The sequence below is a fragment of the Acinetobacter entericus genome (genome assembly GCF_026168575.1).
In the GTDB taxonomy this organism is placed as follows: Bacteria; Pseudomonadota; Gammaproteobacteria; order Pseudomonadales; family Moraxellaceae; genus Acinetobacter; species Acinetobacter bouvetii.
Window position 1 is genome coordinate 80,455 of record NZ_JAPEQW010000011.1, and the last position, 49,371, is coordinate 129,825.

General features: G+C 46.1%; 44 protein-coding genes, 5 tRNA genes and 2 pseudogenes. 28 read left to right on the forward strand and 23 right to left on the reverse strand.

Annotation, left to right across the window (positions count from 1 at the left end):
- Window positions 1-2: 2 nt before the first annotated feature.
- Window positions 3-647, forward strand: a complete 645-nt coding sequence (locus OKC24_RS10375) for an MBL fold metallo-hydrolase (protein WP_130143802.1) — start codon at window positions 3-5, stop codon at window positions 645-647.
- A 24-nt stretch (window positions 648-671) separates the two neighbouring features.
- On the opposite strand, the gene OKC24_RS10380 is transcribed toward OKC24_RS10375, so the two are convergent.
- Together OKC24_RS10380 and OKC24_RS10385 are read right to left on the reverse strand one after the other, a co-directional pair.
- Window positions 672-857, reverse strand: coding sequence for a hypothetical protein (locus OKC24_RS10380; protein WP_130143801.1), 186 nt, complete (start codon window positions 855-857; stop codon window positions 672-674).
- Between the two features lie 134 nt (window positions 858-991).
- Window positions 992-1,165 (reverse strand): DNA gyrase inhibitor YacG, encoded by a 174-nt coding sequence (locus OKC24_RS10385; RefSeq protein WP_005007109.1) that lies wholly within the window; start codon window positions 1,163-1,165, stop codon window positions 992-994.
- 84 nt (window positions 1,166-1,249) lie between these two features.
- On the opposite strand from OKC24_RS10385, the gene OKC24_RS10390 reads away from it, so the two are divergent.
- From OKC24_RS10390 to OKC24_RS10400, 3 genes are all read left to right on the forward strand, one after another.
- Complete coding sequence (locus OKC24_RS10390) at window positions 1,250-1,894, forward strand: class I SAM-dependent methyltransferase (protein ID WP_171457684.1); 645 nt, start codon at window positions 1,250-1,252, stop codon at window positions 1,892-1,894.
- A 5-nt stretch (window positions 1,895-1,899) separates the two neighbouring features.
- Window positions 1,900-3,099 carry a TIGR03862 family flavoprotein gene (locus OKC24_RS10395; RefSeq protein ID WP_130143799.1) on the forward strand — a complete coding sequence of 400 codons (1,200 nt, stop codon included), beginning with the start codon at window positions 1,900-1,902 and terminating at the stop codon, window positions 3,097-3,099.
- A 79-nt stretch (window positions 3,100-3,178) separates the two neighbouring features.
- A complete protein-coding gene (locus OKC24_RS10400; RefSeq protein WP_130143798.1) occupies window positions 3,179-3,592 on the forward strand; it encodes a GFA family protein in 414 nt (137 codons plus the stop codon).
- A gap of 55 nt (window positions 3,593-3,647) precedes the next feature.
- On the opposite strand, the gene OKC24_RS10405 is transcribed toward OKC24_RS10400, so the two are convergent.
- Both OKC24_RS10405 and OKC24_RS10410 read right to left on the reverse strand, forming a co-directional pair.
- Window positions 3,648-4,229, reverse strand: coding sequence for a hypothetical protein (locus OKC24_RS10405; protein WP_130143797.1), 582 nt, complete (start codon window positions 4,227-4,229; stop codon window positions 3,648-3,650).
- A gap of 7 nt (window positions 4,230-4,236) precedes the next feature.
- Window positions 4,237-5,019, reverse strand: a pseudogene (locus OKC24_RS10410) (class I SAM-dependent methyltransferase).
- 119 nt (window positions 5,020-5,138) lie between these two features.
- Between OKC24_RS10410 and OKC24_RS10415 the strand changes: the two are divergent.
- From OKC24_RS10415 to OKC24_RS10425, 3 genes are all read left to right on the forward strand, one after another.
- Window positions 5,139-6,410, forward strand: coding sequence for a hypothetical protein (locus OKC24_RS10415; protein WP_265465045.1), 1,272 nt, complete (start codon window positions 5,139-5,141; stop codon window positions 6,408-6,410).
- Window positions 6,411-6,529: 119 nt separating this feature from the next.
- Window positions 6,530-6,721 carry a hypothetical protein gene (locus OKC24_RS10420; protein WP_130143794.1) on the forward strand — a complete coding sequence of 64 codons (192 nt, stop codon included), beginning with the start codon at window positions 6,530-6,532 and terminating at the stop codon, window positions 6,719-6,721.
- A gap of 159 nt (window positions 6,722-6,880) precedes the next feature.
- Window positions 6,881-7,834: a 2-hydroxyacid dehydrogenase gene (locus OKC24_RS10425; RefSeq protein ID WP_265465032.1), complete on the forward strand. Its 954-nt coding sequence runs from the start codon at window positions 6,881-6,883 to the stop codon at window positions 7,832-7,834.
- 246 nt (window positions 7,835-8,080) lie between these two features.
- Here the strand turns inward: OKC24_RS10425 and OKC24_RS10430 are convergent, their stop codons facing one another.
- The 3 genes from OKC24_RS10430 to OKC24_RS10440 all read right to left on the reverse strand — a co-directional run bounded on the left by OKC24_RS10430 (window position 8,081) and on the right by OKC24_RS10440 (window position 10,123).
- Window positions 8,081-8,647 carry a hypothetical protein gene (locus OKC24_RS10430; protein ID WP_265465033.1) on the reverse strand — a complete coding sequence of 189 codons (567 nt, stop codon included), beginning with the start codon at window positions 8,645-8,647 and terminating at the stop codon, window positions 8,081-8,083.
- A gap of 261 nt (window positions 8,648-8,908) precedes the next feature.
- Window positions 8,909-9,442 (reverse strand): hypothetical protein, encoded by a 534-nt coding sequence (locus tag OKC24_RS10435; RefSeq protein WP_265465034.1) that lies wholly within the window; start codon window positions 9,440-9,442, stop codon window positions 8,909-8,911.
- A gap of 291 nt (window positions 9,443-9,733) precedes the next feature.
- The gene (locus OKC24_RS10440; protein ID WP_131276222.1) at window positions 9,734-10,123 is read right to left on the reverse strand and encodes a hypothetical protein; all 390 of its coding nucleotides are present in this window, start codon (window positions 10,121-10,123) and stop codon (window positions 9,734-9,736) included.
- A 184-nt stretch (window positions 10,124-10,307) separates the two neighbouring features.
- Between OKC24_RS10440 and OKC24_RS10445 the strand changes: the two genes are divergently transcribed.
- Window positions 10,308-11,417 (forward strand): GTPase, encoded by a 1,110-nt coding sequence (locus OKC24_RS10445; protein ID WP_265465035.1) that lies wholly within the window; start codon window positions 10,308-10,310, stop codon window positions 11,415-11,417.
- Between the two features lie 50 nt (window positions 11,418-11,467).
- On the opposite strand, the gene glyS is transcribed toward OKC24_RS10445, so the two are convergent.
- From glyS to OKC24_RS10460, 3 genes are all read right to left on the reverse strand, one after another.
- Window positions 11,468-13,537, reverse strand: a complete 2,070-nt coding sequence (glyS, locus tag OKC24_RS10450; RefSeq protein ID WP_265465036.1) for a glycine--tRNA ligase subunit beta — start codon at window positions 13,535-13,537, stop codon at window positions 11,468-11,470.
- Window positions 13,537-14,511 (reverse strand): glycine--tRNA ligase subunit alpha, encoded by a 975-nt coding sequence (gene glyQ, locus OKC24_RS10455; RefSeq protein ID WP_005007135.1) that lies wholly within the window; start codon window positions 14,509-14,511, stop codon window positions 13,537-13,539. The genes glyS and glyQ overlap by 1 nt, the downstream gene beginning before the upstream one ends.
- Window positions 14,512-14,580: 69 nt before the next feature.
- Window positions 14,581-15,936 (reverse strand): SIR2 family protein, encoded by a 1,356-nt coding sequence (locus OKC24_RS10460; protein WP_228257532.1) that lies wholly within the window; start codon window positions 15,934-15,936, stop codon window positions 14,581-14,583.
- Window positions 15,937-16,113: 177 nt separating this feature from the next.
- Here OKC24_RS10460 and OKC24_RS10465 point away from each other — a divergent pair, with 177 nt between their 5' ends.
- Complete coding sequence (locus OKC24_RS10465) at window positions 16,114-17,226, forward strand: HPP family protein (RefSeq protein WP_130143787.1); 1,113 nt, start codon at window positions 16,114-16,116, stop codon at window positions 17,224-17,226.
- Window positions 17,227-17,315: 89 nt separating this feature from the next.
- On the opposite strand, the gene OKC24_RS10470 is transcribed toward OKC24_RS10465, so the two are convergent.
- On the reverse strand, window positions 17,316-17,576 hold the full coding sequence (locus OKC24_RS10470; RefSeq protein WP_130143786.1) for a PspC domain-containing protein: 261 nt from the start codon (window positions 17,574-17,576) through the stop codon (window positions 17,316-17,318).
- A 310-nt stretch (window positions 17,577-17,886) separates the two neighbouring features.
- Between OKC24_RS10470 and OKC24_RS10475 the strand changes: the two genes are divergently transcribed.
- Window positions 17,887-18,561 (forward strand): hypothetical protein, encoded by a 675-nt coding sequence (locus OKC24_RS10475; protein WP_265465039.1) that lies wholly within the window; start codon window positions 17,887-17,889, stop codon window positions 18,559-18,561.
- 51 nt (window positions 18,562-18,612) lie between these two features.
- Here OKC24_RS10475 and OKC24_RS10480 read toward each other — a convergent pair.
- From OKC24_RS10480 to OKC24_RS10510, 7 genes are all read right to left on the reverse strand, one after another.
- Window positions 18,613-18,688, reverse strand: a tRNA-Lys gene (locus tag OKC24_RS10480).
- Between the two features lie 254 nt (window positions 18,689-18,942).
- Window positions 18,943-19,018: transfer RNA gene (locus tag OKC24_RS10485), tRNA-Lys, on the reverse strand.
- A 49-nt stretch (window positions 19,019-19,067) separates the two neighbouring features.
- Window positions 19,068-19,143 (reverse strand) — tRNA-Lys (locus OKC24_RS10490).
- A 49-nt stretch (window positions 19,144-19,192) separates the two neighbouring features.
- Window positions 19,193-19,268: transfer RNA gene (locus OKC24_RS10495), tRNA-Lys, on the reverse strand.
- A gap of 20 nt (window positions 19,269-19,288) precedes the next feature.
- Window positions 19,289-19,364, reverse strand: a tRNA-Lys gene (locus OKC24_RS10500).
- A gap of 303 nt (window positions 19,365-19,667) precedes the next feature.
- Window positions 19,668-21,509: a long-chain-acyl-CoA synthetase gene (locus OKC24_RS10505; protein WP_130143784.1), complete on the reverse strand. Its 1,842-nt coding sequence runs from the start codon at window positions 21,507-21,509 to the stop codon at window positions 19,668-19,670.
- Window positions 21,510-21,698: 189 nt separating this feature from the next.
- The gene (locus OKC24_RS10510) at window positions 21,699-25,001 is read right to left on the reverse strand and encodes an Rne/Rng family ribonuclease (RefSeq protein WP_130143783.1); all 3,303 of its coding nucleotides are present in this window, start codon (window positions 24,999-25,001) and stop codon (window positions 21,699-21,701) included.
- Window positions 25,002-25,760: 759 nt separating this feature from the next.
- On the opposite strand from OKC24_RS10510, the gene OKC24_RS10515 reads away from it, so the two are divergent.
- Together OKC24_RS10515 and OKC24_RS10520 are read left to right on the forward strand one after the other, a co-directional pair.
- Window positions 25,761-26,726, forward strand: coding sequence for an RluA family pseudouridine synthase (locus OKC24_RS10515; RefSeq protein WP_131276216.1), 966 nt, complete (start codon window positions 25,761-25,763; stop codon window positions 26,724-26,726).
- 426 nt (window positions 26,727-27,152) lie between these two features.
- Window positions 27,153-27,821 (forward strand): HAD-IA family hydrolase, encoded by a 669-nt coding sequence (locus OKC24_RS10520; protein ID WP_130143781.1) that lies wholly within the window; start codon window positions 27,153-27,155, stop codon window positions 27,819-27,821.
- A 49-nt stretch (window positions 27,822-27,870) separates the two neighbouring features.
- Here OKC24_RS10520 and OKC24_RS10525 read toward each other — a convergent pair whose 3' ends face one another.
- Window positions 27,871-28,266, reverse strand: a complete 396-nt coding sequence (locus OKC24_RS10525) for a hypothetical protein (protein WP_130143780.1) — start codon at window positions 28,264-28,266, stop codon at window positions 27,871-27,873.
- 430 nt (window positions 28,267-28,696) lie between these two features.
- Between OKC24_RS10525 and mhpD the strand changes: the two genes are divergently transcribed.
- The 5 genes from mhpD (at window position 28,697) to OKC24_RS10550 (ending at window position 34,370) form a co-directional block, all read left to right on the forward strand.
- Window positions 28,697-29,494: a 2-keto-4-pentenoate hydratase gene (mhpD, locus tag OKC24_RS10530; RefSeq protein WP_130143779.1), complete on the forward strand. Its 798-nt coding sequence runs from the start codon at window positions 28,697-28,699 to the stop codon at window positions 29,492-29,494.
- A 37-nt stretch (window positions 29,495-29,531) separates the two neighbouring features.
- A complete protein-coding gene (locus OKC24_RS10535; RefSeq protein WP_130143778.1) occupies window positions 29,532-30,434 on the forward strand; it encodes an acetaldehyde dehydrogenase (acetylating) in 903 nt (300 codons plus the stop codon).
- 11 nt (window positions 30,435-30,445) lie between these two features.
- Complete coding sequence (dmpG, locus tag OKC24_RS10540; RefSeq protein WP_130143777.1) at window positions 30,446-31,465, forward strand: 4-hydroxy-2-oxovalerate aldolase; 1,020 nt, start codon at window positions 30,446-30,448, stop codon at window positions 31,463-31,465.
- A 515-nt stretch (window positions 31,466-31,980) separates the two neighbouring features.
- The gene (locus tag OKC24_RS10545; protein WP_130143776.1) at window positions 31,981-33,222 is read left to right on the forward strand and encodes an OprD family outer membrane porin; all 1,242 of its coding nucleotides are present in this window, start codon (window positions 31,981-31,983) and stop codon (window positions 33,220-33,222) included.
- A 290-nt stretch (window positions 33,223-33,512) separates the two neighbouring features.
- Entirely contained in the window at window positions 33,513-34,370 is an 858-nt protein-coding gene (locus OKC24_RS10550) for an alpha/beta fold hydrolase (RefSeq protein ID WP_005007156.1), read from the forward strand.
- A 73-nt stretch (window positions 34,371-34,443) separates the two neighbouring features.
- Here the strand turns inward: OKC24_RS10550 and OKC24_RS10555 are convergent, their stop codons facing one another.
- A complete protein-coding gene (locus OKC24_RS10555) occupies window positions 34,444-35,121 on the reverse strand; it encodes a DUF1345 domain-containing protein (RefSeq protein WP_131276215.1) in 678 nt (225 codons plus the stop codon).
- A 304-nt stretch (window positions 35,122-35,425) separates the two neighbouring features.
- Window positions 35,426-36,331 (reverse strand): DNA-binding transcriptional regulator HcaR, encoded by a 906-nt coding sequence (hcaR, locus tag OKC24_RS10560; protein WP_005007160.1) that lies wholly within the window; start codon window positions 36,329-36,331, stop codon window positions 35,426-35,428.
- 280 nt (window positions 36,332-36,611) lie between these two features.
- Between hcaR and hcaE the strand changes: the two genes are divergently transcribed.
- The 9 genes from hcaE to OKC24_RS10605 all read left to right on the forward strand — a co-directional run bounded on the left by hcaE (window position 36,612) and on the right by OKC24_RS10605 (window position 45,719).
- Window positions 36,612-37,979 (forward strand): 3-phenylpropionate/cinnamic acid dioxygenase subunit alpha, encoded by a 1,368-nt coding sequence (hcaE, locus tag OKC24_RS10565; RefSeq protein ID WP_130143774.1) that lies wholly within the window; start codon window positions 36,612-36,614, stop codon window positions 37,977-37,979.
- Complete coding sequence (gene hcaF, locus OKC24_RS10570) at window positions 37,976-38,494, forward strand: 3-phenylpropionate/cinnamic acid dioxygenase subunit beta (RefSeq protein ID WP_131276214.1); 519 nt, start codon at window positions 37,976-37,978, stop codon at window positions 38,492-38,494. The genes hcaE and hcaF overlap by 4 nt, the downstream gene beginning before the upstream one ends.
- Entirely contained in the window at window positions 38,494-38,820 is a 327-nt protein-coding gene (gene hcaC, locus OKC24_RS10575) for a 3-phenylpropionate/cinnamic acid dioxygenase ferredoxin subunit (protein ID WP_130143772.1), read from the forward strand. The genes hcaF and hcaC overlap by 1 nt, the downstream gene beginning before the upstream one ends.
- A 2-nt stretch (window positions 38,821-38,822) precedes the next feature.
- A complete protein-coding gene (gene hcaB / locus OKC24_RS10580) occupies window positions 38,823-39,638 on the forward strand; it encodes a 3-phenylpropionate-dihydrodiol/cinnamic acid-dihydrodiol dehydrogenase (RefSeq protein WP_130143771.1) in 816 nt (271 codons plus the stop codon).
- Window positions 39,639-39,840: 202 nt separating this feature from the next.
- Complete coding sequence (locus OKC24_RS10585) at window positions 39,841-40,803, forward strand: 3-carboxyethylcatechol 2,3-dioxygenase (protein WP_130143770.1); 963 nt, start codon at window positions 39,841-39,843, stop codon at window positions 40,801-40,803.
- Window positions 40,804-40,821: 18 nt separating this feature from the next.
- The gene (gene hcaD, locus OKC24_RS10590) at window positions 40,822-42,051 is read left to right on the forward strand and encodes a 3-phenylpropionate/cinnamic acid dioxygenase ferredoxin--NAD(+) reductase subunit (RefSeq protein ID WP_130143769.1); all 1,230 of its coding nucleotides are present in this window, start codon (window positions 40,822-40,824) and stop codon (window positions 42,049-42,051) included.
- A gap of 372 nt (window positions 42,052-42,423) precedes the next feature.
- Entirely contained in the window at window positions 42,424-43,338 is a 915-nt protein-coding gene (locus OKC24_RS10595; RefSeq protein ID WP_131276213.1) for a DMT family transporter, read from the forward strand.
- A 325-nt stretch (window positions 43,339-43,663) separates the two neighbouring features.
- Window positions 43,664-44,602, forward strand: a complete 939-nt coding sequence (locus OKC24_RS10600) for a cation diffusion facilitator family transporter (RefSeq protein WP_130143862.1) — start codon at window positions 43,664-43,666, stop codon at window positions 44,600-44,602.
- Between the two features lie 61 nt (window positions 44,603-44,663).
- Entirely contained in the window at window positions 44,664-45,719 is a 1,056-nt protein-coding gene (locus tag OKC24_RS10605) for an MBL fold metallo-hydrolase (protein WP_265465046.1), read from the forward strand.
- Window positions 45,720-45,880: 161 nt separating this feature from the next.
- On the opposite strand, the gene OKC24_RS10610 is transcribed toward OKC24_RS10605, so the two are convergent.
- Window positions 45,881-46,051 (reverse strand): DoxX-like family protein, encoded by a 171-nt coding sequence (locus OKC24_RS10610; protein WP_286364036.1) that lies wholly within the window; start codon window positions 46,049-46,051, stop codon window positions 45,881-45,883.
- 3 nt (window positions 46,052-46,054) lie between these two features.
- A pseudogene (locus OKC24_RS10615) lies at window positions 46,055-46,263 on the reverse strand (DCC1-like thiol-disulfide oxidoreductase family protein); the annotation flags it as partial.
- A gap of 357 nt (window positions 46,264-46,620) precedes the next feature.
- Here OKC24_RS10615 and katG point away from each other — a divergent pair.
- Window positions 46,621-48,810, forward strand: coding sequence for a catalase/peroxidase HPI (gene katG, locus OKC24_RS10620; RefSeq protein WP_265465043.1), 2,190 nt, complete (start codon window positions 46,621-46,623; stop codon window positions 48,808-48,810).
- Window positions 48,811-48,952: 142 nt separating this feature from the next.
- Window positions 48,953-49,291, forward strand: a complete 339-nt coding sequence (locus tag OKC24_RS10625; RefSeq protein WP_130143766.1) for a CdiI-like immunity protein — start codon at window positions 48,953-48,955, stop codon at window positions 49,289-49,291.
- Window positions 49,292-49,371 lie beyond the last annotated feature (80 nt).

A 49,371-nucleotide genomic window follows, 5' to 3' on the forward strand; every position in this document is an offset into this window, starting at 1 on the left:
AAATGCTGCAAGTCAAAATTGTGCCGGTCACGGCATTCCAGCAAAATTGTTCCATTGTCTGGGATTCTGAAAGCAAAGAAGCGGTTTTGATTGATGCTGGCGGTGAGCCTGAAAAGCTGCTGGCGGAAGTGGAAGCGCTAGGCTTAAAGGTGAAGGCGATGTGGCTGACCCATGGTCATTTGGATCATGCAGGTGCCGTAGGCGCCTTGAAAAAAGTCTGGAATGTGCCAGTACTCGGCCCGCATAAAGACGATGCTTTTTGGCTGGATATGATTCAGGAGGTCTCTGCGCGCTACGGTTTTCCGATTCCCGAAAAAGTCGAGGTGACGACGTGGCTGGAGGGCGGTGAAGTGCTCAAGCTGGGGGAGGAAGAGTTTGAGGTGCGTTTTGCACCGGGCCATACGCCAGGCCATGTGATGTTCTATAACCCAAATTATGGCCTGCTTTGGACAGGAGATGTGCTGTTCAAAGGTTCAATTGGCCGTACCGATTTCCCGCGCGGCAATCATCAGCAGCTGCTGGACTCGATTCAGCGTGAATGCTTTAGCCTGCCGGATGAAACGCAGTTTATTTCAGGCCATGGCCCCATCAGCACCATTGGGTTTGAAAAACAGCATAATCCTTTTGTTGCAGGTAAAGCGGGTTAAAAGACAAAGGCTGGAGCAGATGCTTCAGCCTTTTTCAAATGGGTTGGATAATATCTTTTTCATTTCCAAAAAAAGTAAGCCTGAAGCAGAGCTTAAGAGCACGCCGGCAGCAATAAAAATAAGATCAGCCTTGTAAAACCCCAATAACAAACAGCCGATACTGAATAAAGTGAATATGCCTAATATGGCGTAAAGCAGTTTTATTTTCATGCTTGAGACTCCCCTAAAGCACTTTTGTGGTCAATTTTTATTATTTATCTCTACAGCGTAGCTTTTATATGCTGTAGAGATGACATTATTCTTAATTTTTTTAAAAACAAGCCCTAAAGCGGCCTAAAATTTAATTATTCTTCTGAGCCTTCCGCTTGAGGGGCATCTTGTGTTGGCAATTTATAGTCTTCATTGGCCCATGCGCCTAAATCAATCATTTTGCAGCGTTCCGAACAAAAAGGGCGGTATTCGTTGTCTTCCCAAGTGGTCAGCTCAGCGCATCGCGGGCAGTTTAGAAGGGTCGGCATGGCAAGACTCCAGCAAAAATAGAGGATTCGATTAGGCAAATACAGTCACAATTGTTAGACTTATGCCGTTTTCATTAGTTTGATCTGATTATGCCGATTCGTCAATTTCAAGCGCAGCGCATGCATGCTCCCCGTGATTTTCAAGCGATTGCCAATCAGCCGGTTTGTGTCGAAATCGGCGCAGGCAAAGGCAAGCACGCTTTGCTGTTCAGCGGCCAAAATCCAGAAAAACAGCTGATCGCGGTGGAACGCACCCGCGAAAAATTTCTATCGATGCAAAAACAGCATGGCTTAGAAGGTCAAAAGAATTTACAGCCAATCCATGCCGATGCTTTGCCATGGGTCGTGCATGCTTTATTTCCAGCACAAGTGGAACAGTTTTTTATTCTGTACCCGAATCCGGAACCGCATAACCCTGCGCAGCGCTGGCTGAATATGCCGTTTTTTGAATTTTTACTGTCGCGTTTAAAAACGGGTGGTCAGATCACGCTTGCCAGCAATATTCCGGATTATATTGAAGAAGCGCAGCAGCAGCTGATTGAGGTCTGGAAATTGCCTTTTGTTAAAGAAGTCATTCCCGCAGATTCAGCGCGAACGCATTTTGAAATTAAGTATTTAGAGCGCGGTGAATTGTGCCAGCAGCTGATCATTACCAAGCCGGAAGGCTGTACAACACGTTTTGATGATTTTCAGCCTTTGCAGGGGCAAACTGCAGCGGCGGCGGAATAAGCAGCATGAGCAAACGCATCGCGATTATTGGCGCAGGGCCGGCAGGGCTGATGGCGGCTGAGGTGCTGAGCCAGTATGACTATGATGTGCATGTCTATGAGCAAAAGCCGACCGCTGCCCGCAAATTTTTAATGGCGGGCAAAACTGGGCTGAATATTTCGCATGCAGAACCGGCAGCGCAGTTTATTCAGCGTTACGATCAGGCGGATTGGCTGGCGCCGTGGGTTAAACAGTGGGATGCAGGCTGGATTCAAAACTGGATGAAGGGTCTAGGCATTGACTCCTATATTGGTTCATCCGGCCGTATTTTTCCCATTGAAATGAAAGCCGCGCCGCTTTTGCGCGCTTGGCTGAAACGCTTGGTGGAAGAGGGCGTAAAATTTCATTACCGCCATCAAGTTTTGCATGTACAGCCGCAGGCCGTGCAGTTTAAAGATTTGTTGCAGGAGGCAGTGCGTACCGAAGCATTTGACGCTGTCGTCTTGGCCTGCGGCGCAGTGTCTTGGCCTCAGCTGGGCAGTGACGGCGCATGGCAGGCATGGCTGAAGGCCGAAGACATTGAACCCTTTCAAGCCAGCAATGCCGGTGTAGAAGTGCCTTGGTCAGCATTTATGCAGCCCGTATTCGGTCAGCCTTTAAAGCGCGTAGAAGCGTGGGCGGGGGAGAGTGCGAAATCAACAGGCGATATTGTCATTTCACATTATGGCTTAGAAAGCGGACTGATTTATAAACAAGGGCGTGAGCTGCGCAATTTAGCCAAACAGCAGAAACCGATGGTTTTGCAGCTGGATTTGCTGCCTGATCAAAGTGCTGAACAGCTGGCAGCGAAACTGCAGCCCAGCAAAAAACAGTCATTGAGCAATGTCTGGCGCAAAGCTGGCTTAGACAGCGCTAAAGCCAATTTGGTGCGTGAACTGGTGGATAAGGCATTATGGACACAGCCCGAGGCCTTAGCTGGGCAGATTAAATCTTTAAAGATTGCCCTGAGCGGTTTCCGCCCAATTCAAGAAGCCATCAGCTGCGCCGGCGGCATTAAACGCGAAATGCTGTCCGAACAGCTGCAGCTGAAATCTAATCCCGCGGTATTTTGCGCAGGTGAAATGCTGGATTGGGATGCGCCGACCGGCGGCTATTTGCTGACTGCATGCTTTGCGACTGGGCGGGCCGCCGGTGAAGGCGTGCATCAATTTTTGAGTGCGCAGTAAAGCAGCATGTTCAGCAGTATGGAAACTTGCAGGACTGTGTTAATTTGTTCAGCAAAGATCTGACGGGAAGCAGTGAGTGATGCAAGAGAACTTCTATACAGGCAGCTGCTTATGCGGCGGCATTCAATATGAAATTCACGGTGAAATTGGCGAAATTGTGCAGTGCCACTGTCAGCGCTGCCGCAAAGCCAATGGCGCCGCTTATGCCGTGAATGCGCCAATCCGCAAAGCCGATTTCAAGCTTGTTCAAGGCGAACACCTGTTCAAAAAATTTCAGTCGACTGAAACCACGCAGCGCTGCTTTTGCAGCGCCTGCGGTTCGCCGATCATCAGCATTAAAGCGGAGACTCCGGATTTCTACCGCTTGCGCATTGGCACTTTAGATACGCCCTTGGCGCAGAAGCCTGCCATGCACATTTTTGCAGCGTCCAAAGCGGAATGGGATGATATCTGCGATCATTTGCCGCAGTATGCAGAACGGCCTTCAGCTTAAAAAAGCGGCTGCTGTTAAAAAGGGTTCCTATGAACCCTTTTTTATTTTGAGGGGCTTACTGCTTTTCTGCCGGTGATGGAATGGCAGGGTATTGCTGCTGCCAATGTTCCAGCTGTTCCTGCGCATGGATAAACTGGCCTAAGCCCTTCACATTTTCACTGGGCTGCTTATTGCCGGCGGCCTTGCCGCTTTGATCCGCAGGCGGCTGCCGCAGCAGTTTGCCCTGATTGTCCCAGTACTGATACATCAGGCCCTGAATATAGCGGCCTTGCTCCGTTTTTAAATCCAAGGCTCTGAGCATGGTCAGCGCAGAGTTGATATTGTCCTGCTTGCGGCTTAAGGCGAATTCTGGCGTTAGAGAACCGTCTTCCTTCATGCGCATCAGCTCATCTTCCATTTCATCGCTGACTGCGGTAAAGCGCGCATCAAAATCAGTCAGGGCCTGAATGTCATGCACATCATTGACGGTCTTGGCAAAAGGCTTAACCGGTTCTGAAGCCAGTTCACGCATAATCTGATCATCTTGTGACAGATCTGCGGACGGCTTTTCCGCCTCTTTGCTGCGGTCACAGCCTGCGGCCAGCAGCGCGGCGCTGATCAGCAGCGGCACGCCTAAAACTTTAAATGCATGTGGCATAAGGCACCTATTTTCCTGCAGTTTTTTTAAAGACATAGACATGGGTGGTATAGGGAAACTCAATTTCATCTTGCGCCTGTTTGCCGGTCAATTCAAATACAGTTTGTTCAAATTGCAGTTTCAGCGCCTGCTGCTGCGCTTCAGGCATGGCCGCGATAAAACTGGTGGACAAGAGGCGTTTAGAAACGACCTGTTCAACCGTGCCGCGGTGCAGCTGGCGGAAGGCGGTTTCTTGATCCAGCTTAAACCATGGCTGCTGTTCAAAGGCTTTTTGCCACAGGCCGCTGTGGTAGCGCGGCGTGCCGCCTTCCAGCGGCAGTAGAATCTCAGCTAAGGCTTTTACCCAATCCGTGTTAATATCGCGCTGATTCCAAATCAGCACCAGAGCGCCGTCCGGCTGTAAAATGCGCTCAATTTCAGCCAGCGTGGCTTGGTTGGCAAACCAATGAAAGGATTGCGCGCAAAAGACCGCGCGGATGGACTGATCCGGCACTGGAATTTCACTGCTGAAAGCCTGTACAGTATTGATATCAGGATGCGCTTGGCGCAGCTGCAGCAGCATGGCGGCAACTGGGTCGACCGCAGTAATCCTTGAGCTGATGGATTTTTAATAAGGCAAGAACTTGCCGGTGCCCGATCCCAGATCCAATAATGCATCTTGGCCGCTGAGCTTGAGATGCGATTTCAGCCAAGAGCTGATTTCGGCCGGATAACCGGGGCGCACTTGCTGATACAGCGCCGCAGCTGCGCCAAAGCCTTTTTCTGCGGCAGGATGTAGTGATTGTGTCATATTCTGCAATTTTTAATCCCTGACTCCATTATAAAATAGCATATTCCTATGAACTGCAAATTTGACTGTGTGTTGAATATTCGATGAATGAAGCAAAAGGACTTGATAACGGTGTGATGATGGATAAACAGATTATTTTTGAAGATGAACAGATCCGGGTCATTTTCCTCAAAGGTTCATCGGCAGAATTGATTTTTTCCTTTGGCGATTTAATTACGCGGGCCAAAGGTCTGAGCGTGAATGCTGAAAAATCACTGCACAAATTCGATTTTAATGTGATCGGCATTATGCCGAAGCAAAAATCATGGTTTCCCGAAAGCTCTATTTTAGCCATGATGGACAGCATTCAGCCGGTGATTGCGCCGTTTAAAGCCCGGATTGCCTATGGCGGCTCGATGGGCGGCTATGCCGCCATTAAGTATTCCAATCTGCTGGATGTGCAGCGTGTCGTCGCGATGGTGCCGCAATATTCGATTAACCCCGAAGATGTGGAAGATACGCGCTACAACATGTTTTATCAGCCCGAACTGAATGGGCGCATGTTTGTGCGGGCGGAGGATGTTTCGCCAGCGCGTGAATATATCGTGATTTTTGACCCGTATTATGCCGCTGACCGCGTGCATATCGAGCATTTGAAGCCGCTGATTCCGCATGCGCATTATCTGCATTTGCCCTATACCGATCATGACGCGATTGCTGTTTTGGCCAGCTCCGCGCTGGTGCATGACTTTTTGCGCCACCCTTTTGACGCCAGCTATTTCTACAAAAAGATGCGCGAGGTCAAAAAGAACAGCAAATTCTATTACCGTAAGGTGATTGAAAATCTGCTGCCGCGCCATCGCGCGGCGCTGGGGCATATTTTAAAGAGCAATGCGCTGGCGCTGGATGATCAGTTTTTTGATGCCAAACAGAAACAGGCCTTGCTGCGTGAACTGTTCAGCAACAAGCAGGTGGATCAGCAGGATTTGGCCAAACTTGGCATACAGGTCAGCATGCCGCAGGAAAAACGCAGCCTGCTGCAGGATGCCTATGGGCATGGCTTGGTATTTAATGTCATCAGCCAAAAAATAGAAAGCTATGCCGCGGGCGCGATTGCACTGAATCATAAATTCCTGATTCCGATTTATGCCAAAGGCAATGCCTTGGTGCAGATCAGCTGGAATGATCAGCCTTATATGATTGTCATGAATGACCGCCAAATGATGAAGCTGGTGCTGCTGCGGGATGAGCTGTCCTTAGGCATGCATCCGCTGATGATGAAGAAGTATGCCGGTTACTATGTGCTGAGCTACAAAAATCTGAATTTAAGCACTGATGAGCTGGGTGCGGCGCACTTTGCTGACGTATTGGATGATTCCGGTAAATTTGTGCCGCAGCTGGAAAAATCTTAGTTTAAAAAACAGCCCGTTGCTTTATTCCGCATTCAAGTTAAGATCTGAAGTGAGCACGGCTTCATTGCGTGCATTCAATGGATTTTAAACTTGAAGATCAGTAGAGCGGGGTCGTCAGTATGCAATCTCATCAGATGCGGGCTGTAGGGTATTTGATCTTGACCGTCATGTTTCCGGGCAGCGCTTTTGCGCAGGGTTTCAGCGCCCATACCGCCGTTTTCGGTCTTGGCTTGATGGTGGTGGGCGCATTGGCTGTATATGTGGTGATTCAAATCCGCAATTCATTGCGCAGCGATTTAGACAAGCGCTGAACATCATTTTCTGGATGGATCCGCCAGCATGGCAAACCCGCAGCATTGCGGGTTTTTCGTTTTCATGTGCTGCAGAATGGGCTTGAAATGCCTGCTGGACTTAGCTTTAATGCCTTAAACACATGCAATCTGCATGCATAATGACTGAAGGACATACAGATGAAAGCCGTATATTTAGATTTTGAATCATTGGATAAAAACGATTTGGATTTCAGCGGCTTGCATGCAGTATTTGATGAGCTGGTGTTGTATCCCGGCACGCTGCCTGAACAAGTGCTGGAGCGCGTACAGCAGGCCGAAGCTGTTATCAGCAATAAGGTGGTACTGAACGCAGAAACCCTGCAGCAGTGCCCGCAGCTGAAACTGATTTTAATTTCCGCTACCGGCACCAACAATGTGGATTTACAGCAAGCCAAACAGCAGGGGATAACTGTCTGCAATTGCCAAGGCTATGGCACATCCGCCGTTGCGCAGCACACGTTGATGCTGATGCTGAACTTAGCCACATCGTTCCGCCAGTATGACCGCGCAGTGCAACAAGGCGAATGGAATAAAGCCAGCCAGTTCTGCCTGCTGGACTTTCCCATTATTGAACTTTCAGGCAAAACTCTGGGGCTGGTGGGCTATGGGGAACTGGGCAAGGAAGTTGCGAAGCTGGCGCATGCTTTCGGCATGAAAATCATGATTGCATCTTTGCCGAAACGCCCATCCGCTGCAGAGCGGGTGCCTCTTGCAGAACTGCTGCCGCAAGTGGACTTTTTAAGCCTGCACTGCCCTTTAACGGAAGATACCCGTGATTTGCTGGATAGCGCTGCCTTTGCGCAAATGAAGCCAAGCGCATTTGTAATCAACTGCGCGCGCGGCGGTGTGGTGAATGAGCAGGCGCTGGCGGATGCGCTGCGTGCAGGCCAGATTGCGGGGGCCGCTACAGATGTGCTGACGGCTGAACCGCCAAAAGACGGCAATGTGCTGCTGGACAGCAGCATTCCAAACTTAATTGTAACGCCGCACAGCGCATGGGGCAGTGTTGATGCGCGTCAGCGCATTGTGCAGCAGCTGATTGAAAATACCGAAGCGTTTAAAGCGGGTTTGGTGATTCGTAAAGTGAATTAAGCATCGCAAGCAGACTGCACTGAAAAGGCCTTGATACAGCTGAAATTTCACCTGCTGTGGATAATTTATTTATTTGTGTGGAAAACTAAACGCTGAATAAAACAGCACGATTCAGTTTTCTGTATCGGGTTTTATAGCAATCCTCTGCATCCGTTTTCTGCAGAGGATTGCGATTTCAAACAAAAGCCCATTAGAGGGTGGGCTTTCAATGCTCAATTAGTTTGCATCTTTCATTTTATAAACGTCTTATAAATCCGTCACAGGATAAGTAGCAGTGCCCGAACTGCCCGGTACTGTATTCGATGTAGCTTGATTGACGCTAGGTGCTGCAGGAGCGGTATGGTAGCTGCTTGGCGATGTAGACGGCTCGCTTAATGAACGCCGTTCGATCGGTGCTGATTGGCTCGGCTTACCGCCCAGCGCTGCTTTGGTTTCCTGAATTTTAGTATTTACGCCTTGAGTCGCTTTCTGTGCGCCTTCATCGACTTTTTGCACGGTATTGCCAGCAATGTCTTTGGTATTGTCCCACGCCTGATCGACTGACGGCTTAATTTTACCGATGCCGCGTTCAGCCGCATTGCCCACTTTAGCCGCGGTATTCAATACGCCTTCCTGCGTTTTATAGGCCCAGACATGGAAAATATTCGGATTATCGCCATAAGGCTTCACCGGTTTTTCTGCCGGCTGCTGTGTTTGCGCGGCCACTGGTGCGGGTTCTTGCGCCCACAGTGAAGAAGCTGTCGCTAAAGCCAAGCCCGTGCAGAACACAGTTTTTATGGCATTTTTGATGAAAGCGGTTTGAATATATTGCATGGTGCAGGCACCTCTATTGATTGGCTGAGCTTAGAGGCTGTAAAGCCCATTTCTGTTGCTCATTATAAGCAAGCGGGCTGAGCTTGCATGCATAGGTTGCGAAATTCATACAGCTTTTAAAATGAGGGTATCGGATGAGCTGTACTGTCCTGTCAAGCATCCAGAATTGATCTGTCCGGCATAAAAAAGACCCACCAAAATGGGCCTTCTTTTAGATATCTCTGGAGGAGAATACCGTTTTTAACGCTGAATCATGCAGCGCTATTTAATGCCAATCTCGGCATCTGTTTCTGAAGAAATATGCGCTTTGCCGGCTGGCGTATTAAGCTCTGCCTGCACATTGCCGTTCAAGCCCGTATTATGCGCTTGGTCTGGATTGTTTTTCTTCGATAAGAATTTTTTGGTTTTTTCAGACTTTTCATGCAGAGGCTGTTTTGCCTTCGCGCTAGTTTCAGCACTGGACTGCTTGATTTCAGCTGTTTTTTCTCTGGAGGCCTGCGCTTTATCAGCAGCAGCGGCTTTAGTGCCCTGCCATTGATCTTGTGTAAATGCTTGGGTTTTTGCAGCGCCGTGTTTGACGCCTTGCTCCGTTTTAGAGGCAGCTTCTTGAACGGCATCGCCGGTTTTATTCACAGCGCTTTTAACGTTTTGACCTAAGCTGCTCAGCACGCTTGTATCTGCATTTGCTTGTAGATTGACTTGGGCATTTGCATCAGCCTGTGCGGTATTTGCGAGAACGAGAGGCGAGGCTGCACATAGCGCTGCAGTCATCACTGTTGTTTTAAAAAGATTCATTCTGAATTTATACCTCGTTTGGTGAAAAAAATTCACCTTGCGGATGGGATCGGAAATCATCTTAGAGATATTTTTTTGAAAAAAACGGATTTTTGATTAAAGCTGCACAAGGGCTTACACGGAAAATACGTTGAGCTGTTTTAGGTAGGAAACAGGTAAGAAAATGTGATGAAAGTTAAGTCTGTGAAAATAATTTTATTCTTTGTAACTTCAGTTTTGTATTTTATAGATTGCTGGCTTTAACGCATCATCTGTTAAAAATGCATTTAACAGATGATGAAAAGCGCTGGATTAGTCACATTGCGCTAAAGCGTCTTTATGGAAATTGTGACGCAGGGCAAGGAAGTTTTTCTGTACGTCTGGCGCGTACAGATCAAAAGTGTTGGCTGTGCTGGTGCCGTCTTTGGCAAAAGTTGCGGAACCGCCGCTGATGAGTGTAAAGCCCCTGAATGACCACTGTTCAATGACTTTGCCGGCTTCCAGATTGCCAGTAAATTCAATCACGCATTTGTCGTCAAATTTGGTGAGTTTGGCTTTGTTATTGGTTGTATTTGGATAGACATCTAAATTGCTGACTTCTTGCAGGACCCCTAAGTCCAGCGTTGGAATTTTTGGCGCTGTTGCACATGCTGTAAGTGCGATACCCGCAAGACCTGTCAAAATGAGCGTTTTCAGTTTCATATGGTTCTTTCTTGTTGAGTGTTGTTGGTTTGAGTATAGGGATTTGGTGAAATATTGGCTAGGGATAATATTTAATTGATTAAACATTACAAAGGTATAATTTTTAATATTTTGATAAATAATAGTTATTTTTCAAAGAGTATAATATGCTTAATCTTCAATTTAGAAATATTTAGAGGGGATTATGACAAAAAACGAACAAGACTTTCAAAAAAATTTAGACGACTTTTTAAATAGTGAGTTTCCAGATTTTACAAAAAAAGTTTGTATGGCCGTTGTTGGTAAAGTTAGTGCCGGCAAAAGCTCTTTGATTAATGCTTTATTACAAAGAGATCGATCTGATCAGGTATGTGCAGTTGGAGCTGTATCTGGTGTAACAACAAACGTCAAATATATACCCTTTGATGATGATGTATTTATAGTTGATTGTCCGGGATTAGATGATGTAAAAAAAGAAAATAGTGATGTAACACAAGAATTCCTAAATAATATAGATATAGGTATTTTTGTTGTGACAGGATCTGCTGATGAATCACAGAAAGAGAATTTTGATTTATTAAAACAGCACACGAAGCATACTTTAGTGGTATTAAATAAGTTTGATGAGTTTGAAAAATTAAGTAAAGTTGGACAGGAGAAAGTTATAGATCAATGGAAGCAGGTCTTAGGTGTCAAGGAAATATTTCCTACGGTAACTGAAGGCTATGATCCTGATTATAATGAAGAGTTACCTTTAAATCTTAAAGGTATTGATGATGTTCGAGATAAAGTTATTGAATGTTTAAAAGAGAATAAAAAAGATATCCTTTTTATTAAGACTCTAAAAGATAAACGTAAATATGTTGCAGGGATTGCCGTTACTGCTGTTTTAAGTGCAGTTGCTGCCGCGCAATTACCGGCCGGAGGAGCAATAATAACAGGTATTCAGGCAGTAGCTATTGCATCTTTAGCATATATTTATACTGGTGAGATTTTATCTAAAAAATCGGCTTTAGCATTGTTGCCTACGTTTGCAGCAGAGTCTTTAGGCTCAACATTATATGTTTGGGCTGCTTCATTAATTCCAACAGGTATTATCAATGCAACTGCTGGAGTTGTAGCAGGAGGGATTACATTGGCTATGCTAGGGGCTGTAATAGCTGTTTTTGAAGCGGGTGGAAATTTAGATGATAAATCAATGCTCTCAAAAATCTTTAAAGAGATTAGAAAAACTGAAATTTCTATAAGTGATTTAAAAAGTTTTCCAGCTTTATCACAATTATTGTTTAAAATTTTATTTAAGTCACAAATGTAAACATGAATAAAAAAACCCGCTCTGAAGCGGGTTTTTTAATAAATCAGAGCTTAGTGTTGAAGCACTGAAATATCAGCCACTTTCGTGAACAAGTCACGAAGCTGCGCAAGCATACGTAAACGGTTCGCTTTCAGGTCAGCATCTTCAGCCATCACCATAACGCCTTCAAAGAATGCATCTACTGGTGCGCGAAGTGCAGCTAAGGCTGAAAGGGCAGCCGTATAGTCTTTTGCAGCAAATAACGGCTCAACCACAGGAGTCACTTTTGCAAGTTCAGCGAACAATGCTTTTTCAGCATCTTCAACTAAGTCAGCTTCAACCACTTGACCTTCAGGCGCAGCTTCTTTAGCAAGAATGTTGGCAACACGTTTATTGGCGGCAGCCAGCGCAGCAGCTTCAGGCAAGTCACGGAAGTGATTTACTGCATTTACACGCTTATCAAAATCAAGCGGTGATTTTGGAGAAAGCGCTTGAACCGCTTGAATCACGTCAACCGCAACGCCTTGGTCTTCGTATTTCGCACGGTAACGGCCTTCAAGGAATGCAACAGCATCCGCCAAAGTCTTCTCGTGGTCTTTCAATACATCGCCATATGCAGCCAAAGCCAATTTGATGAGTTCTTCAATCGAAACATCAAGATTGTTTTCAGTCACTAAACGCAAAATACCAATCGCAGAACGGCGCAGTGCAAACGGATCTTTCGAACCTGTAGGCGCTTGACCGATACCGAAAATACCCGTCAAGGTATCTAAACGGTCGGCAAGGGCAATGGTTGTACCTGTTTTAGTTTGAGGTAAAACGTCGCCAGCGAATTTAGGAAGATATTGCTCGCCTAAAGCTTCTGCAACTTCATCATTTTCGCCTTCAATGCGTGCATAGTAAGTACCAGCAATACCTTGAAGTTCTGGGAATTCACCGACAAGTTCAGAGGTTAAATCGCATTTTGCAAGTAGGGCAGCTTTTTCAGCATCAGCTGGGTTTGCGCCAGTAATCGGCGCAAGCGCTGCAGCCAATTTTGCAATACGTTCAGACTTGTTCCAAAGCGTACCCAATTCTGCTTGGAACACCATGTTCGCCAATTTCTCTTTACGAGACGCAAGCGGCTGCTTTTGGTCTTGCAAGAAGAAGAATTCAGCATCCGACAAACGTGGACGGACAACTTTCTCATTACCTTCAATAATTTGAGCTGGATCTTTCGACTCAATATTTGAAACGGTAATGAAGTAAGGCTGCAATTTATTGTCGCTATTCACTAAGCAGAAATACTTTTGGTTGTCCTGCATGGTGGTAATTAACGCTTCTTGCGGCACAGCAAGGAAACGCTCTTCAAAGCTTGCACGAAGCGCAACTGGCCATTCAACCAATGCAGTCACTTCATCACGTAAATCAGCAGGAACGATGGCAATTGCATTCACTTCATCAGCAAGCGCTTTCACTTGCTGGTCGATGATTGCTTGACGCTCTTCAAAATTCGCGACAACTTTCGCAGCACGAAGTGCATCTAAATATGCATCTGCGTTGGCTAAAGCAATCGCTTCAGGCGCATGGAAACGGTGACCATAGGTCACATTGCCTGCTTGATGATCCTGAATGCTTGCATCAACAACTTCATTATCTTTAAGCAACACCACCCATTTCACAGGACGCACGAATTCAGTACGGCTTGCCGCAGAACGCATGCGTTTTGCAATTGGGAGATTATCCAAAGCCGTTTGTAAAATTTGCGGCAATAAAACGTCAAGGCTTTGACCTTTGACATCTTTTAAATAGCAGACTTTTTCAACTTTGCCGGCTTGGAAGGTTGATACTTGATCAACCGTAATGCCTTGACCGCGCATAAAGCCTTCAAGCGCTTTAGTCGGGTTGCCTTCTGCATCAAAAGCGGCTTGTTTGGCAGGGCCGTCAAAACGTTTTTGCGTGTCTGCTTGCGCGCCATCAACATTGACAATTTTGAGTGCCAAACGGCGCGGCGCTGCATAGGCTTCAATAGCATCAAATGCTAAGCCAGCATCTTTTAAGCCTTTTACTGTTTCTGCTTCCAGCGCATCACGTAATTTTTTCAAGCTTTTTGGCGGTAATTCTTCACAGCCGAGTTCGAATAAAACGGTATGTTTAGACATTATTTATTCTCCTCTTTTGCTGCTTCTTCAACTTGTGCCTTTAACTGAGCCAATACTTCATCACGCAAATGCGGTTCTGCCATTGGGAAGCCCAGCTTGGCACGTGCAGCCACATAGCTTTGCGCAATAGAGCGCGCCAAAGTACGCACACGTAAAATGTAGCGCTGACGTTCAGTCACAGAGATTGCGCCGCGCGCGTCTAACAAGTTAAAGCTGTGAGAAGCCTTAATTACTTGCTCATAAGCAGGAAGCGGCAATTCTGCTTCCATCAGGCGGGTTGCTTCAGCTTCATAGAAATCGAACAGCTCAAACATTTTTTCAACGTTGGCATATTCAAAGTTGTAAGTAGATTGCTCAACTTCGTTTTGATGGAATACATCGCCGTAAGTTACTGTACCAAACTGACCTTTAGTCCAAACCAGATCGTAAACTGAGTCTACACCTTGCAGGTACATGGCCAAACGTTCTAAACCATAGGTGATTTCGCCTGTCACTGGGTAGCACTCAACACCGCCGACTTGCTGGAAGTAAGTGAACTGAGTCACTTCCATACCGTTGAGCCAAACTTCCCAGCCTAAGCCCCAAGCGCCAAGTGTTGGAGATTCCCAGTTGTCTTCGACAAAGCGAATATCGTGAGTGAGGGTGTCAATACCAATGGCTTTTAAAGAGTCTAGGTATAACTGCTGGATGTTGTCTGGGTTTGGTTTAAGCACCACTTGGAATTGGTAGTAGTGCTGTAAACGGTTTGGGTTTTCGCCATAACGGCCGTCTTTCGGGCGGCGTGAAGGCTGCACGTAAGCGGCGTTCCAAGTTTCAGGGCCTAAAGCGCGCAGGAATGTTGCAGTGTGGAATGTACCAGCGCCCATTTCCATGTCGTAAGGCTGCAGAATCACACAGCCTTGCTCAGCCCAATAGTTTTGTAAGGCAAGAATTAAGCCTTGGAAGGTATCAATATGCGATATGGCGCGACTCATGGTCATCCACTTAAAATTAGAGAAAAATTGTGCTCAATTATAAGGGCTTTGGGTGTGTGTGGCAAAGGTTTAAATATTGATGCATTTTTTTAAATCGTTGATGCGGTTTCTAATTTCCATGGCGCAATTTGGTTGTATATTGTCTGCCACTTCGCAAAACATCCATGCAAATTCTAATAAACTAATATCGGTTAATGGTTTTGGATCAATAGAAATATTTTTTTCATATGCGAGAATGAACATGTTTGCAAAAAGCATAGGGATTTTTTGAAAGTGTTGAAATTGAATATCATCTAACTTTATTTGTTTTTTTAAAGTATCACCAATTTTTACAAGTTCAAGCATTTGTTCTTCATCAGAAGATTGACAAAGATGAATTATTTTTTGTGTTATTCCTTGTAAAATTAAAGAAGTATTGAAATCTTCGACTTCATCGAGAAGATTAATGAGCTCTGGCTGTGATAGCAGTTCCTTATAAAGCTTAATTTTCTTAGTAAAGTAATTTTGTTTACTTCCAGCTGTTTGGAAATTAATTTCTCGTTCGTATAGGGCTAATTCAACATTCGGACTTTCTATAAAGTCTAGATTACATTTGAGTGAATCAGCAATTTGCATAAAGATGTTGTCTGCATCTGCTCGATAAATGACTTTGCACTCTTCATCATTTTCTAGAAAATGGTGGCTTTCTTTTTGTAAAACTTGCTCACTATACTCAAGCCAATACAGCCAATTATTGTAAGGACGCAATTCATTCAATGCATCCATTAATGGGTCGTTTTCGCCGCTGTAGCCAGCAACCACCCAAGTTTTATTACATCCAGTCGATCGTACAATTTGAGAGAGTGTTTCTTTATGCGCTTCAAGTTGATCAGTGGTATTACGTTGAACAAAACCCACATGCTGACCGTTGAGATAAACAATACTCGGGTCATGAAGAAGTTCTGCATTTACTTTACCCATTGCACCTAAGTCATAAATGGCTGGGAAAGGATACATGCCGACCATGAAGCATGCGTGGATGAGTAAAGGGTCAAAGTTAACAGTGAGAATTCGACTGAAATAACCTTGTTTTAAAAGTTCAGCTATCGCGATATGGGCAAAATTGAGTTTGGCTTTCTTAATCCCTTTTTCTTTATTTCCCTCAATAAACCATTTGAAAAGTTCTTTTCGTTTAACATTTGACAGTTTAGTCATAATGTCATTGTATTGAAGTTTGTTTAAGTCGACTTGGGCCAGCTTTTGCTCTTCTTCAGTGAAGTAATTGGGAAAATTTTCAATCGCGATTTTCATCAATTTTTGCGCTGGAGGGATTCCAGCTGAAACGGAAATTCCTGCTCCGACGAGTAAAATTGCTCCTCCATCCTCTTTAGCATCTTTTAAAGAGGCAGCTAAGTGTTTTAAAAGTTCTTCGCGATTTTGGTTCATTATTTTTTATAAAGTCATAAATTTCTTTTTATATTATGGCTAAGTTTATGTTTTTCAAATTTTATTTATTTTTTTTGAAAATATTTGATATCCATTAAACATATAAAATAAATACACCTTATAAAATGCTTCGATCTATAATTGCAGCATCCGTTAAAACAACCAATTAGGCATCCCGTGTTTCACTCCAAAGCAGACTGGCTGAATACGCTAAAACCCAACTTTAAAGTCTTGCCCTTAAAAGACCGCTTGCTGTGCGGGCTGGGCGCACTGATTGGCCTAGCACTGTCATCTTTTATCAGCTGGCTGGCGCTGGGCGACTTAAACGCATGGTATATCGCCCCGATGGGCGCTTCTTCTGTTTTGCTGTTTGCGGTTCCCGCCAGCCCGCTGGCGCAGCCGTGGAATATGGTTGTCGGCAACAGTCTTGCGGCTTTGATTGGCGTAACCTGCGCCATGTTCATTCCAAATTTGACGGAAGCGTTCAGTGTTGCGGTCGCGCTGGCGATCATTTTGATGATGACCACAGACTCATTGCATCCGCCCAGCGGCGCAGTGGCGATTACTGCTGTTTTAGGCGGCGATGCAGTACATCAGCTGGGTTACAGCTTTTTACTTTACCCAGTGCTGCTGAATTCAGTGCTGCTGATGCTGATTGCGATTATGTATAACCGCCTGCTCGGCAAGCAATATCCGCAAAAAGCGCAGCTGAATACGCGAACTGCAGCGCCGACGCCGACGCAAAAAGTGACCATTCAGCCGGCGGATATTCAAAATGCGCTGGAACAGCGCACTGAGCTGCTGGATATCAGCGAATACGATTTACAGAAAATCATTTTAGAAGCGCAGGAACTGGCGAATGCCCGGGCGGTGAATCAATTTACCTGCCAGGATATTATGACCAAACAGGTGATTTCACTGCGTGCCGAAGATGATATTCAGTCTGCGCTGGATAAATTCAAACAGATTAATTTAATGAGCCTGCCGGTGGTGACTGATTTGGACAGGCTGGTGGGAACACTCGCGCTGTATGATGTAGTGGAATGGTTTAAGCGGGCGGCCGATCCTAAGGCGTCTTGGGAAGAGCATGTCTATCAGATTATGAATCCGCAGGTGGTGACGGCACAGCCCCAGCAGCCGATTCAAGATTTGGTGCCTTACTTTGTCGAACGTTCTTTTAACTATATTCCTGTGGTCGAACATCAGCGCTTAGTAGGCATTATCAGCCGCGCCGATATGATTGCAGTCTTAAACCAGCAGCTGAATTATCTTCGCCAGCAGGCTGAGTAGCGGAAGATAGGCAAAAAAAAGCTGCAGCATTTTGGGGAAAAGCTGCAGCGACCAAAAGAGCAGGTCTAAGGGATCAGTGCTTCAGGTTTTTAGCTTAAAGGGTCGTCGTTGACTGTGCGCACAGGGTTTTTATAGCCCTGCGTATTTTTGTATGCAGTACTTTGCTTTGGCATGACCAGCCATAGCACCAGGTACACTAAAATGCCTGGAAATGCTGCACTCATGCAGGAAATGATGACAAAAATAATGCGCAGTAAAGTCACATTCCAACCAAAACGTTCAGCAATACCGCCCATTACTCCCGCAATCATATTTGAGCGGTTCGAACGGTATAAACCAACATTGGCCATTTAAGCCTCCTTAAAAGCGAACAAAATAGGGCAGAGGTAAAATTTACCTCTTGTATAAAGAATGGTGACGCACTGCATGTTTTAAAGGGGGAAATGCCAATAAAAAGTAAAAATATGTAAAGCTGAATGATAAAAACAGGCGGACATTATTAAAATGAGGACCATGGCATGGTGTGAAAATATTTTTATTCATAGAACAATTAGATATATAACATGCTGTTCAAGGGAATATGAGTATTTTTATGATGTGCTGATTATATGCTCAGCACCTCACTCAGCACCTCACTCAGCAGTCAAGCGGTAATGGTAAATGATGGGATATGCAGAAAGAAAGTCTTTATTCGGTTCAATGCGCTGCTTATCGCTGAGCGCAGCCAGCCTGTTTTTAGGCTGTGAGCCGCCGCCAGAGCCGCAGAATCATTCTGCCTCACAGCCTGTCTCTGCAGCAGATGCCAATGAACATATTGCTTTGGAAAAGCAAGCAGAAGCGCAGGGTGGAAAATTGACCGATGTTGCGGGCCAGGCTACGCTGAATGCGGATCAGCCTAAGTTGAAAAATATTATAGTGCCTGAATATGCTAAAGTTTTTATTGGGCGCTTTCATGCCAGTATTCCATGCGATGACGGATTTATTCCCTGCAAACAGGGTACGGCTGAATATATTCTAAATTTATTGCCCGATGGGACAGTACACCGCAGTATTATTCATTATGGCAAAGTTTTTGCTGATAAACCGATGACAGAAGATGGCAATACCACCTACCGAAAAGATATGTGGGCGCTGGATGAAGAGCTGCAGGAAACTATTGTGCACCGCAAAGAAGGGGTGAATTTTTATTACACTATTCAGGACCGCGATCATTTGGTAATGAATGTAGAGAAAATCAGCAGTGACCGTGAAGGGCGGAATCAGGAATTATTTAATAAAGGCTATCCGCAGCCGGCAAAAGCCTATGTGCTGACGCGCGATCAAAACAGCCAATAATTTAAAATAAAGATCCTTTGAACTTTAATTTATGCTGAAGCATGAAAAATCTGGTGGGTTGTGTGGGGTTCGAACCCACGACCAATAGATTAAGAGTCTACTGCTCTGCCAACTGAGCTAACAACCCTGAGAAAATTTTAAAATAACATTTTAAAATTTTTGCAAGATAAGCGAAGCGCGTAGTTTTGAATACTAGGGAATATTTGTCATCTGAAATTTTTCAGGTCAAATACTTAATCTAGCAAGACAAGAATGATACTTCGCAGCATAGCAAAATTTCGAGAATGGCGAATCAAAACCGTTACGGTGATGGTTTGTCTTGGTCGGAACCTGCAGGTTTCATTTCTTTAACTGACGAAAGAAAGAAGCCCTAAGAAAGAATGGTGGGTCGTCCGCGACTCGAACGCGGGACCAATAGATTAAAAGTCTACTGCTCTACCAACTGAGCTAACGACCCATATAGGGGTATTTCTAAATTGTATTCTAAAACTGATGTTTTAGAAAGATGGTGGGTCGTCCGCGACTCGAACGCGGGACCAATAGATTAAAAGTCTACTGCTCTACCAACTGAGCTAACGACCCATATAGGGGTATTTCTAAATTGTATTCTAAAACTGATGTTTTAGAAAGATGGTGGGTCGTCCGCGACTCGAACGCGGGACCAATAGATTAAAAGTCTACTGCTCTACCAACTGAGCTAACGACCCATCAGGGATATCAGAGAAAATGGTGGGTCGTCCGCGACTCGAACGCGGGACCAATAGATTAAAAGTCTACTGCTCTACCAACTGAGCTAACGACCCATCTCTCTTGATGGAGCGTATTGTAGCAAGATCTCATCCAAGCGCAAGTAAAAAAACATAAACTTGCTTTTGTTTGATTATAAAAAAAACAAAATTGCCTGCCTTATTGATAAAACAGGCAATTATCTGTTTTAGAAACGGTATTTATACGCTTGAATATTTTTTAGAATATCTNTCTCTTGATGGAGCGTATTGTAGCAAGATCTCATCCAAGCGCAAGTAAAAAAACATAAACTTGCTTTTGTTTGATTATAAAAAAAACAAAATTGCCTGCCTTATTGATAAAACAGGCAATTATCTGTTTTAGAAACGGTATTTATACGCTTGAATATTTTTTAGAATATCTGCGGTTAAATCACAATACGCCTCACTGTTGGGCAGCAGCACTAAGATGCGCTCATCCGTTTGACTTGGATCATAAGCCTGTTCTTTCAGCTTATTTTTTTGATATTTGAACGTACCCGTGGTTTCAACTTTCTGCTGTACACGCAAAAAGACGGGAACAGCATAAGCGGGCAGATGCTTTTTGAATTCGGCAGCCATGTATTTGCAATCCGCTGCATCCAGCGCGGCTTGATCTGCCAATGTGATGGCTGCCATGCCCGCACGGCCATTGGTATTGGGAATCTCTACACCATAAACCACGGCTTCGGCAATTTTAGCGTATTCGCTGACGATGTTTTCGACTTCAGTGGTCGAGACGTTTTCACCTTTCCAGCGGAAAGTGTCGCCTAAACGGTCGACAAACTGCGCATGGCGGAAACCGATGTCGCGCACCAAGTCGCCCGTATTGAAATATGAGTCGCCATGTTTAAACATATCTTTGATGATGACGGACTTGTTTTTTTCTGCATCGGTATAGCCGTCAAAAGGAGAGCGCCGGGTGATTTTGCCCACCAGCAGGCCGACTTCGCCTTTTTTCACTTTCATGCACCAGCCTTTCTGATCACGGATGGGCTCATTTTTTTCTTTATCAAACTGAATAATGGCATATGGCGTTGGCGAGAAGCCCACGGTATTGTCAAAATTGAAGACATTGCTGAAGCCGACGTTGCCTTCGCTCGATGCATACAGCTCAAGGACTTCATCTACGCCAAAGCGCTCTTTGAATTTATCCCAGATATTGGGGCGCATGCCATTGCCGATCATTTTTTTGACGCGGTGGCCTTTTTCCAGCTCGGAAGGCGGCGCATCCATCAAGTAGCGGCAAAGCTCGCCCACGTAGCCAATCGCGGAGGCATCAAACTTTTTCACATCTTTCCAGAAAGATGACGTAGAGAATTTGCGGCGCAAAGCCAGTGTTGCAGCTCCTGCAATGACGCCGCACCAGCACACGACAGTGCCTGTTGCATGGTACAGCGGCAGCGTCACGTACATGACGTCTTGCTCATTTAAATTCAGCACATGGCCATAAGTGCCGTAGGCCAGCGTCCAGCGGCTGTTGGTGAAAATAACCGCTTTGGGCAAGCCGGTTGTGCCTGATGTGTAAATATAGAACAGCCCATCTTTGCCTTTTACGCTGTGGGTCGTTGCTGGATTGAAGGTTGGAAATTCATCAATAACGCTGGCTAAATTGATGAAGCCTTGCGGTGCGGTTCCGGCGTTTTGGCGTGTTGCTTGGTCTGCAAACCAATGGAAGCGGTCAGCTGCCAAATTTAAATCATTACGGATCTCGTCTACTGCTTCACGACATTCTTCTCCGGCAATCAGCGCAATCGGATTGACCAGGTTAATGCTGTGAACCAGCACTTTGCCTGTTTGCGCTGTATTGACCAGCGCCGCTGTCACGCCGATTTTTGCCAGCGCGATAATAGACGCTACCAATTCAGGGCGGTTTTCCACCATGACGGCAATGACATCGCCCTTTTGCGCGCCGATCGACAGGCAGTAATGCGCAATCTGGTTGGCCCATGCATTGAGCTCATTATATGTATATTTTTGATCTTCAAACAGCAGGGCATTGCCGCTTGGGTTGCGTTTGACAGCCCGTTCAAAAGCAATGCCTAAACCGGCAGGAGTATTGGGTGTGCGTAAATAGGCTTGCTTAAGGCCGCTCAACAAGTTGGGAACTTTGCTGATAAAGCCCGGAATTTTTGCTGCGACATCAGCAATCCCAATTAGATCGTGTTGTGTAGTTTGACTCATAATAATCCTATTTATTTTTCGCCGTCCAATGCGGTTTCTTTCTCTGCAAAAAAACTTTTGCGTTAATTTCACACTTGTCTTTTAATCGTTTCGTTCTAGTGCAATCAACCTAATCTGACAAAAGTAACAAAAAAAATCCAGTCACCGAAATGACTGGATTTTTTTAATCACCTGCAATTGAGCAAATGCTTACTCTGCTGCGGTGTTTGCTTTCTTTGGCGGACGGCCGCGCGGACGGCGTGGACGAACTGGCTTGTCCTTTTCCGCTTTAGCCTCTTCAGCTTCAGAAGTTTCTGTATTTTCAAGATTTTGAGCTTCTGCTTGCACGTGTTCAGTTTCAGCTGATGCTTCAGCTTTCACGTCTACAGCTACAGCCAGTTCGGCTTGAACAGGTTCAGGAGCGGCTTCGGCTTGAACTGCCGGTTTGCTTTCTTGTACAGGCGCTGCTGCTGCTTCTGCAGCAGGCTCAACAGTAGCTTCAGCTTTTACCGGCTCTTCGGCATGCGTTTGTTTTGCCTGTTCCAGCGCTTGCTTGGCCAAACGGCGGCGTTCGCGCGGGTCATTGGCAACCCGGCTTTCAGACGCAGGTTTTGGCGGGATCAAGTCCAGCACAGCAGCAGGTTCAGCTTCAGGCGCGGCTTTTGCAATTGCCACATCACGCGTTACCGGCTTTTTCTCAGCAGGCGCCGCTGCTGGAGCGGTCAGAGTTGCTGCATATTCTTCCGTGAACTTTTGCAGAGCGCGGTTGAATGTTGGAATTAAGCCAAATTGTTCAATCAGCACCGAACAGTCAGCACCATACACATGGCTGATCAGGCTGCCGACAGTGTATTGGCCCAATGTAGGCACTTGTGACGGCGCAATTTTTGGCGCCGCGGCTTGACGGACTTGGCCTTCACGCTGCTGGCGGCGGCGCTGGCGCGGATCATTGCTTGCGCGCTGAACCTGCTCTTGGCGAGGCTTGTGTTCTGCGTGCTTCTCTTGCTGTTTAGCTGGAGCCGCTGCAGCAGGCGCTTTCTCTTTATGAGGCGCAGGCGCTTTAGCTGCTTTTTCAGGTTTAGCGGTTTCAGCTGCAGGCTGCACCTCAGCCGCAAGAGCAATAATCTCACTTTGCGCCTGATCGACATTCACCACCAATGCTGTCGGCATGATGTCCTGACGCGGCGCATCGATGGTTTCAACTTTAGGCTGGCGGGAAGGGGCAGCGTGTTCAACTGCGGCTTCTTGCGGTGCTGCAGCCTGTTCGTTCAATACGCTTTGGTCGCGGTTGCGGTTCGGGCGGTTTGGACGCTGGCTGTTGCGGTCACGGCGCGGTACGCTATTTTGAGGCTGCTGCTCATTGTTTTGAACATCTTGCTGCTGCTCATTGCTGTGCTGGCGGCGAGAATTGCGTTTGTTGTCACGCGCTTCCTGACGCTGCTCTTGGCGAGAGACTTGAACAATTTCCTCGTGCACTTGATGCGCGGTATTTTCTTGAGGCGCTTGTTCGCGAGGCTCTTTGTGCTTGTTGCGCTGCGGCTTTTTATTGCCGTTGTTGTGGCGCGGCGCTTTTTCATCTTTTTCGGCAGGTTTGTCCGCATCACGGCCATCTGCTTTTTGCGCTACAGTCGATGGTGTCAAATAAGCATTGTTCGCAGGAACAATGGCAGCAGGCGCTGGCGCTGCTGAAACTTGACCCATTTGACCGCGGCTTATTGCGCCGCCATTCACCATTTGCTCGATGGCTGCAGCTGCATTGTTGGCAGTGCGTGATTGGTCAATGGTTGCTGCTTGTTTTTGAACAAACAGATTTTCCAGCCAAGCGCATGGGCTGGCAGAGGCTTGTGCAGGCGCAGCTTGTACTGCTTGCTGCTGAGGCGCTGCAGCAGCTGTATACTTATTGTTGTGCTTGCGCTGGCCTTTTTCTTGCTGCTGAGCAGGCGCTTGAGCTGGCTGTTCACCCTCTAAATGCCATTCAGCAGATTCATAGCCCAGTTCTTTTTCGCTAGAACGGGTGGCTTCTGTGCGCTCGTAGCTGGTTGGGGCAAAGCCTTCCGGATTATACGAGATTTCGTAGTGCGGTGTTTCTAAATGCGGGTGCGGCAACACAGTCACACGAACATTTGATGTTTGCTCAAGGTAAACCAAGCTGTGGCGCTTTTCGTTGAGTAAGAAAGCAGCAATTTCAACCGGCACTTCAACCTGAACTTCACCATGACGTTCACGAAGGGCAATCTCTTCCACTTTACGCATAATCGAAAGTGAAAGTGAGCGCAGGTCACGCACCATGCCTGTACCGTGGCAGCGCGGGCATACATAGCCAGTCGCTTCTTCCAGAGAAGGGCGCAGGCGCTGACGGCTCATTTCCATCAAGCCGAAACGGGACAATTGACCGAATTGAATGCGCGCGCGGTCGCTTTGCGTCGCTTCACGCAGTTTTGCTTCGACCATGCGCTGGTTGCGGTCTTTGGTCATATCGATAAAGTCGATCACAACCAAGCCGCCGATGTCGCGTAAACGCAATTGGCGGGCAATTTCTTCTGCGGCTTCTAAGTTGGTGTTGAGCGCTGTTTCTTCAACGTCATGACCGCGGGTAGATTTTGCAGAGTTGATATCGATAGAAACCAAAGCTTCAGTTTGGTCAATCACGATTGAACCGCCAGAAGGAAGTTTCACTTCACGTTCATACGCAGTTTGAATTTGGCTTTCAATACCAAAGTGAGCAAATAAAGGCTCATTTAAAGTATAAGTTTTTAGCTTGTCAATTTGACGCGGCATCACAGCTTTAACAAAGTTATAAGCTTCGTTATAGGCTTGTTCTGAGTCAATTAAGATTTCAGCAACATCGTCACGCAGATAATCGCGGATTGCGCGTGTAACTACGCCAGCTTCCTGATGAACCAGCATTGGAGACGGGCCGGCGCTTGCAGTGCTTTGGATTTGCGCCCAAAGATCCAGCAAATGCTGCAGATCCAGCTGCAGTTCTTCTTGAGAACGGCCAATGCCAGCAGTGCGCACAATCACGCTCATGCCGCGAGGCACGCTTAAAGACGCCAGCATTTCTTTCAATTCGTCACGGACTGAACCAGAAATCTGACGGCTGATGCCGCCGCCTTTCGGGTTATTTGGCATTAATACTAAATAACGGCCGGCCAGTGAAATGAATGTAGATAAAGCTGCGCCTTTATTGCCGCGTTCTTCTTTTTCCACTTGAACCAAAAGCTCTGTGCCTTCAGTGATCAATTCACGGATATTTGAAGTCTGGCGAGGATCAGCTTTGAAATATGAATTGGCAATTTCCCGCATAGACAGGAAGCCTTGACGGCCTGCGCCATATTCTACAAAGACAGCTTCTAATGAAGGCTCTACGCGAGTGACGTGGCCTTTATAGATATTTGATTTTTTTTGTTCACGGGTACGATTCTCTAAGTCGAAATCGTAAAGACGCTGACCAGTGACAAGTGCAACGCGAATCTCTTCTGCATGTGTTGCATTAATCAACATACGTTTCATGGGTGTAACACCTAATAGTGATACACAGCAAAACATCGCTATACACGCAGCGGACATCACACATCACGGATCAATTGCTCAGTCCTTAAAGAACACTTTTCGTCCTGAGCTTTACTTACCGGCCGTTTTTGGTGGGCTTCGGTTTATGATTCACGTATTGATGATGGCAATACGGCTTCAATCTTTAAACGATTAAAGTCACCTGTGCGATTCACTGGCGGACGAGCGGTGCATTGGATGTGAGTAACTTTCACTGTCACATTGCTCTAAGAGCATCCCTGTATATTGAGGGAATGTCTTGATACGGAATTATCATCGTATCTTTGCAATTTGTGCAGATCCAATGCATCAAACGCTGTAGCCTGAATGCGGCATCAGGGTGCGACTGATCTGATGTGTATCAGTTTACGTTTAAAAACCAACAAAGTTGGCAGCATATTTTTTTGGAGCAGGCTGCTTTTGCATCTTAAGATGCAATTAAACGCAACAGCTTGCTGTTTTGCCGATATAATAAGCCTTCGGCGTCGGCATAATTCTTTGGGGACCTTCCCGTTTTATGTGAGTTCAGTATAGGGCGGCCATCTTCAGAAAATCTGAAATGAACCAACTTTTACTCACTTACGATGGTTTCCGTGCGCTGACTATATCAAACCTTGCATCATCTGCCTATGGGCTAAGCTTATGTTTCTTGTGTAAAGCATAGCCTAAATGATCAGTTTTTAATCAATTTCGGTATTTTTTTTAGGTCACAGTAACTGTATGAATTCTACACAGCAATGGCAAAGCGTCACTTGGTTTGAAGTGGATGAGCATCAAGCCGGTCAGCGTATTGATAATTTCCTGTTTAGCCGTCTAAAAGGTGTGCCGAAAAGCCGCATTTACCGCTTGATCCGCGAAAGTCAGGTGCGTGTCAATAAAAAGCGTGTAAAAGCGGAAACCAAGCTGAACATTGGCGATCAAGTGCGCGTTGCGCCGATCCGCTATGAGCAAAAAGATGAATCTGCAGTGCCAGTTTCAGACAAAGTGGCGCAGAGCCTGCTGAGCCGGGTGGTCTATGAAGATGAAGGCCTCATGGTGGTCAATAAGCCTTCAGGCATTGCCGTTCATGGCGGCAGCGGCGTGGCCTATGGCTTGATTGAAGGCTTGCGTGCAGCAACCGGTAAGAAGTATTTAGAGCTTGTGCACCGTATTGACCGGGACACGTCAGGCCTAGTGATGATCTCTAAAAAGCGCAGCGTTTTGAGAACCTTACAGGATTTACTTCGTGAGCATAAAATTAAGAAAACTTATGCTGCTGTGGTTAAGGGCAAGGTTGCTTTAGATAAGCAGTTAATTAATGCGCCTTTACACCGTTATGAACTGGCTAATGGTGAACGTCGTGTCTGTGTATCGCCTAAAGAAGGGAAAGAGTCTAAAACGCAGTGGAATGTCGAAGAACGTTTCATGCATGCCACCTTGGTGTATGCGCAGCCGCTGTCTGGGCGTACGCATCAGATCCGTGTGCACGGCTTAAGTATCGGGCATCCGCTGGTAGGTGATGATAAATATGGCCATGAAACGGATTATAAAGGGCCAAAACCGCGCCGTTTGTGCCTGCATGCGATGCGTTTGGATATTCCAGGCTATCCAGCGATTGAAGCGCCGCTGCCGGAAGATATGCAAAGCCTTGTGGCTCAGCTTCGTGCGCAAAAAGCGGATAAGCCTGCTGCACCATCTGAAGATTAATTTTTAAATCCACTCTCCTTGCGGAACAGTGTTCCTCACCTTTGAAAAATAGGGGCTAGGGGAGATTTGAATTTAATATGTAGAGGGCCACGCGAAAGGCGGCATGGATATCGCCGTTACTCTGTTTGCACTTCGCTTTAAAGCTGTGCTTAAAGCTTATTCAAGACGTATCATCAGAGTAACAAAGGATTTTTACTGCTTTTCATCCTTGAAAATCAGGTATTGCCTATACGAAAACTGTTGGCTGTTGAAGCTAACTGTGGTTATGAATTAATTTAACCTCTCCCTTGCGGAATATATTTCTCATCTTCCTAGAAGGAGAGGGAATATTTCGTTAATTCAAAATTATATGAATTTGAAATGAAGCTCTTCCTTTAAAAAAGAGCTGGGCTAGCTAAAAAAACTGAATCAAATATTAGGAATCATATGAACACACCTGTAGAACTTATCATTTTTGATTGGGATGGTACTTTATTCGATTCAGTGGGGCAGATTGTCGCGAGTTTGCAATTTGCGGCGCAGCAGTTCAATCAGCCGCTTACAGATGCTGCGGCAAAAAGCATTATTGGCCTAGGCTTGCCGGAAGTGGCTCAAGTCTTATTTCCAGCTGTGCCTGAGCTGCATCATGATATTTTACAGTGCTATGCCACTCATTATGTGGAAAACTCCAAAGGAGATGTCTGGTTTGAAGGCGTTGCGGTGATGCTGCAGGATTTAAAAGCGCAGGGCTTAAAGCTTGCAGTCGCCACAGGTAAAAGCCGTAAAGGTTTAGACCGGGTGCTGAATCAGACTTCAAGCTTGGAGCTGTTTGATGTGACCCGTGCAGCCAGTGAAACCAAATCCAAGCCTGATCCTTTAATGTTGACTGAGATTTTACAGGCCACAGAGATCCATGTTGAAAATGCCATTATGGTCGGTGATACCTCTTATGATCTGGAAATGGCGCAAAATATTGCCATGCCGCGTATCGGCGTAAGTTATGGGGTGCATGCCCCTGAAGTGCTTGCCTGTTATAATCCGTTGGCCATTGCCGATGATGTTGCGGATTTGCATCAACTGTTGTTAAAGCATGTGAATATCAGACAGGCTGTTTGATATAAGCGGGATGCTGAAAATGGTGATTTGAAATCACCATTTTTTATGTTCATTTTATTTTAAATTTTTGCACATCAGGTTTGTGGTTACCCCAGCCCGTCCAGTAATTAGTAACAGTTACCGTTTTATTTTGAATGCTCATGATTTTATAAATTTCATTGCGTGGGGGTGAAATTTCATTGGGACGAATGACCTCAGTCATGACAAAAATTTCTGGTGTAATCCAAGTAATCCGCCATGCATCTTTATTATAATAACCATGGCTGCATTCCATTTCATTTTGCCATGCTGCTGCAGTCGCTTGAGCATTAAATTTTAAGCCAGCACATTCAGCTCCCGCTAAAACAAGATATTTGCCTTTAAGTGACTCTTGATGATTTTGTGCAAAAGCTGCATTGGAAAGGGTGCACAGCAAGATTGCACTTAAAATAATTTTATGCTTCATTTTGTATTCATCCTATTGATTTTAAAAACATAAATAGCATCATCGTGAATGATTAAATATGATACTTGTGCTCAAAATAAGCACTTAATCTAGTCTTTTAGTCGTAGATTGATGGTGATTTTCTGAATCTGACAATTTAGCCCGAAGCTGGAGCAAGAAAGCATTTTTTCATATTTTTTTCATCTGTTTGTTTTTTAAAAATAAAACCAAGTTAATTTATAGGAATTAGCTATTGTCATAAATAAAATAAGTATTGGCATAAAAACCGCAATTTTCCGATTCTAAAACTGTTTATACATATACACGTTTGCCAAGATGGGCAGCACCCATTTGCTGATGGCTTTGATCAGTTCACAGATTTTTCTCATTGTTCATCGCATTTCCATCGATAACGGTATAAGTCCAATTTTTGCAGTTTAAGGAAACATTGATGTCGAATTCTGCTGTTGTTGAATCAGTTGCGCAGGCTTTACGCAACGCTGAATTATCTAAAACTGCGGTTGCGCCAATCCGTCCGGAGTTGGGCGGCGAACAAGCGGATGTAGATATTGCTTATGCGGTACAAGAAATCAATACTGAACGTGCGCTTAAAGAAGGCCGCCGTTTAGTGGGTCGTAAAATTGGTTTAACATCAATTGCGGTACAAAAGCAGTTGGGCGTTGACTCTCCAGACTTCGGCATGCTGTTTGCGGACATGGCTTATGGTGATGGCGAAGCAATTCCTGCCGGTCTATTGATTCAGCCTAAAGTTGAAGCGGAAATCGCGTTAATCATTAATAAAGATTTAACTCAAGAAAAACACACTTATGCAGACATTATCAGCGCAACAGAATATGCGCTGCCTGCAGTTGAAGTTGTGGATAGCCGTATCGAAAACTGGAAAATCAGCCTGATTGATACGGTTGCAGATAATGCGTCTTCTGCTGCTTATGTATTGGGTTCACGTCCTGTGAAACTTGAAAACCTTGATCTTGTAAATTGCAAAATGACCATGACCCGTGCGGGTGAAGTGGTTTCTCAAGGTGTGGGCAAAGCTTGCTTAGCAAATCCATTGAATGCTGCGGTTTGGCTGGCAGATGAAATGGTGCGCCGTGGCCGTCCATTACTCGCTGGCGACATTATTTTAACTGGCGCTTTAGGCCCAATGGTTGTTGCAAACCCAGGCGATGAATTTGTTGTAGAAATTGAAGGTTTTGGTTCAGTGACTGCAGCGTTCGCAGCTGAATAAGCTTGAATTTTATAACGTATTTACAGAGAAATTGTTCATGAAAAAGATTAAATGCGCAATGATCGGTCCAGGGAATATTGGTACTGATTTGCTTTATAAACTTCAGCGCAGCGAATGGCTGGAGCCAGTGTGGATGGTGGGGATTGATCCGACTTCTGAAGGCCTTGCACGCGCTGCGAAAATGGGTATAAAAACCACTGCGGAAGGCGTAGACGGCTTGCTGCCTCACGTGATTGAAGATGACATCAAAATTGCATTTGATGCAACTTCTGCATACGTTCACGCAGAAAACAGCCGCAAGCTGAATGAGCTTGGCGTGCTGATGATTGATTTAACACCTGCCGCCATTGGCCCATTCTGCGTACCGCCAGTCAACCTTGAAGCATTGCTTGAACAAGGTGAAGTGCCAAACGTGAATATGGTGACTTGCGGCGGTCAGGCAACCATTCCTATGGTGGCGGCTATTTCACGTGTTCAGCCTGTTGAATATGGTGAAATCATTGCCACAGTATCGACTAAATCAGTGGGTCCAGGTACACGTAAAAATATCGACGAATTCACCCGTACCACTGCAGGTGCAATTGAACAAGTGGGTGGAGCGAAACAAGGTAAAGCGATCATCATTATCAATCCGGCTGAGCCGCCATTGATGATGCGTGACACCGTGCATTGCTTAGTCGAAGGCGAGCCGGATCAAGCGGCGATCACAGAATCTGTGCATGCCATGATTAAGGAAGTTCAAAAATACGTTCCGGGCTACAAGCTTGTGAATGGCCCAGTGTTTGACGGCAGCCGCGTTTCAATCTTCCTTGAAGTGGAAGGTCTGGGGGACTTCCTGCCGAAATATGCAGGCAACCTCGACATTATGACTGCGGCGGCAGCGCGTACTGCAGAAATGTTTGCAGAACGCGTTCTTTCAAAATCAACTGTTGAAGCTTAAGGAGCAGTCACATGTCTAAGATTATTATTAATGATATGACTTTACGTGATGGCATGCACCCAATGCGCCATCAAACCACGCCTGAACAAATGGTTGCGATTGCCACTGCGCTGGATGATGCCGGTGTCCCTTTAATCGAAGTGACCCATGGTGACGGCTTAGGCGGCAACTCGGTGAACTACGGTTTTGCGGCTGCAACAGATGAAGAATATCTCAGCGCGGTGATTCCACAGTTAAAGCAGGCCAAAGTATCGGCACTGTTAATTCCGGGTATTGGTACGGTTGATCATTTGCAAATGGCATACGATGTGGGTGTTTCCACCATCCGTGTGGCAACGCATTCAACGGAAGCGGATGTATCTGAACAGCACATTACCGCTGCGCGCAAACTGGGCATGGACACGGTGGGCTTCTTGATGATGGCGCATATGGCATCACCTGAAAAATTGCTTGAAGAAGCGCAAAAGATGGTGTCTTACGGTGCAAACTGTATTTATGTAACGGATTCAGCCGGCTATATGCTGCCGCAAGACGTAACGGACCGTGTGGGGATTTTGCGTGTTACCTTAGGTTCAGACATCGAAATCGGTTTCCACGGCCACCATAACTTAGGGATGGGCGTGGCAAACTCGATTGCAGCGGTTGAAGCCGGTGCAAAACGTGTCGACTTGGCTTCCGGCGGTTTGGGTGCAGGCGCAGGGAATACGCCGCTTGAACTTTTTGTTGCGGTTGCCAACCGTATGCAAATGGAAACTGGCGTGGACTTGTTCAAAGTGCAGGATATTGCCGAAGAATTGGTTGTGCCAATGCTGCAGCAGCCGATCCGTGCAGACCGTGATGCGGCGACTTTGGGTTATGCAGGGGTTTATTCTTCATTCCTATTGTTTGCAAAACGTGCCGAAGCGAAATATGGCGTATCTGCGCGTGAAATCTTAATGGAACTCGGCCGCCGCGGTACGGTAGGCGGTCAGGAAGACATGATTGAAGACTTGGCATTGACCATGTCGAAAGCCAAAGAAGCGAATGCTTAATTTTTCATATACCTGTTGAAAATTTAAGTCAATGAAAGCGTCCGGAAGGGCGTTTTTTTATGGCGGATGGATGCAGCAGCAGGTGCTCTGGTGCGATGCAGCATGCAGTTCCGGCAGCAGAGGCTACTGCTTTTAACGGAATCTGCAGAGTTATTTTAAATTTATTGATAGTTCTCAAATATCACGTCATACCTGTTTTATATTAATGGATTCATGAACTTAGAGAGGGAGGAAACGCACTTAAACTTAAAAGCGATCAATAATATTCATTTGTCTGAAATATTTATTCAATCTTATAAAAAATCTTTTTTTAACAATGTCTTATTGGTTAATAGCGGATAATAAATCAAATCATCTTATTGTTTAAAGGTATTAAGCCTTTGAGCGGGCTTTCCTGCAGCGGCATGAATTTTACCTGATGCGGATGAATCTTTAATACTGTGGTCGGATTTCTTGAAAGCAGAGAGTTCTGCATGATAAGGCCATCGCTTAATCTGATTATTAGGAATTCAGCCATGCGTCGTCAAAATTTATGGATAGCAATTTTTGCTGCGACAGCAACGTTAGGAACAGCTGCATCACATGCGGGCTTTATTGACGACAGCCAAGTACAGTTAAAATTTAAAAATTTCTATTTAGACCGCCAAATTCAAGAAAACTCCGCTGCCAATTGGGGTTCATGGTCACAAGGTGTGACTTTAGATGCAAAATCAGGTTATGCCGATATTGGCGGCGGCATTCAAGTCGGTGCCGATCTTTTGGTGCAGCATGCTTTTAAATTGAATGGCCGTGATAAGAATCCAGACTGGGTGCTGCCGCATGACGGCAAAGAGTCGAAAGATAACTTTGGCAAAGTGGGCGCAACCTTAAAAGCCAAAGTGTCGCAAACTGAATTAAAAGTGGGTGAGTTATTGCCTGTTTCACCGGTTTTAGTCTTCGATCCGTCTCGTCAGCTGCTCACCACTTACAGCGGCGCTTGGCTGGAATCGAAAGACATTAAAAATACCAAACTGACTTTGGCCTACATTGACGGCATCAACAACCGTTATGATAACCAGTTCCGTGACTTAACTAAATTTGCACCGCCTGCCTATGACAATGGCGCCAAAGCGGACGGCATGTATATTGCGGGCGTAGATCACCAGTTTACTCCAGAAATTGGCGGCAGCTACTGGTATGCAGATGTGAAAGACATTTATCAGCAGCATTATGTCGGCGCAAGCTACAAAACTAAACTGGGTGAAAAAGCCAAATTGGACAGTCACATCCGGTATTTTGACAACTCGGAGTCTGGCGACAAGCTGTATGGCGATATTGATAACCAGGCTTTATCTGTGGGCGCGAAAGTGAATTATGGCGCGCATACTGTAGGCTTGGGCTATCAGCAGATGTTTGGCGATAGCGCCTTCCCGACGTTGGGCGGCTGGGTGCCGCAGCCGTATTTAGTCAACTGGGGCGTGGCGACATTTACCAATCCGGATGAAAAATCATGGGGCTTTACCTATGGCTATGATTTTTCTGAATTGGGCGCAAAAGGCTTAAATGCCACTGCGGTTTATTTCACGGGTTCAGATGCAAAAGTTGCGGGTAAAACGGATCAGAAGTCAGATGAGCTGAATTTGATTGTGAACTATAGCGTGCCAGAAGGTAAGCTGAAGGGCTTAGGCTTTCAAGCCATGTATATTGATGCCAACTATGATTGGAAATCCGATCTTAAGGAATATCGTGTAGCAACGACTTATACGTATAAATTCTAATAGATTGCGATAAAAAAAGGCGGCTGGAAAAGCTGCCCTTTTTTTGCGCTGAAAAAATTCAACAGCCCGCTTCCGGAAGGTGAATCCAGAGCGGACTGCATATTAAATTCATATAAAACAAATATTTAAATAATATATAAATTGTTGGATGTGATCGTAATTTTGTATCAGTTGACAGCGCGATAGCGGTTAATATGAAGCTGTAAAAAGTCTAAAACTTTAATCCACTAGGCGTTTAAATCGGCAAAAAAGATTGAAACGCAGGCGCTTACGCTGTACGAGGAGTATGTATGAGCACAGTTCAAATCCCTGACTACACAACGGATTCATTCTTCGGATTAGAAGATAAATGGATTGAAACGGCTGAGGGTGAGTTGACTCACTATCACGAAATTGGTGAAGGAACGCCAATCCTGTTTTTGCACGGTTCGGGTACTGGCGTATCTGCAGCGGCAAACTGGTGGCTGAACTTGCCGCAAATCGGCGAGCAGGCGCGCTGTATCGCGATTGATACTATCGGCTACGGCCAAACGGTGGTTGCGCCAAATACCGCTTACGGCATCCGCGCGTGGGTTGACCATGCGGTGCGTACTTTAGATGCGCTGGGCATTGAAAAAACCTGGTTAGTCGGCAACTCACTGGGCGGCTGGCTGGCTTTCCAAATGGCGATTGATTACCCTGAGCGCATTTTGGGCATCGTCTCTATGGGCACAGGCGGCGCAGTTCAAACGGCTGCACTGAAAGCGCATGCGAATCCGGTATTAACAGAAGAAGGCATTAAAAAAACGCTTTCTATGTTTGTGGTGAATAAAGACCTGATCACCGATGAATTGGTTAAAGTCCGTTTTGCATCTGCTGCCAATGACTATGCTTCTAACCGTTTAATGGACGTTGTAGGCGCGCGTGACCGTGACCGTTTTGAATTTCCGTTAGATTTCGACAAAATGAAAGACATCACGGTGCCTGTACTTCTGATTCACGGAACGCAAGATGTGGTGATTCCTGTTTCGCGCACTTGGGACATTTTAAATGTGGTGCCAAATGCGGATGCGCATATTTTCAGCCAATGCGGCCACTGGTCTCAAGTTGAAAAAGCGGAAGAATTCAACACCGTGATTAAAGATTATTTAACTGCGCGCGGCGTGTAATCCTCTGAATTTCAGCTGGAATGACGCAAAAAGGATGGCGAAAAGCCATCCTTTTTTCTTTTGCCTAGAGCATTTAAGGCTGAATGAAGCTGGCGGCGACATTAATGCAGATGGCCAATATGGTGGTATTGAAGCTGTAAGCCAGCAGAATATGCAGCATGTTCAGCACCCGCGTGGGCTGGGAGGTAATCGCAACATCTGCTGTTTGCGCAGAGGTGCCAATCACATAGCTGAAATATAAAAAGTCAGGATAGCTGGGCTGCGGTGTCTTGGGGAAATCCAGGCCGCCGTCTTGAGATTCGGCCAAAGCCAAGTAAAAGTCATGCGCATAATGAATTGCAAAGACCGTGTGCATAAACAGCCATGCGCAGAGAATGGTAATGACAGAGAGCGCCAAATGCGAAAGGCGGATGTGTTGATCCTGCGGCACATGATTGACTTCAACCACGATCGCAATAAAGCACATCACCAAAGTCAAAAACACTAAAAACAGAATCAGCCATTTGCTGGCGTCCTGCTGCTGTGCGCGTTGTAAAATCTGGGTGTGATCGGCATGCCAGAGCCGCTTCATGGTAAAGATCAGATAGCTTGAAACTGCGATATTCCAGCTGATGAGCAGGCAGGTTGACCATTGCCATGCAGTGCAGTAACGCAGCGCGCCATACAGGATCAGGGTCAATAAAAAGGACACAAAGAAATAAGGGCGGTACAGCACGCCGGCTCTGAGGCTGAAAAATGGCTGAAGCTTCATCAGAATTCCTTTATTCTTTTTTTATCAATAAGATAAGTTTTTAGATGACAACTCAGCATACTCTAAACTGAATAGCCGGTTCTTATTAGACTTAAGTTGTAATTTGCAGGGAAATTAAATAATTTATGAATCTATCAACTAAAATTTATAAGTTATTTTCCATGAAGCTTGCGCTGCTGATTGATAAATCGTGTAAGACTTAAGTCGAGTGCGGCTGAAAAACAGGCGATTTCAGCCTAAAAAAAGCGCCATTATTTTTACAATGAATAATGGCGCTTTTATATTTGAAGCTGTGCTGGAAAATTCAGCTCTGTTCACGGGCGATATTTAAATAAAATACCTTGGTCAGCAGTTCAATAAATTTCTGCACTGCCGCCGATGAGCTGTTTTTGCGGTAACTGACATACAGGTCAAGATAGGGCAATTCAATATCCAGCGGGCGGATGACGGTATTGCTCATGGTCAGCGGGGCAATGTAGCCCGGCAGAATCGTACAGCCTAGGCCCATGCCAATCGAGTTGATATTGAACAGAATGTTGTCGGCTTTCTGCACAATATTGAATTCAATATTGTTGGCTTTGGCAAAGTCTAGAATAGCCGTATGCAGCGTCAAGGACTGCTCGGCAGCTGGAATGATAAAATCTATGCCATTCAACGCCTTAACTGGAATTCGTTCGTATTTTGCCAGCGGATGGTCTTTAGGCAACAGAAAAATTAGCGGTTCACGCAGCACAAATTGGCTTTCAATTTCGTCGTTGTGGAAGTTATGGCGGGTAAAAGTGACGTCCAATTCGCCTTTTTTCAGCAGTTTCATCTGCTCAACATTATTCAGGCTGAGCAATTCAATTTTCAGGTCTGGATTCTGCACCCGCAAGTTCGGCAAGACATAGGGGAAGATTTTCATTTCCGCCACCGGAACAAAACCAATGCGCAGCATCTGCTGCTTGGCCTGAGAGACCTGACGCGCCATGGCAATGGCTTTGTTGGCCTGTGCGATGGTTAAGCGCGCCTGCTCCAGAAATACAGCACCTTCTTCGGTGAGTTCCACTTTACGTTTTGTGCGGTGCAGTAATTTGACGCCCACATCTTCCTCAAGATCTTTAATTTGCTGACTGAGAGAGGGCTGGGCGGTATAAAGTTTGAGCGCAGCTTTGCTGAAATTGAGTTCTTCAGCAACTGTAATGAAGTAGCGTAGGTGTCGTAATTCCATATATTCTGCCTAGGAGTAATCCAAAAAATGTCTTACTATGAGTTAGGGGCAGTATAATCTATAAACAACTATGGCGTGAAGATGATTTTGCCATTTAGGAAATAAATGGCCTGCGCGCTGATGCGGGTGTTTTAATATAAGCAATAGCTATATTAATAAGTTCTTAAACCTATTAATTGAAACAAAAAAAATATTTCACCAAAACCCATCAAAAATCCATCATCGTTGAAAAGTTGAGTCTATTTGTTTGTGACCCCACGGTTGTCGCAGGAGAGCTTTCATGAGTGGAAAAATTGATGTGCGCGAAATCGACGCTTTAGTTGATGCGCAAAATGGACGTATCTCGCCATCCATCTATACCGACCCGGATCTATATGAATTAGAGCTTGAACGTGTGTTCGGCCGTACTTGGCTATTCCTTTGCCATGAAAGCCAAATTCCTAAAGCGGGTGATTTCTTCAACACGTATATGGGTGAAGATCCAATCATCGTGGCGCGTCAAAAAGACGGCTCAATCAAAGCATTCTTAAACCAATGCCGCCACCGTTCTATGCGTGTGAGCTTCGCAGACTGCGGCAATACCCGCGCGTTCACTTGTCCGTATCATGGCTGGTCTTACGGTATTGACGGTTCTTTAAAAGACATCCCGCTTGAAGAGCGCGCTTTCCCGCAAGGCGCATGCAAAGAGCAATGGGGTCTGGTTGAAGTGAACCGTGTTAAGTCTTATAAAGGCTTAATCTTCGGCTGCTGGGATGAAACCACGCCAGATCTGGAAGAATACATGGGCGACATCGCTTGGTATTTAGACGGCGTTTTAGACCGCCGTCCGGGCGGCACTGAAATCATCGGCGGCGTGCACAAATGGGAAATCGAGTGCAACTGGAAATTTGCAGCGGAACAGTTTGCGTCTGACCAATATCACGCCCTGTTCTCGCATGCTTCTGCCATTCAAGTCTTAGGCGCGAAGCCGGATGATGAATCATCGAAAAAACTTGGCGCTGCGCAAACTGCCCGCCCAGTTTGGGAAACGGCGAAAGACGCGATCCAGTACGGTTCACGCGGTCACGGTTCAGGCTTCTTCTTCACCGAAAAACCGGATGCAAACGTATGGGTGGATGGCGAAGTAGCCAACTACTTCCGTGAAACGTTTGACGAAGTGAAAGAGCGTCTAGGTGAAGTACGCGCCTTGCGTCTTGCTGGCCACAACACCATGTTCCCGACATTGTCTTGGCTGAACGGCACTGCAACACTTCGCGTATGGCACCCGCGCGGTCCAAATAAAACTGAAGTGTGGGCATTCTGTATTGCCGACGCTGAAGCATCGCAAGAAGTGAAAGAAGCATTTGAACGCTCTGCAACGCGTGCCTTTGGTCCAGCTGGTTTCCTTGAGCAAGATGACTCTGAGAACTGGATTGAAATCCAAAAAGTGCTGCGCGGCTATAAAGCGCGTAAGAACCAGCTGATTATGGAAATGGGTAAAGGCAACGAGAAAGTGCGTGAAGACGGCATTCCGGGCATCACCAACTATATTTTCTCTGAAACTGCAGCACGCGGCATGTATCGCCGCTGGGCAGACTTATTGATCCATGAAAAATGGGAAGACGTGGAAAAAGCCGCTGACGAATACGAGAAGGAGCTTATGAAATGAGTCAGATCAGTTTAGAACTTCAGCATCAAATCAGTCAGTTCCTGTATCGCGAAGCAAAATTGCTTGACGATTGGAAGTTCCGAGATTGGCTAGATACACTGGCAGAAGATATTTCTTATACGCTGCGTACAACACCAAACGCTCAAACGCGTGACCGCCGCCGTTCAGTTGAACCGCCTACAACTTGGGTGTTCAACGACACGAAAGATCTTTTAGAACGCCGTGTTGCCCGACTTGAAACAGGTATGGCATGGGCAGAAGAGCCTCCGTCTCGCACAACGCACATGGTTTCAAATGTGATTGTTGAAGCGTCGGAAGTGGAAGGCGAGTATGACGTTTATGTCACTTATTTGCTGTACCGTACTCAAAAAGAGAAAGATGTCACTATCTATTGCGGCAAGCGTCACGACAAACTTCGTAAAGTTGATTCTGAGCTAGGTTTCCAGATCTTTAACCGTAAGATCATCCTAGATCAAGTGACTTATAACTCACACAACCTGAGCGTGTTCTTCTAATGAATAAGATTTTTGTTTGCCAAGTTGATGACTTAGACGAAGGTGAAGCATTGAAAGTGGACTGCGGCGTCAATGGCATTGAAGCGCTTGCAGTATTCAACAACGGCGGTGAGTTCTTTGCAATGAATGACCGCTGCTCACACGGCAACGCGTCTATGTCTGAAGGCTACCTTGAAGACGACGGCACAGTTGAATGCCCATTGCATTCAGCGCGTTTCTGTTTAAAAACTGGCGAAGCGCTTTGCTTGCCAGCAACTGATCCAATTAAAACTTTCCCAGTGATTTTGGAAGACGGACAGTTATTTGTTGAGATGGCAGGAGAGTAATCATGGGTTGGCTGCAAGGCGAAGTTGCGCTAATTACTGGCGGCGGTTCTGGCTTAGGCTGGGCGCTGGTTGAACGCTTTTTAGAAGAAGGCGCGCAAGTTGCGGTGCTTCAGCGTTCTAAAGCAAAAGTGGACGCATTAAATGAACACTTTGGCGGTAAAGTTCTTGCGATCGAAGGCGATGTAGCCAGCTATGAAGACAATGTCCGCGCTGTAAATGCAACGCTGGAACGTTTTGGCAAGCTGGACTGTTTTGTGGGCAATGCTGGAATTTGGGATCATTACGCAGATATCGTCAACACGTCTGGCGAGCAATTGGAAAAAGCCTTTGATGAAATCATGGGCATTAATACCAAGTCACTGATCTTAGGCGCGAAAGCTGCATTGGACGCATTGATAGCTTCTGAAGGTTCTATCATATTTACTTTGTCTAATTCGGCACTGTACTCTGCTGGCGGAGGCCCTGTATACACAGCGTCTAAGCATGCTGGTGTCGGTGTGATGAAAGAATTAGCCTATGAGCTTGCGCCTAAAGTACGAGTGAATGCTGTTGCGCCGTCAGGTATGAATGTGAATATCAAAGGCGCTGCGTCTTTGGGCCAGGAAAATCTTGGCCTGCTGGATGCACGCGACCCTGAGAAAATTGCGCGCGGCATGCCGCTGAACTTCCTGCCTGAGCCGGAAGAGATGACCGGTTCATACGTGCTCTTGGCTTCTCGTCAAAATAACCGTCCTTTGACTGGCGTTTTAATTAACGCTGAATGCGGTCTAGGCATTCGCGGTTTGCGTCAGCCGCGTGCGGGTTTCTTTGACGAATAAAATCCGCTTTCTACAGATTGCTTGCTTGTCATTAAATCACTGTAGTTATATCAGTCCCCCTAATCCCTCTAAGCATAGAGAGGATATGGGCTTGATAGAATCTTCTAAAGGTTCGCAGCCTTCCTTCTGATGAGTCAGGAGGACAGGGGGAAATCAGATTAATGACCTTTTCAAGGATCGACCTTCCGTTCTGGAGTCTCTCATGGCCGTTAAACTCATTTGTGCATCGCACAGCCCATTAATGGAATTCGCTTCTCCGCAAGAGAAATACAAAGAAGACAAAGTCCGTGAGACTTTTGCCAAACTTGCTAAAGAAGTTGAAGACTATAATCCAACATTGATCATCACTTTTGGTCCAGACCATTTTAATGGTTTCTTCTATGACTTAATGCCTTCTTTTTGTGTGGGTATTCGTGCCAAAGCCGCAGGCGACTGGGACTACGGCAAAGACAATGACCACATTAATGTGCCTGAAGAAACCGCTATTAATTTAGTACGTCGTGTGTTGGATGAAGGTGTCGATGTCGCATACTCATACCGTATGCAGGCGGACCATGGCGTGACTCAGCCTTTGCATTTCTTATGCGGCGGTCATTTGGACCGTTACCCAACTGTGCCTATTTTTATTAATGGCGCAGCTGCGCCGATGCCTACAACTAAGCGCACTATTGCTTTGGGCCGTGCCGTGGGGCAGTTCATCAGATCATTGAATTTGGAAAATGAACGCGTACTTGTATTGGGTACAGGCGGCCTTTCTCATGATCCACCAACCCCACAAATGGGCTCAGTTCCTCCAGACGTGGAAGAGTTCCTGATTGCGGGTCGTAACCCGACTGAAGAAGCACGTAACACACGTCAAGGCAAGATTATTGCAGTGGGTCAAAAATTGGCTGCAGGTGATACGTCTGTTGCTGTGCCGTTGAACCCTGAGTGGGACCGCGCACTGCTGCAGACTTTTGCTAAAGCAGACTTTGCAGCCATTGAAGCGATGACAGAAGATGAAATCCGCCGTGACGGCGGACGCGGCGGTCAAGAAGTGCGTTCGTGGATGGCGGCGTTTGCTGCATTGCATGAAGTCGGCGAGTATGAAATGACAACGCATTGCTACGAAGATATTAGCGAGTGGATTGCGGGCTTTGGCATCGTATCTGCTGAATTGAAATAATTGTAAGAGTTTAAGCACATGAGCAACATCGAAACCATCGTCATTGTAGGTGCGGGTCAAGCAGGCGCAAGTGCAATTTTAGAGCTTCGCGGCAACAAATACGCAGGAAAAATCATCTTAATCGGTGATGAGGCGCATCTTCCGTATGAACGTCCGCCGCTCTCTAAAGATGTGATTTTGAAGCCTGAAGAAACCAAGATAGAAATTCTGTCCGAACAAAAACTGGCAGAACTTGGGGTGGAAACCATTCGCGGCAACGGCGTGGTGAAAATCAATGCGGATGCGAAAACGGTTGAACTTCAAAACGGTGATGCTGTTGCTTATGACAAATTGCTGCTTGCCACAGGCGGTGCAGCGCGCCGTTTGCCAAACTTCGATGCTTTGGGCAAACATGTGTACACCTTGCGCAATCTTGAAGATTCACAAGCTTTAGTTCCTGTATTGCAGGCAGGTCAACGCATTATTTTGATCGGCGGCGGTGTGATTGGCCTTGAGCTTGCTTCTAGCGCGCGCTTCAAAGAATGCCAAGTGACTGTGATTGAAATGGGTCCAATGGTCATGGGCCGCTCATCTCCACGCATTTTGAGCGAGTTTTTGCTTGAACAGCAGCGCTTAGCTGGCGTAGATGTTCGTCTTTCAACTTCTATTGCAGACTGCAAGCTGGATGGCGAAGAAATTGTTATGACTTTAGGTGACGGCGAAGAATTGCGTGCAGATGCAGTGGTTTACGGCATCGGTATTGTGCCAAATGCACAGCTGGCTGTTGAGGCTGGCTTGGGCGTTGATGTTGCCATTAAAGTCAACGACAACTGCCAAACTTCAAATGCAGACATCTATGCAGCAGGCGATGTAGCAACGCAACTGCGTGACTGCGGCAACCACCGCCGCGTGGAAACGTGGGAAAATGCCAATCTTCAAGCGGGCATCTTTGCGCGCCATGTGATGGGCGCTGAGCATCCTACGCCAAACCCAGCGTGGTTCTGGACGGATCAGCTTGAGATCAACTATCAATTTGTTGGTGATATGGCGGCGGCTGAATGGATTGTCCGCGGTGAAATTGCTCCTGAACAACGTGCGGAATCATCGTTCGTTTTATTCGGTGTGACGGATGGTGCGGTCGTTGGCGGCATCACGGTCAACGCAGCCAAAGAAATGCGTCATTTGAAAAAATTGATCAGCAAAAATGCAGCCTTTGAAGCAGACAAATATTTAGATTTGGGCCAAGAGCTTCGCAAGCTGGTGAAGTAATCTGAGTTTGCAAGAGGGCAGACCTCCGGCAACGCGGGTCTGCTTTTTTATGTCTGTTTTATATCAACGCAGGCATACAGCATTTGTTGCATTTAATGGATGCAGCTAAAGCGAATGTTGATCTGTTAAACAGTGATTTTAATCCTCCCCAACCCTCCTTTTTCAAAGGAGGGAGTTGTCTTTGCGAAGTGCAGATTTCGTTTGGATTGTTTCCCCCTTTTTTTAAAGAAGGGTTAAGGGAGATTATTGATCATTTATGAGTAGTCTTATCTCCTTGCACTGAGGCGGCATCCATGCCGCCTCGTGAAATAGATTTCGGGTGGAATTTATTTGCAGTCGCTTTTCTGAATTTATATCGCGAAAGAACCATTTATGAACTCAAACTCAACGCCAATATTCGTGACGGCTAGTATTTATGCGCTTTTGGTGCTGATTTGGGCCGCGACGCCGCTGGCGATCGTCTGGAGTGTGGCGGAAGTGCATCCCATGTGGGTGCTGATCATCCGCTATTTTGGGGCATGTGTGATTGCACTGTTGGTATTGAAGCTGATGCGCGGCCCGCTGCCTTTTGACAAAGTATCGGTGCAAAGCTATATCGCAGGCAGCCTGAATTTAATTGGCGCGCAGCTGTTTATTTATCTGGCAGCCAATTATTTAACATCAGGCTTAATGGCGCTGATTTTTGGTTTTTCACCGTTGATCGCGGGCTTGATTGGCCATGTGATTTTAAAAACTCAAAAGCTGGTTGGAGTGCAATGGCTGGGCATGGCCATTGCGGTCAGCGGTCTAAGCTTTGTCTTTATTGCTTCTGCTGACAGCAAAGTCAACCCGTGGGGCGTTGTGCTGATGCTGATCAGCATGGTGTCCTATATCAGCAGTATTTTCTGGGTCAAGCAGATCAATGCCCCGCTGAAGCCGATGTCGCAGGCCACAGGTTCGCTTATGGTGTCAGCACTGGGTTCATTGCTGCTGATGCCATTTATTTGGCAGCATTTTCCAACACAGATGCCCAGCACGAATGCCATCATTGGCTTCTTGTTTACCATGATTTTGTCGTCTATTGTGGCGATGCTGTGCTACTTCTGGCTGATCAAGCGTTTGGCGGCGTCTACGGTATCTTTAAGCAATGTGATGACGCCTATTATTGCCCTTGTGTTGGGTGCGGCGCTGAATAATGAACACATTAGTTCCAATGCAGTCGCGGGTATTGCTGTGGTGATGCTGGGTATTGTGATGTACTTTTGGAAAGAGTGGTGCATGCAATATTTTGCCAAAGCCAAAAAATGAAAACTCAGCTAAAAAGGGAAGCAGGGCTTCTCTTTTTTATGCGTATTTGCCAGCCAGCGGATGAAGGGCGCTTATCCTGCGGACAGATAAATCCATGTTCCACATGGAACCTTGCATAATGCGGAGACAGTCATTAAGGCTGAAACAATCTCCCGCCTGCGTTATGAAAATGTGCAAAAAGAGATTGAAATACAACAAAAAATAAACCTTGCCAAGCAATGCTTTGGTTAAGATAGGGCAATACAGCGGGAGCGCGCCAGCAAGTGAAATACAAGCCGCCGCTGATGATTATAATTTTAAGCCGTACTTTTTAGGACAGCATGCAATGTCGAGTACCAATAAAGCCGTAGTGTATGCAGCATTGCTGGGGAATCTGGCGATAGCTTTGGTCAAATTTATTGCTGCTTACATCACCAACAGCTCTGCCATGCTGAGTGAGGCGGTTCATTCGGTGGTAGATACCCTGAATGAAATTTTGCTGCTGTACGGTATGAAAAAATCCCAGCAGCCGGCCAACTCCAGGCATCCTTTCGGCTATGGGCGGGAATTGTATTTCTGGGCATTTATTGTCGCTTTGCTGGTATTCGCCTTAGGTGCAATAGTATCCATTTATCAGGGAGTGCAGCATATCCGTTATCCAGAAGAAATTAAAAACCCGATGGTGAATTATGCAGTGCTGGGTTTTGCCATTATTTGTGAAGGCGCATCATGGTTTATCGCTTTAAAAGCCTTTCGAAAATCGAAAGGCGCGCTGGGCTATTTTGAAGCATTCCGGCGCAGTAAAGACCCAACGGCTTTTACGGTGCTGTTTGAAGATACCGCGGCATTGATTGGTTTATTTATCGCCTTCATTGGGGTTTATTTGGCGCATGCATTGAATATGCCTGTGCTGGATGGTGTAGCATCTGTAATGATTGGTGCGGTTTTAGCTGTTTCGGCATGTCTTTTGGCCCGTGAAACCAAGGGCCTGCTGATGGGGGAGACTGCTGATCCGCAGCTGCGGCACGATGTGCTGCACATTGCGCAGAAGGACCCGGCAGTGCTGTCTGCGAATGGCGTACTGACAGAACAGATGGGGGCGCATCAGGTTATTGCATCTTTAAGCCTGGAATTTAAAGATCATTTAAGCGCCGATGAAATTGAGTCCTGCGTGAATCGGATTGAATCACAAATTAAACAGATTCATCCTGAAATTGTGGCACTCTTTGTCAAACCGCAATCTCAACAGGTTTGGCTGGAACGGATGAAAGGCCGTTTGGATTAAGTTCAGCTGCCTATTCAGCTGATTTTGTTTGCTAGAATTTTTTGAAGAACTTTGAATGTCCATGAAGCACGAGTCGGAACAAAAGCATTTTCAATTGCCAGCAGAGGCGTGCTGGTCACATACTTGGCGTCAGCCGATGTTTGAGTTTCTCGCCTCAGCGCATTTTAATGGCGAGCATTTTTTTAATGCGCTGCGGCCGCCGGAAAGCCATAAGCGGTCTAATTTTATTAAGTGGATGCTGAAGCGCCGCTCATCGACTTGGAATGTAGACCGCAAGCAGGAATATCAGCAGTTTGCGCAAGCGTCGCGTTCCCTGCCGCAAAACCGCCCCAATGCCAAAATAGATGATTGGCAGGTCTGGTTTGTCGGGCATGCAACGGTGCTGATTCAAATCGGCCCTTATAACTTGCTGACAGATCCTGTCTGGGCGGAATATGCCGGCCCAAGCCAAGGCCGCGGGCCGTGCCGCGCATGCCCTGCAGGAATTGCCTTGGAAGAGCTGCCGGATATTCATGCCGTGCTGCTGAGCCATAACCATTATGACCATATGGATTTAAGTACCCTCAGCTGGCTGCATGAGCAGTTTGCCATGCCTATTTATACTGGGCTGGGCAATAGTTACTACTTGCCTGAGCATTTTCAGGTCTATGAGCTGGACTGGTGGCAATCTGCACTGCTGGGGGATTTAAAGCTGGTCTATACGCCTGCTCAGCATGGCTCAGGCCGTGGCCTGCGTGATCAGAACCGCGCGCTTTGGGGCGGCTTCTCTGTCTTGAATGGCGCAGATCACTGCTTTTTTGCCGGTGATACCGGCTATTCTCCTCATTTTAAAGAAATCTATGCCAAATATGGCGCACCGCGGATTGCCCTACTGCCGATAGGCGCCTATGAACCGCGCTTATTGATGCGCTATCTGCATATGAATCCGGATGAAGCATTCCAGGCGCATAAAGACCTGCATGCCAAATGTTCATTGGCTATTCATTACCGTACCTTCCAGTTGACGGATGAAAGCCGTGAACAGCCGGAAGAAGACCTGCAGAAGGCGCGTCAAAAATCTTCGAAGCTGATGAATCCATTTATCTGCATCCGCGAAGGCAAGCGCTTAACGGTTTAAGCCGATGGCTGAGGTTCTTTGATGAGCGCAATGGCCGCGATAGACAGCGATGCCATTGCAGTGTTCATTACCAATGGATGAAACGCCTGCCGGAAGCAATGGGGATCGGCCGCCAAGATCAGGGCGCTGAGGCCAAGCATGCCGATAATATTCAATAGATGTTAAAGTTGACGCTTTTTCAAAACGAGAAATAACAGCCCAAATGCAATTTCAACACACTCTGTAATTTGCATCACAATGGCGGCTTGGATTTCATCCAGGCCTTGCCGTTGCCAAATGGGCAGCTTATCAGCGGCTTGAAATAAAATTTTAGGCACTAGTCCCTGATAAATCTATAATGCCGCCACGGCGGTGTAATGCTCAGTTGATATGCCATAGTGTTTTAAAATTGCTTCTCCAAGCGGAGATTGCACAGAGGCAAGTTTAAATTTTTTGGATGATCATTTTGAATTAAAAATTTAGCCCAGCCATTACAAATCACGCAAATGGCATCCAATAAAATAATATCGTGCTGCTGAATAATCTGAGAAATATCGCATTGCATAGATCACCATGCGTTTTTGCTTTTATTTTCGAGCAGATAAAATAAGAGGCGATGAACCATACCGATTTCTTCGCTTTTCAGCGACTGGCACTGGGCATCGGATTTTTCGAAAAACAGGATTCAGAGAAGCCATCAGCCTCCAAAAACGCGGGTCAGCCTATTTTCTTCAGAAGTAAAGTCATAACTTTTTGAAAAACAAAAAATCATTTATTTTTAATATTTTAAATTGAATAAACCGATTGTTCTGATTCGTTAAATTTGCTTGGGCTTCGGTCAAAAACAAGATATGTTCTTAATCAGCAGCAGATGTATTTTACGGTTCAATACAATACTTCATAATTATTTTGGAGACTTACAATGACACAAAATTCGCAAGCATCCGGTTGCCCATTTCACCAAGCCGGTGGGCAGACCAGCGTAGCCAGCACAAGTAATGCCGACTGGTGGCCCAACGCTTTAAATCTCGATATTCTTTCTCAGCATGATAAAAAAACTAACCCAATGGATCCGGACTTTGATTATGCAGCCGCCTTTAAATCACTGGATCTGGAAGCGGTTAAACAAGACCTGCGTGAATTGATTAACAGCAGCCAAGACTGGTGGCCTTCGGATTATGGCAGCTACATTGGCATGTTTGTGCGTACCGCATGGCACTTGGCGGGCTCATACCGCAAGCAGGATGGCCGCGGCGGCGCCAATACCGGCAACCAGCGTTTTGCGCCGCTCAACAGCTGGCCGGATAACGTCAATACTGATAAAGGCCGCCGCCTGCTTTGGCCGATTAAACGCAAGTACGGCAACAAAATTTCCTGGGGCGATTTGATTGTACTCGCCGGTACGGTGGCGTATGACGTTGCCGGTTTAAAAACCTTCGGTTTTGGCGGTGGACGTACCGATATTTGGGCGCCGGAAAAGGACATTTACTGGGGTGAAGAGCGCCAGTGGCTTGCGCCAACCAAAGAGCGCTATGCCAGTGATGCAGACCGCTCATCTCTAGAAAACCCATTGGCTGCGGTGCAGATGGGCTTGATTTATGTCAATCCTGAAGGTGTGGATGGTGTGCAAGACCCGCTTCGCACCGCGCAGGATATGCGTGTGACCTTTGACCGCATGGGGATGGATGACGAAGAAACCGTAGCGCTCACGATTGGCGGCCATACTGTCGGTAAAGCGCACGGGAATGGTAAAGCTGAAAACTTGGGCGCAGATGTGGAGAGCGCAGATGTTGAATTCCAAGGCTTGGGCTGGCACAACCCGGAAGGCACAGGCAATGGTGCAAATACCATGGTCAGCGGCTTGGAAGGCGCATGGACCACGCACCCAACCAAGTGGGATAACGAATTCCTGTACTTGCTGTTTACTTATGAGTGGGAAAAAACGCTCAGTCCGGCAGGCGCGAAACAATGGGAACCAGTGAACATCAAAGAGGAAGACAAGCCTGTTGATGCGCACAACCCGAATATCCGCCGCAACCCGATGATGACCGATGCCGATATGGCGCTGAAATTTGACCCTGAATACCGCAAAATTGCAGAGCGTTTCTACCATAACCCTGAACAATTAAATGATGCATTTGCTCGTGGTTGGTTTAAATTAACCCACCGCGACATGGGGCCAAAATCGCGTTACTTAGGTGCAGACGTACCTGCAGAAGATTTAATCTGGCAAGATCCAATTCCGGCTGTTGATTACACCTTAACCGATGCAGAAGTCGCTGAACTGAAAGCAAAACTTTTAGCCAGCGGGCTATCTTCTGCTGAACTTATTGCAACAGCATGGGACAGCGCGCGCACCTTCCGCGGTTCGGACTACCGCGGCGGCGCGAATGGCGCACGTATCCGCCTTGCGCCGCAAAAGGATTGGGAAGGCAATGAACCTGCGCGTTTAGCCAAAGTACTCGCAAAACTTGAAGAAATTCAGGCGGGTCTTACCAAGAAAGTCAGCATTGCCGATTTGATCGTGCTGGGCGGTACAGCAGCCGTCGAACAGGCAGCGAAAGCAGCAGGCGTCAATATTGCTGTGCCATTTACAGCTGGCCGCGGTGACGCCACTCAAGAGCAAACGGATGCTTACTCATTTGAAGACTTTGAACCCAAAGCTGACGGTTTCCGCAACTATGTGAAAGCGGATTATGCGGTACAGCCTGAAGAAATGCTGCTTGACCGTGCGCAATTGCTTGGTTTGACGGCGCCTGAAATGACGGTGCTGGTGGGCGGTTTACGTGTACTTGGCGCGAACTATGGCGACTCGAAACACGGTGTGTTCACTGACAACGTGGGAACATTGAGCAATGACTTCTTCGTGAACTTGACTGACATGGCGTACAACTGGAAGCCAACAGGCAAGAATTCGTACAACATCGTCAGCCGTGCTTCGGGGGAAACCAAATGGACGGCGACACGTGCAGACTTAGTCTTTGGCTCAAACTCGATTTTACGTTCATATGCAGAAGTGTATGCACAAGATGACAACAAAGAGAAGTTTGTAAAAGACTTTGTTGCGGCTTGGGTGAAAGTAATGAACGCAGACCGTTTTGATGTGAAGTAGTTTTCATTGAAATAAAAAACCGCTCAAAAGAGCGGTTTTTTATAGATCATAAGATGCTGATATTATTTAATTTAGAAGTTTAGGTTTCGTATAAAGTGTATAGTGTTAATTTTAGGGAAACTAATTAAGGATCACCTTTAATATGATGTATACATGGAGTGAATTCGAGCAAAAATTAATAATTCATAGAGATACTAGTATTGATATATCTAGAATATTATATATGTATGAAAAGCAAATCAAAGATCTTATAGTTAAAATTAAACAATTAAAATTTGAAGCAGCAACTCCAATATTTGATGAGTTATATGAAATACAAGGTTATTTAGCGTCAGCTAAATATAAATATGATATAGAACTTAATAATGAATTAGATTTATTCGTATACCATTTTGATAGGGCATATGATGAATATATAAGACACTACTGGTATGAACAATTTCATAATAATATTACTTGGCCTCTCCCAGAGGATGTTTAATTAGTCTATTTAACATAATGGTGATTATACGAAATTAAAATGTTAGAACCCATTTAAAGTGTCTATATTCTCACCAATAA

Excerpts from the sequence above, each read along its gene's own strand:
- OKC24_RS10600 (WP_130143862.1), top strand. The coding sequence starts at position 43,664 with ATGTCGAGTACCAATAAAGCCGTAGTGTATGCAGCATTGCTGGGGAAT.
- OKC24_RS10430 (WP_265465033.1), bottom strand. The coding sequence starts at position 8,647 with ATGCAATATATTCAAACCGCTTTCATCAAAAATGCCATAAAAACTGTG.
- OKC24_RS10505 (WP_130143784.1), bottom strand. The coding sequence starts at position 21,509 with ATGAGTCAAACTACACAACACGATCTAATTGGGATTGCTGATGTCGCA.
- glyS (WP_265465036.1), bottom strand. The coding sequence starts at position 13,537 with ATGTCTAAACATACCGTTTTATTCGAACTCGGCTGTGAAGAATTACCG.
- hcaE (WP_130143774.1), top strand. The coding sequence starts at position 36,612 with ATGAGTGGAAAAATTGATGTGCGCGAAATCGACGCTTTAGTTGATGCG.
- dmpG (WP_130143777.1), top strand. The coding sequence starts at position 30,446 with ATGTCTAAGATTATTATTAATGATATGACTTTACGTGATGGCATGCAC.
- OKC24_RS10440 (WP_131276222.1), bottom strand. The coding sequence starts at position 10,123 with ATGAAACTGAAAACGCTCATTTTGACAGGTCTTGCGGGTATCGCACTT.
- OKC24_RS10550 (WP_005007156.1), top strand. The coding sequence starts at position 33,513 with ATGAGCACAGTTCAAATCCCTGACTACACAACGGATTCATTCTTCGGA.
- OKC24_RS10415 (WP_265465045.1), top strand. The coding sequence starts at position 5,139 with ATGGATAAACAGATTATTTTTGAAGATGAACAGATCCGGGTCATTTTC.
- hcaB (WP_130143771.1), top strand. The coding sequence starts at position 38,823 with ATGGGTTGGCTGCAAGGCGAAGTTGCGCTAATTACTGGCGGCGGTTCT.
- OKC24_RS10605 (WP_265465046.1), top strand. The coding sequence starts at position 44,664 with ATGAAGCACGAGTCGGAACAAAAGCATTTTCAATTGCCAGCAGAGGCG.
- OKC24_RS10435 (WP_265465034.1), bottom strand. The coding sequence starts at position 9,442 with ATGAATCTTTTTAAAACAACAGTGATGACTGCAGCGCTATGTGCAGCC.
- hcaR (WP_005007160.1), bottom strand. The coding sequence starts at position 36,331 with ATGGAATTACGACACCTACGCTACTTCATTACAGTTGCTGAAGAACTC.
- OKC24_RS10460 (WP_228257532.1), bottom strand. The coding sequence starts at position 15,936 with ATGAACCAAAATCGCGAAGAACTTTTAAAACACTTAGCTGCCTCTTTA.
- OKC24_RS10535 (WP_130143778.1), top strand. The coding sequence starts at position 29,532 with ATGAAAAAGATTAAATGCGCAATGATCGGTCCAGGGAATATTGGTACT.
- OKC24_RS10625 (WP_130143766.1), top strand. The coding sequence starts at position 48,953 with ATGATGTATACATGGAGTGAATTCGAGCAAAAATTAATAATTCATAGA.
- mhpD (WP_130143779.1), top strand. The coding sequence starts at position 28,697 with ATGTCGAATTCTGCTGTTGTTGAATCAGTTGCGCAGGCTTTACGCAAC.
- OKC24_RS10595 (WP_131276213.1), top strand. The coding sequence starts at position 42,424 with ATGAACTCAAACTCAACGCCAATATTCGTGACGGCTAGTATTTATGCG.
- OKC24_RS10375 (WP_130143802.1), top strand. The coding sequence starts at position 3 with ATGCTGCAAGTCAAAATTGTGCCGGTCACGGCATTCCAGCAAAATTGT.
- OKC24_RS10470 (WP_130143786.1), bottom strand. The coding sequence starts at position 17,576 with ATGGCCAATGTTGGTTTATACCGTTCGAACCGCTCAAATATGATTGCG.
- OKC24_RS10585 (WP_130143770.1), top strand. The coding sequence starts at position 39,841 with ATGGCCGTTAAACTCATTTGTGCATCGCACAGCCCATTAATGGAATTC.
- OKC24_RS10555 (WP_131276215.1), bottom strand. The coding sequence starts at position 35,121 with ATGAAGCTTCAGCCATTTTTCAGCCTCAGAGCCGGCGTGCTGTACCGC.
- hcaC (WP_130143772.1), top strand. The coding sequence starts at position 38,494 with ATGAATAAGATTTTTGTTTGCCAAGTTGATGACTTAGACGAAGGTGAA.
- OKC24_RS10515 (WP_131276216.1), top strand. The coding sequence starts at position 25,761 with ATGAATTCTACACAGCAATGGCAAAGCGTCACTTGGTTTGAAGTGGAT.
- hcaF (WP_131276214.1), top strand. The coding sequence starts at position 37,976 with ATGAGTCAGATCAGTTTAGAACTTCAGCATCAAATCAGTCAGTTCCTG.
- OKC24_RS10395 (WP_130143799.1), top strand. The coding sequence starts at position 1,900 with ATGAGCAAACGCATCGCGATTATTGGCGCAGGGCCGGCAGGGCTGATG.
- katG (WP_265465043.1), top strand. The coding sequence starts at position 46,621 with ATGACACAAAATTCGCAAGCATCCGGTTGCCCATTTCACCAAGCCGGT.
- OKC24_RS10385 (WP_005007109.1), bottom strand. The coding sequence starts at position 1,165 with ATGCCGACCCTTCTAAACTGCCCGCGATGCGCTGAGCTGACCACTTGG.
- OKC24_RS10445 (WP_265465035.1), top strand. The coding sequence starts at position 10,308 with ATGACAAAAAACGAACAAGACTTTCAAAAAAATTTAGACGACTTTTTA.
- glyQ (WP_005007135.1), bottom strand. The coding sequence starts at position 14,511 with ATGAGTCGCGCCATATCGCATATTGATACCTTCCAAGGCTTAATTCTT.
- OKC24_RS10510 (WP_130143783.1), bottom strand. The coding sequence starts at position 25,001 with ATGAAACGTATGTTGATTAATGCAACACATGCAGAAGAGATTCGCGTT.
- OKC24_RS10520 (WP_130143781.1), top strand. The coding sequence starts at position 27,153 with ATGAACACACCTGTAGAACTTATCATTTTTGATTGGGATGGTACTTTA.
- OKC24_RS10525 (WP_130143780.1), bottom strand. The coding sequence starts at position 28,266 with ATGAAGCATAAAATTATTTTAAGTGCAATCTTGCTGTGCACCCTTTCC.
- OKC24_RS10405 (WP_130143797.1), bottom strand. The coding sequence starts at position 4,229 with ATGCCACATGCATTTAAAGTTTTAGGCGTGCCGCTGCTGATCAGCGCC.
- OKC24_RS10475 (WP_265465039.1), top strand. The coding sequence starts at position 17,887 with ATGATGGGATATGCAGAAAGAAAGTCTTTATTCGGTTCAATGCGCTGC.
- OKC24_RS10400 (WP_130143798.1), top strand. The coding sequence starts at position 3,179 with ATGCAAGAGAACTTCTATACAGGCAGCTGCTTATGCGGCGGCATTCAA.
- hcaD (WP_130143769.1), top strand. The coding sequence starts at position 40,822 with ATGAGCAACATCGAAACCATCGTCATTGTAGGTGCGGGTCAAGCAGGC.
- OKC24_RS10420 (WP_130143794.1), top strand. The coding sequence starts at position 6,530 with ATGCAATCTCATCAGATGCGGGCTGTAGGGTATTTGATCTTGACCGTC.
- OKC24_RS10425 (WP_265465032.1), top strand. The coding sequence starts at position 6,881 with ATGAAAGCCGTATATTTAGATTTTGAATCATTGGATAAAAACGATTTG.
- OKC24_RS10545 (WP_130143776.1), top strand. The coding sequence starts at position 31,981 with ATGCGTCGTCAAAATTTATGGATAGCAATTTTTGCTGCGACAGCAACG.
- OKC24_RS10380 (WP_130143801.1), bottom strand. The coding sequence starts at position 857 with ATGAAAATAAAACTGCTTTACGCCATATTAGGCATATTCACTTTATTC.